Annotated in this window: 46 protein-coding genes (1 of these 46 running past the window's edge); 19 read left to right on the plus strand and 27 right to left on the minus strand. The window is 65.1% G+C overall.

Annotated features, from left to right (window positions below; genetic code table 11):
• The 3 genes from ACDA63_RS03965 to ACDA63_RS03975 form a co-directional block, all read right to left on the minus strand.
• A partial coding sequence (locus ACDA63_RS03965) for an autotransporter outer membrane beta-barrel domain-containing protein (protein WP_373661883.1) occupies nucleotides 1–4,607 on the minus strand: 4,607 nt, incomplete at its 3' end.
• Nucleotides 4,608–5,154: 547 nt separating this feature from the next.
• A complete protein-coding gene (locus ACDA63_RS03970) occupies nucleotides 5,155–5,709 on the minus strand; it encodes a hypothetical protein (protein WP_373661884.1) in 555 nt (184 codons plus the stop codon).
• Nucleotides 5,710–6,387: 678 nt separating this feature from the next.
• Entirely contained in the window at nucleotides 6,388–6,792 is a 405-nt protein-coding gene (locus tag ACDA63_RS03975) for a GFA family protein (RefSeq protein ID WP_373661885.1), read from the minus strand.
• Between the two features lie 291 nt (nucleotides 6,793–7,083).
• Here ACDA63_RS03975 and ACDA63_RS03980 point away from each other — a divergent pair, with 291 nt between their 5' ends.
• Nucleotides 7,084–8,742: an alpha/beta hydrolase gene (locus tag ACDA63_RS03980; protein WP_373661886.1), complete on the plus strand. Its 1,659-nt coding sequence runs from the start codon at nucleotides 7,084–7,086 to the stop codon at nucleotides 8,740–8,742.
• A gap of 10 nt (nucleotides 8,743–8,752) precedes the next feature.
• On the opposite strand, the gene purT is transcribed toward ACDA63_RS03980, so the two are convergent.
• The 4 genes from purT to ACDA63_RS04000 form a co-directional block, all read right to left on the minus strand.
• On the minus strand, nucleotides 8,753–9,970 hold the full coding sequence (gene purT, locus ACDA63_RS03985; protein ID WP_373661887.1) for a formate-dependent phosphoribosylglycinamide formyltransferase: 1,218 nt from the start codon (nucleotides 9,968–9,970) through the stop codon (nucleotides 8,753–8,755).
• Between the two features lie 90 nt (nucleotides 9,971–10,060).
• On the minus strand, nucleotides 10,061–11,503 hold the full coding sequence (locus tag ACDA63_RS03990; protein WP_373661888.1) for an amidohydrolase family protein: 1,443 nt from the start codon (nucleotides 11,501–11,503) through the stop codon (nucleotides 10,061–10,063).
• Between the two features lie 75 nt (nucleotides 11,504–11,578).
• Complete coding sequence (locus tag ACDA63_RS03995) at nucleotides 11,579–12,613, minus strand: ABC transporter substrate-binding protein (RefSeq protein WP_373661889.1); 1,035 nt, start codon at nucleotides 12,611–12,613, stop codon at nucleotides 11,579–11,581.
• A gap of 47 nt (nucleotides 12,614–12,660) precedes the next feature.
• Nucleotides 12,661–13,770 carry a ring-opening amidohydrolase gene (locus ACDA63_RS04000; RefSeq protein WP_373661890.1) on the minus strand — a complete coding sequence of 370 codons (1,110 nt, stop codon included), beginning with the start codon at nucleotides 13,768–13,770 and terminating at the stop codon, nucleotides 12,661–12,663.
• 110 nt (nucleotides 13,771–13,880) lie between these two features.
• Between ACDA63_RS04000 and ACDA63_RS04005 the strand changes: the two genes are divergently transcribed.
• The 9 genes from ACDA63_RS04005 (at nucleotide 13,881) to ACDA63_RS04045 (ending at nucleotide 21,916) form a co-directional block, all read left to right on the plus strand.
• Entirely contained in the window at nucleotides 13,881–14,810 is a 930-nt protein-coding gene (locus ACDA63_RS04005; protein ID WP_373661891.1) for a LysR family transcriptional regulator, read from the plus strand.
• 152 nt (nucleotides 14,811–14,962) lie between these two features.
• Nucleotides 14,963–15,790 (plus strand): cysteine hydrolase family protein, encoded by an 828-nt coding sequence (locus ACDA63_RS04010; protein ID WP_373661892.1) that lies wholly within the window; start codon nucleotides 14,963–14,965, stop codon nucleotides 15,788–15,790.
• Complete coding sequence (locus tag ACDA63_RS04015) at nucleotides 15,787–16,818, plus strand: ABC transporter substrate-binding protein (protein ID WP_373661893.1); 1,032 nt, start codon at nucleotides 15,787–15,789, stop codon at nucleotides 16,816–16,818. The genes ACDA63_RS04010 and ACDA63_RS04015 overlap by 4 nt, the downstream gene beginning before the upstream one ends.
• Nucleotides 16,819–16,837: 19 nt before the next feature.
• Complete coding sequence (locus ACDA63_RS04020) at nucleotides 16,838–17,629, plus strand: SDR family NAD(P)-dependent oxidoreductase (RefSeq protein ID WP_373661894.1); 792 nt, start codon at nucleotides 16,838–16,840, stop codon at nucleotides 17,627–17,629.
• Nucleotides 17,630–17,700: 71 nt separating this feature from the next.
• The gene (allB, locus tag ACDA63_RS04025; protein ID WP_373661895.1) at nucleotides 17,701–19,176 is read left to right on the plus strand and encodes an allantoinase AllB; all 1,476 of its coding nucleotides are present in this window, start codon (nucleotides 17,701–17,703) and stop codon (nucleotides 19,174–19,176) included.
• Nucleotides 19,177–19,207: 31 nt separating this feature from the next.
• Nucleotides 19,208–20,077: an ABC transporter ATP-binding protein gene (locus ACDA63_RS04030; protein ID WP_373661896.1), complete on the plus strand. Its 870-nt coding sequence runs from the start codon at nucleotides 19,208–19,210 to the stop codon at nucleotides 20,075–20,077.
• On the plus strand, nucleotides 20,074–20,868 hold the full coding sequence (locus ACDA63_RS04035; protein ID WP_373661897.1) for an ABC transporter permease: 795 nt from the start codon (nucleotides 20,074–20,076) through the stop codon (nucleotides 20,866–20,868). Before ACDA63_RS04030 ends, ACDA63_RS04035 begins: the two co-directional genes overlap by 4 nt.
• A gap of 19 nt (nucleotides 20,869–20,887) precedes the next feature.
• Complete coding sequence (locus ACDA63_RS04040) at nucleotides 20,888–21,478, plus strand: TIGR00730 family Rossman fold protein (RefSeq protein WP_373661898.1); 591 nt, start codon at nucleotides 20,888–20,890, stop codon at nucleotides 21,476–21,478.
• Nucleotides 21,479–21,505: 27 nt separating this feature from the next.
• A complete protein-coding gene (locus ACDA63_RS04045; RefSeq protein ID WP_373661899.1) occupies nucleotides 21,506–21,916 on the plus strand; it encodes a DUF3830 family protein in 411 nt (136 codons plus the stop codon).
• 153 nt (nucleotides 21,917–22,069) lie between these two features.
• On the opposite strand, the gene ACDA63_RS04050 is transcribed toward ACDA63_RS04045, so the two are convergent.
• On the minus strand, nucleotides 22,070–25,246 hold the full coding sequence (locus tag ACDA63_RS04050; protein WP_373661900.1) for an autotransporter outer membrane beta-barrel domain-containing protein: 3,177 nt from the start codon (nucleotides 25,244–25,246) through the stop codon (nucleotides 22,070–22,072).
• A 496-nt stretch (nucleotides 25,247–25,742) separates the two neighbouring features.
• Entirely contained in the window at nucleotides 25,743–26,696 is a 954-nt protein-coding gene (locus tag ACDA63_RS04055; RefSeq protein WP_373661901.1) for a LysR family transcriptional regulator, read from the minus strand.
• 101 nt (nucleotides 26,697–26,797) lie between these two features.
• Here ACDA63_RS04055 and ACDA63_RS04060 point away from each other — a divergent pair, with 101 nt between their 5' ends.
• From ACDA63_RS04060 to ACDA63_RS04070, 3 genes are all read left to right on the plus strand, one after another.
• Nucleotides 26,798–28,015, plus strand: a complete 1,218-nt coding sequence (locus ACDA63_RS04060) for an MFS transporter (RefSeq protein ID WP_373661902.1) — start codon at nucleotides 26,798–26,800, stop codon at nucleotides 28,013–28,015.
• Between the two features lie 148 nt (nucleotides 28,016–28,163).
• The gene (locus ACDA63_RS04065; RefSeq protein WP_373661903.1) at nucleotides 28,164–31,013 is read left to right on the plus strand and encodes an autotransporter outer membrane beta-barrel domain-containing protein; all 2,850 of its coding nucleotides are present in this window, start codon (nucleotides 28,164–28,166) and stop codon (nucleotides 31,011–31,013) included.
• A 121-nt stretch (nucleotides 31,014–31,134) separates the two neighbouring features.
• Entirely contained in the window at nucleotides 31,135–31,959 is an 825-nt protein-coding gene (locus ACDA63_RS04070) for a lysophospholipase (RefSeq protein ID WP_373661904.1), read from the plus strand.
• Nucleotides 31,960–31,968: 9 nt separating this feature from the next.
• On the opposite strand, the gene gorA is transcribed toward ACDA63_RS04070, so the two are convergent.
• The 15 genes from gorA to ACDA63_RS04145 all read right to left on the minus strand — a co-directional run bounded on the left by gorA (nucleotide 31,969) and on the right by ACDA63_RS04145 (nucleotide 47,188).
• Nucleotides 31,969–33,324, minus strand: coding sequence for a glutathione-disulfide reductase (gorA, locus tag ACDA63_RS04075; protein WP_373661905.1), 1,356 nt, complete (start codon nucleotides 33,322–33,324; stop codon nucleotides 31,969–31,971).
• A gap of 6 nt (nucleotides 33,325–33,330) precedes the next feature.
• Nucleotides 33,331–33,969 carry a CDGSH iron-sulfur domain-containing protein gene (locus tag ACDA63_RS04080; RefSeq protein WP_373661906.1) on the minus strand — a complete coding sequence of 213 codons (639 nt, stop codon included), beginning with the start codon at nucleotides 33,967–33,969 and terminating at the stop codon, nucleotides 33,331–33,333.
• A gap of 76 nt (nucleotides 33,970–34,045) precedes the next feature.
• Entirely contained in the window at nucleotides 34,046–35,500 is a 1,455-nt protein-coding gene (locus tag ACDA63_RS04085) for an efflux transporter outer membrane subunit (RefSeq protein WP_373661907.1), read from the minus strand.
• Between the two features lie 10 nt (nucleotides 35,501–35,510).
• Nucleotides 35,511–36,656 carry an ABC transporter permease gene (locus ACDA63_RS04090; RefSeq protein WP_373661908.1) on the minus strand — a complete coding sequence of 382 codons (1,146 nt, stop codon included), beginning with the start codon at nucleotides 36,654–36,656 and terminating at the stop codon, nucleotides 35,511–35,513.
• Complete coding sequence (locus ACDA63_RS04095) at nucleotides 36,653–37,594, minus strand: ABC transporter ATP-binding protein (protein WP_373661909.1); 942 nt, start codon at nucleotides 37,592–37,594, stop codon at nucleotides 36,653–36,655. The genes ACDA63_RS04090 and ACDA63_RS04095 overlap by 4 nt, the downstream gene beginning before the upstream one ends.
• On the minus strand, nucleotides 37,591–38,553 hold the full coding sequence (locus ACDA63_RS04100) for an HlyD family secretion protein (RefSeq protein ID WP_373661910.1): 963 nt from the start codon (nucleotides 38,551–38,553) through the stop codon (nucleotides 37,591–37,593). Before ACDA63_RS04100 ends, ACDA63_RS04095 begins: the two co-directional genes overlap by 4 nt.
• 1 nt (nucleotide 38,554) lies before the next feature.
• A complete protein-coding gene (locus ACDA63_RS04105) occupies nucleotides 38,555–39,223 on the minus strand; it encodes a TetR/AcrR family transcriptional regulator (protein ID WP_373661911.1) in 669 nt (222 codons plus the stop codon).
• 101 nt (nucleotides 39,224–39,324) lie between these two features.
• Nucleotides 39,325–40,413 (minus strand): GNAT family N-acetyltransferase, encoded by a 1,089-nt coding sequence (locus tag ACDA63_RS04110; protein WP_373661912.1) that lies wholly within the window; start codon nucleotides 40,411–40,413, stop codon nucleotides 39,325–39,327.
• A gap of 107 nt (nucleotides 40,414–40,520) precedes the next feature.
• A complete protein-coding gene (locus ACDA63_RS04115) occupies nucleotides 40,521–41,438 on the minus strand; it encodes a glycosyltransferase family 2 protein (RefSeq protein ID WP_373661913.1) in 918 nt (305 codons plus the stop codon).
• Nucleotides 41,439–41,546: 108 nt separating this feature from the next.
• Nucleotides 41,547–43,049 (minus strand): tripartite tricarboxylate transporter permease, encoded by a 1,503-nt coding sequence (locus tag ACDA63_RS04120; protein WP_373661914.1) that lies wholly within the window; start codon nucleotides 43,047–43,049, stop codon nucleotides 41,547–41,549.
• Nucleotides 43,050–43,074: 25 nt separating this feature from the next.
• Nucleotides 43,075–43,623, minus strand: a complete 549-nt coding sequence (locus ACDA63_RS04125) for a tripartite tricarboxylate transporter TctB family protein (protein ID WP_373661915.1) — start codon at nucleotides 43,621–43,623, stop codon at nucleotides 43,075–43,077.
• A gap of 65 nt (nucleotides 43,624–43,688) precedes the next feature.
• Nucleotides 43,689–44,654, minus strand: coding sequence for a Bug family tripartite tricarboxylate transporter substrate binding protein (locus ACDA63_RS04130; RefSeq protein WP_373661916.1), 966 nt, complete (start codon nucleotides 44,652–44,654; stop codon nucleotides 43,689–43,691).
• A 77-nt stretch (nucleotides 44,655–44,731) separates the two neighbouring features.
• Nucleotides 44,732–45,403 (minus strand): 2-dehydro-3-deoxy-6-phosphogalactonate aldolase, encoded by a 672-nt coding sequence (locus ACDA63_RS04135; RefSeq protein ID WP_373661917.1) that lies wholly within the window; start codon nucleotides 45,401–45,403, stop codon nucleotides 44,732–44,734.
• A gap of 8 nt (nucleotides 45,404–45,411) precedes the next feature.
• On the minus strand, nucleotides 45,412–46,386 hold the full coding sequence (locus ACDA63_RS04140) for a 2-dehydro-3-deoxygalactonokinase (RefSeq protein ID WP_373661918.1): 975 nt from the start codon (nucleotides 46,384–46,386) through the stop codon (nucleotides 45,412–45,414).
• A 1-nt stretch (nucleotide 46,387) separates the two neighbouring features.
• Nucleotides 46,388–47,188, minus strand: coding sequence for an IclR family transcriptional regulator (locus ACDA63_RS04145; protein ID WP_373661919.1), 801 nt, complete (start codon nucleotides 47,186–47,188; stop codon nucleotides 46,388–46,390).
• A 175-nt stretch (nucleotides 47,189–47,363) separates the two neighbouring features.
• Between ACDA63_RS04145 and ACDA63_RS04150 the strand changes: the two genes are divergently transcribed.
• Nucleotides 47,364–49,346: a UvrD-helicase domain-containing protein gene (locus tag ACDA63_RS04150; RefSeq protein WP_373661920.1), complete on the plus strand. Its 1,983-nt coding sequence runs from the start codon at nucleotides 47,364–47,366 to the stop codon at nucleotides 49,344–49,346.
• A 58-nt stretch (nucleotides 49,347–49,404) separates the two neighbouring features.
• On the opposite strand, the gene ACDA63_RS04155 is transcribed toward ACDA63_RS04150, so the two are convergent.
• The 3 genes from ACDA63_RS04155 to def form a co-directional block, all read right to left on the minus strand.
• Complete coding sequence (locus ACDA63_RS04155) at nucleotides 49,405–49,809, minus strand: YccF domain-containing protein (protein ID WP_373661921.1); 405 nt, start codon at nucleotides 49,807–49,809, stop codon at nucleotides 49,405–49,407.
• A 38-nt stretch (nucleotides 49,810–49,847) separates the two neighbouring features.
• Nucleotides 49,848–50,777, minus strand: coding sequence for a methionyl-tRNA formyltransferase (fmt, locus tag ACDA63_RS04160; RefSeq protein ID WP_373661922.1), 930 nt, complete (start codon nucleotides 50,775–50,777; stop codon nucleotides 49,848–49,850).
• 90 nt (nucleotides 50,778–50,867) lie between these two features.
• Nucleotides 50,868–51,371: a peptide deformylase gene (gene def / locus ACDA63_RS04165; RefSeq protein WP_373661923.1), complete on the minus strand. Its 504-nt coding sequence runs from the start codon at nucleotides 51,369–51,371 to the stop codon at nucleotides 50,868–50,870.
• A 221-nt stretch (nucleotides 51,372–51,592) separates the two neighbouring features.
• Here def and ACDA63_RS04170 point away from each other — a divergent pair, with 221 nt between their 5' ends.
• The 5 genes from ACDA63_RS04170 to ACDA63_RS04190 all read left to right on the plus strand — a co-directional run.
• Complete coding sequence (locus tag ACDA63_RS04170) at nucleotides 51,593–52,666, plus strand: LysM peptidoglycan-binding domain-containing protein (RefSeq protein WP_373661924.1); 1,074 nt, start codon at nucleotides 51,593–51,595, stop codon at nucleotides 52,664–52,666.
• A 4-nt stretch (nucleotides 52,667–52,670) separates the two neighbouring features.
• Complete coding sequence (gene dprA, locus ACDA63_RS04175) at nucleotides 52,671–53,786, plus strand: DNA-processing protein DprA (RefSeq protein ID WP_373661925.1); 1,116 nt, start codon at nucleotides 52,671–52,673, stop codon at nucleotides 53,784–53,786.
• Between the two features lie 101 nt (nucleotides 53,787–53,887).
• Complete coding sequence (locus ACDA63_RS04180; protein ID WP_373661926.1) at nucleotides 53,888–54,382, plus strand: DUF494 family protein; 495 nt, start codon at nucleotides 53,888–53,890, stop codon at nucleotides 54,380–54,382.
• 194 nt (nucleotides 54,383–54,576) lie between these two features.
• Nucleotides 54,577–57,102, plus strand: coding sequence for a DNA topoisomerase III (locus ACDA63_RS04185; protein ID WP_373661927.1), 2,526 nt, complete (start codon nucleotides 54,577–54,579; stop codon nucleotides 57,100–57,102).
• A gap of 8 nt (nucleotides 57,103–57,110) precedes the next feature.
• On the plus strand, nucleotides 57,111–57,671 hold the 5' portion of the coding sequence (locus ACDA63_RS04190) for a DUF924 family protein (RefSeq protein ID WP_373661928.1). 9 nt of this gene lie beyond the right edge of the window; the window shows 561 of its 570 coding nt (coding positions 1–561); its start codon is at nucleotides 57,111–57,113; the stop codon falls past the right edge of the window.

The following is a 57,671-nucleotide window of genomic DNA, read 5'->3' on the forward strand; positions in this document are numbered from 1 at the left end:
GAGGCGGTCAGGCCGTTGCCATCCAGGCGCAGCGTCTCGCCGGCCATGCTCTTGGCGCGGATGCGCTGATACCACGAACCCTGGACGACGCTGTCGACATACCAGCCGGCGTCCGCCCGGTGCGTCCAGTAGCCGCCCAGCGAATGCACGTCCATCGAGGTCGAGCCCGCGCGCCCACCGTAGACGCCTTCGACATCGGCGTCGATGCGACCGAAGCCGGCGTACCAGCCTGCCACGTCGTTCTTCGCACGCAGCATGTCGATGCCGGCCTGCACGCCCGCCATGTCGTAATCGTAGGAGGCCCCTTCCTTCTGGAAATTCGACAGCCGGCCTTGCGGGTCATTGCCGCCACGGCCGGTCTTGCCCGTTTCACCGAACGCCCGCGCCCAGCCGTTCCACTCCTGTTGGCCGGGAACACCCTCGCCGATGCGATCGTGATAGGTGCCCAGCATTGCCAGGCCCATGCGGTTGGCCAGCGCCGGTACGACATTGGCGACGGCCACTTCGTCACGATAGTTGGGCAGTTCCGGGGTCGGCTCGCTCGGCGTGGGCGGGGTGACTTCACCGGGGGTCGGCTCGCCGGGCGAGGGTGGTGTGACGTCCTCCGGCTCGTAGGTCGAACGCAGGTACCAGTCGCCGACATAGCTGCCGTCACGTCCGCCCGCATACAAGGTGTAGTCGTACGCGCCGGCCGAGATGCGGCCTTGCTGCGTGAAGGCATCGGTGCTGGCGTTGGCCGCATCGATCAGCGGGATCCCGTTGCCGGTGGTCATCGCGCCGAGACCGCCCGCGTTATTCACCGCCACGCGCGTGCTGCCACTGACCGCTCCGGTGATCGCCAGCGTATCGGTGGGTGAATCGTCCGCCCCCAGTTGCGTGTTCATGACGAGCAGACCGTTGTTGCCGGTGTAATCACCATCGATCGTCAGCTTGTGGCCGGCATCACTCCAGTCCCAGGCGATCGTGCCCGCATTGGTGACGGCCCCCGTGATGGTGCCGCCCTGGGCGTGTTGCAGGGTCGAACCGGCGTTGATGGCCACATCCCCCGTCACGGCCAGTGTGGCCGGGCTGATCAGGGTCGAGGCGTTGGTCAGTACCAGACCTTGGAGCGAGTCATCCGGGTTGCTACCCGTGCCCGTCGTCAGCGTGCCATCGGCGAGTGTCACCGCCGAGCCGTCGACCGTGACAGTCTGCCAGTTCAGCAGGTTGGCGCCCGTCACCGTCTGGGTCGTGTCGAGGAAGGTGAGCTTGTTGGTGCCGGCGCCCGATGTGCCGAGGATGTCCGTGACGTTGCTGTCATCAGCGTTGCCGCCGTCGAGATAGGTCACGCCGGAGATGTCGGCATTGCCCTCGATGGTGATGCTGTCATCGCCGTTACCCAGGCGCACCGCACCCCTCAGCTTGGAACCGCTTTCCATCGTGACGATGGCATTGCCGTCTGTGTCTCGGATGGCGGTGCCGGAAGCGGCGGACACGTCGGCGCCATCCAGGAGCGCGATCGCCACGGATGCGCCCGCGAGTGTCCCGGTGGAAATCCCCGCTTCTGTGCCGCCGACCACGGTCCCCGCCACTTCGACGGTGGTGGAACCCGCGCCGCCGTTGGCAACCTCGATGCCAGACATGCCGCCCACAATGGCGCCGGCGCTCTGCGTGAGCGTCAAATCCTTCGTGAAGGTGTCACCGACGACAACGATGCCGTTGCCATATGTCCCCGTGACGTCACCCTTGATAATGACGTCCGTTGTGCCGGTGCCGTAATTCACCGCCTGAATGCCGTTGTAACTGCCAATGACGGTCCCGCCGCTTTGGGCGACGGTCATTCCTGTGGTAGTTGAGCCGCTGCTGGCCTCGATGCCGGCGAAGCCATCGCCCGAAACGTCGCCGGCGGTGCTGATGTAAGTAGCTCCTGTTCCCAGGTTGTAAGCCAGGATGCCACTTGTGGTGCCTGCTATGGTGCCGCCGCTTTGTGTAACCGTCAGATCGGTAGTCTCCGATCCGCCCATGGCATTGATGCCGTAGCTGTACGTGCCAGTGACATTGCCTGCGACGTCTACGCTTGTCGCGCCCGTACCGCCATTGTTGACGACGATGCCAGTGGTGCCTGAGATGCTTCCGGCACTTTGCGTAACCGTCAAATCTGTCGAGGAATTGCCACTGTAGGCGCTAATGCCGTCGCCGTACCTGCTGCCGATGTCGCCAGCGGTGTCGATGCTTGTCGCGCCGATACCTGCGTTGTAAGTCCAGATTCCATAGTTGTTACTCGTGATTGTCCCGGCGCTTTGAGTGACCAACAGCCCGGTCGAGGCATCATTACTGTAGGCAGTAATACCCGTACCACTTGTGGCAGTGATGTCGCCCGCCACGGTGACGTTCGTTAACCCTGCGCCACCGTTCTCGGCATAAATGCCAAAGCCGCTGCCAGTGATCGACCCACCACTTTGAGTGACGGTTAAGTCCGTCGTCGCTGCACCGTTTTGCGCGTATATGCCAGAGCCGTTGATGCCGTTGCCCGTGACGTTGCTGGCCACACGGATATTCGTTGCGCCGGTGCCATTGTTAGTGGCATAGATGCCAGAGCCACCGGAGATGGTCCCGCTGCCCTGGGTAATCGTCAGGCTCGTCGCCGAACCGCTGTTCATGGCAGTGATTCCTGCATCATTCTGGCCGGAGACATCGCCTGCGACGTCGATGCTGGTCGCGCCCGCGCCGCCGTTCACGGCCATGATGCCGGTCGCGAAACCGGAGATCGTCCCTTCGGTCTGGGTGACGACCAAATCCGTGCTTTCCTGACCGTTGGTGGCAAAAATACCGTTGGCGTCAGTGCTGGTAACATCGCCTGCCGCGCTGATGCGAGTAGCACCATGGCCAAGGTTGTGAGCGAAGATGCCGCTCTTCTTGCCCGCGATGCTCCCATCGGACTGGACCATCGTCAGATCCGATGCCGACGAACTGAGTGATGCATAGACTCCGTAGTCGGCCTTTCCCGTGACATCGCCCGACACACTGATGTTCGTGGCACCGCTGCCGTCATTGATGACGTCGATACCGGTCTTGCCCGAGATCGTTCCGCCGTACTGCGTGACCGTCAGATCCGTGGCGTTCTGTGTATTGACAACGTAGATGCCATCGGCATATTCCGCTATCACATCGCCGGCGATGTTGATAGTCGTCGCCCCAGTGCCCTCGTTGTAGGCATGGATGCCCTTGTTGCCCGATATGGTCCCGGCACTTTGAGTGATCGTCAGGTCTGTCGTGGTAGAACCGTTGACGGCGTAGATTCCGGTGTTGTTCAGGCCGGTGACATCGCCCGCGACGTTGATGCTTGTTGCTCCGGTACCACTATTACTGGCGTTGATGCCATAGATGTTGCCGGTGATGGTTCCACCGGTTTGCTCAATGATCAGGTTGGATGAATTCACGCCGTTGCGGGCGTAGATGCCAGTGTCCATTCTTCCCGTGACGTCACCCGCGGCGCTGACATTCGTCGCGCCGGCGCCTTCATTCTGGGCCGAGATGCCTCGATAAGAGCCTATGATGCCGCCGGCGCCTTGAGTGATCGTCAGGTCCGTGGCGGACGCGCCGTTGTACGCGTCGATTCCATACATCCCAGCATTGATGTTGCCTGCGGCGCTGACACTCGTCGTGCCGGTGCCCCAGTTGTAGGCGACGATGCCCGTCTCGAAGCTACCAGCGGTGATGGTCCCGCTGCTTTGCACGACCGTCAGATCCGTGGCCCTTGAGTCGTTGGCAGCATAGACGCCGGACATCATCCCGGTGACGTCACCTGCCACAGTGACATTCGTTGTGCCGGTGCCACTATTCTGAACAGAGATGCCATTGTTCTGGGCACTGATAATGGTCCCGCCGCGTTGCACGACCGTCAGATCCGTGGTCGTCGCGCCGTTGTAGGCCGTGACGCCTGCTTCAGCCGCTTTGATGACGCCTGCAACGTCGACGGTGGTTGAGCCGGTGCCAAGGTTGTCAGCACGGATGCCATCGTCCTGGTCGCTGGTGATGGTCCCCCCGGTCTGCGTAACGGTCAGATTCGTGGCAGTCCGACCGTTGTAGGCGTAAACGCCTGCGAGATTTGTTCCGGCGACATCGCCCGCGACGCTGACGCTCGTAGCGCCAGTTCCGGCATTCTCGGCGTCGATGCCGTTAGTGGCTCCGACAATGGTCCCGGCGTTCTGGACAACCGTCACGTCCGAGGCGGCCGATCCGTTCGAAGCGTGAATCCCCGCACCGCTTGCGGAGGTGATGTCTCCCGAGTTTTGGCTCACCGTGATGCTGCCCGCACCGATGGTGGTGACCTTGATGCTCGTCCCGGACGATGCGATGTCGGCGCTGCTGTTGACGACGATGTCTCCCGGACCCGCGATGGCGAGGCCGCTGGTGATCGTGCCCGAACACTCATAGACCGTGCCTGTCGCCGAGCAAGCCGACCAGGCTGGGGCCGACGATGTCAGCATCACCACGCCAAAGACAGAGGTCAGTGCAACCGAAGCCACGCCGAGGGAAGCCCGTTTTCCGCGAGCGGTGGAAATTTCGGACGCGACCGCCCACGTGCCGGACGCCTCGTTCCAGATCACTCGATATTGCTTGTTCATTCGTTAGCCCCAGTTAGCCGTGCTGCGACCCGGAAAACGCACTTGCGGGGACCGAGACAACACCATGTCGGAACTGAGATGCTATGAATGGATGACCAGAAAAAACTGATTCAAATCAGAATGTTCGGGTGAATTGACTGTGTATTTCGATAGCTACGCGAGATCCGGCTAGATGTGAAGCGATGTCTGTCTGACGGGCCGGACAGGTCTGAGTAAACGGTGACCTCTCCGTGGTTTTTCGCCACAAGCGCGCACGAATGTGCGGAGTACGCGAGGCATCGCTGCCACGCACCTGGGGCGTTGTGCGGATTCGTCGCAGGACGGTCACATGACGGGAAAACGTTGCCCGACGCCATGGTGGCCGGTGGTCATTGCCGGGCGGCAGGCTCGGTTGGTCTTGATGATCCGGGCAGTGCGTCGGTGTTGGACCCAGAAGGCCGATACGTCGCGCCCGCTTCAGCGGACCGGGGGCGGGAGCGCGCCGGACGAGGACGCCGGCGCGGCGAGAGTCTCTTCGCGGGGCAAGGTGCCGCGCGAGGAGGCATGTTCAGTCCTGCAACAGACTTGTCATCAGCAGGGCGACGGGCAGGCCGGCGACGAAATAGGCCATGGTCAGCGACACGAAAAAGTGATTGACCATGTTCCGGCCAATGAGAGTCTTCGCCGCCCTGTTGAACCTCACTGCCCGGCTTTGTGCGCCCTGTCCATTGACGCGGTATTCGGTGTCGATCCACGCATAGTCGCCCATGGCAAAGCCGGCCAGTTCGAGCATGCGATCGGTATTGGTCCGATCGAAGTTCGCGTTCGGCGAAATGCCGGCGACGCCCTGCCGGAAGTACGCGGACCGCGGGCTGCGTTCGACCGTGTCGGCACCGGCGGCCGTACGCTCTCTGCTTGCGGAATCGAAATCGAAACTCAGGTCCGGAAAGACATATATCGGACGCCCCTTGTGCCGAAAATCGTGCAGCGCACGATCAGCGTCGCGACTCCAGTTCGCGTCGTCCGGAATCACCATTTCGCCCCGGCTGTTCATTTCCATGCGATACGCCGGCGCGGCAGGTGCGCTACGAATAAAGGTCTGGTCTGCGCGGATAGCCGCCATTTCAATCTCCCGTCAGTAGTGAATAAGCCAAACCTCGGTCGTGCCAGGTCGACGAAGACATTCCGCCAGGGCGCGCCCATGCCCGCAGAGCAGTGCATGATGTCGTTGCCGGTCATGCGCATGACATGAAGTCAAATCGCTGTGCCGACGTGGCAAGCCGCTGGTTGTTGCCGCATTCCCGGCGGTCGTGGACTGTCAAAGCCCGCAAGCCGGGGAGTGTGTCGTCGGTCGATGGAAGGATGGGCTCGCGCGCGGGCCAGACCTCACCGGACACGCCGGTGCCGAAGACAACAATGGGCTGGATGATTCCGTTTCGATGTTGTCAGGAGCGGTCACTCTCGACATGGCGGCTCTCGCTGCCCGCGGCCTCTGTCAGGGCCGCGACGGAATGCATCCGATAATTCAGTGGCCTCTCATGACGAGAGTGCCGCTGTCAGAATGCCGACAGAGATGTGTAAGAGGTCGCAATTCTGACGGTCGGCCAAAGGGCGTGTCGAGGCTTGTGGCCCGAGCTTTTGACCTGGATAAATTGCATGGATGAAGGTGTTTTCCGGTATCCGCGATTCATGCAAGGAAACGTCCGAACAATGCAAATCTCCGTGACGTCACGACTATTTCTGCACGAAGACTCACCGACGGTCAGCGTCGCGACCGTTCGTACGGCGCCCTGCCAGCGCGTCAAAGATGCCGGATTTCGTCGGGTACCTTGGCCCAGTTGTCGTCTCGCCCATCGGCGTACCTGACAGGCGCGGCAATCAGCTCGCGTAGATCGACATCGTCCAGGCAACTGACCTGTATGGCGACGTAATGCCCGCCGACCTGTTCGACATACCCGCGTGCGAACGGGCGCACGCCGCAATGACGACAGAACAGGTGGTGTCCGACCTTGTGCCCGAACTGGTAGTCGGCCAGCGCTTCTTCTCCGGCAAGCAGTCGGAACGCCGCCGGCGCGACGATGACATTCCAGTTGCGCGTCTTGGTGCAGATCGAGCAATTGCACTTGTTCGTGCCCGCGCTCAAGTCGATATCGGCTTCGAATCGTACGGCGCCGCAATGGCAACTGCCGTGGTAGGTCTTCAACATGGTCGCCTCGTCGCGTCTGCGGTGAATGTCCGGGATTGTACGAAGACTTGGCCGCCCGAGCGCGGTGCTGCCATCGAACCGCCCAAATCGCCCGTACGCCATTGCCCCAAAGACCGGTATCGTGTTCGTCCTGCGGCCATGAAGGGCGTTGCCGGGCAATCGACGGGCAATTTCCAGATGACCCTGTGGGGAGGCGCAAATCATCGCCTATGCTGATGCCATGGCCGACGTATTCCGCGGCGCTCGCAGCGTCGCACGGAGCAAGGCTGACCGAACCGCCAGAAGGTAACCATGCGACTGATACACAGTCTTTCCCATACCGGGCTGATCTTCGGCGCGCTGTTCTTTGCTGCGTCGATTACCCCCAGCCTGGTGCCACGCGCCTACGTGGAGCAGGGCATCCTGTCCGGCTTCTGCTTCGCCGTCGGCTACAGCGTCGGCGTTTTCCTGCGCTGGCTGTGGGCGTACCTGGAACTTCCCATTCCTCGCAGCACGCGCAAGAAACCGATCAAGTTCGCGCTGGCCGCCATCTGTGCGCTGGCCGTCGTATCGTCGGTATGGTTCGCACGTCCGTGGCTCGATTCGGTCCGCCTGGCCATGAACATGCCGCCCGTCGACGACATCTATCTGGTGCGCACGTTGCTGATCGCGCTCGCCACCTTTGCCGTGCTGATGGTCATCGGGCGCGTCTTCATGTGGCTGTCGGTCGGCGTGGCTCGCCGTGCGCGTTCGTGGATGCCACGGCGCGTGGCCAACGTCATCGGCGCGGCGTGCGCGGCGCTGTTGTTCCTGTTCGTCGCCAATGGCGTCATCGTCAAAGGTGCGTTGCGGGTGGTGGATGCTTCGTTTCGGCAGGCCGATGCGCTGATCCCGCCCGACAGCACGGCACCGACCCTGCCTTCCGTCACCGGCAGTACCCTGTCGCTCGTCGACTGGGACAAGCTCGGCAGGGCGGGCCGCGATTTCGTCGTCTCCGCACCCGACGCCGCCCGTATCAGCAGCTTCACAGGGCGTGCGGCGCGCACGCCGATCCGCGTCTACGTGGGACTGCCGGCCGGCGATTCGGCGCGCGAACGGGCGCACCTGGCCTTGAAGGAACTCCTGCGTGTCGGCGGCTTCTCGCGCAAGGCGCTGGTCATCATCACACCCACCGGCACCGGCTGGGTCGATCCGGGGGCCATCCTCAGCCTTGAATACCTGTACCGCGGGGACGTCGCCAGCGTGGCGATGCAGTACTCGTACCTGCCAAGCCCGCTGTCGCTGCTGGTCGAACCCGGCTACGGGCAGGACGCATCGCGCGCGCTGTTCGACGAAGTCTACGGCTACTGGAAAACCTTGCCCAAGGCGGATCGGCCCAAGCTCTACCTTCATGGCCTGAGCCTGGGCGCGATGAATTCCGAGCGCGCCGTCGATGCCTTCGAAATGCTCGGCGACCCGATCAACGGGGCCATGTGGAGCGGGCCGCCGTTCTCCAGCACGCACTGGCGTGCGCTCACCGACGGGCGCAACGCGGGCTCGCCCGCGTGGCTGCCGGAATTCCGCGATGGCAGCCTCGTGCGCTTCATGAACCAGAACGGGACCCGGGTCCCGGCGGACGCCCCGTGGGGGCCGATGCGGCTGGTCTACCTGCAATACGCCAGCGATGCCGTCACCTTTTTCGATCCGCACGACGCCTGGCGCGCGCCGGACTGGATGTACGAGCCGCGCGGGCCGGACGTATCGCCTTCCCTGCGCTGGTACCCGCTGGTCAGCATGTTCCAGTTGGCGCTCGACATGCTGCTGGCCGACGGCGCGCCGATGGGCTACGGCCACGTCTTCGCGCCATCGCACTACATCGACGCGTGGTTGCTGGTGACGGGCATCGCGGATTGGCCGCCCGCAGACCTCGCACGGCTCAAGCAGATGCTCGACCAGCAACGCCTGCAGGCGATACAGGCCCTGCGTGATTGATGTGGCGCGCTCAGTCCTTGACGGGCTTCACCTTGCTCGCCGCCAGTTTGGCGCGCGAACGCGCTTCATCGACCGTATCGGCACCGGCAACGGCCACGCCCATGCGCCGCTTGGTGAAGCTCTCCGGCTTGCCGAACAGGCGCAGGTCCGATTCCGGTACGGCCAGCGCTTCGGCGACGCCTTCAAAGGCAATGCCGGCTTTTTCCATGCCGCCGTAGATCACGGCCGATGCACCGGGCCGCGTCAGGCGGGTATCCACGGGCAAGCCGAGGATGGCGCGCGCGTGCAGTTCGAATTCAGACAGACGTTGCGTGGCGAGCGTCACCAGTCCGGTGTCGTGCGGGCGCGGGCTTACTTCCGAGAACCACACCTCGTCGCCCTTCACGAACAGCTCCACGCCGAAGATACCGCGCCCGCCCAGGGCATCCGTCACCGCATGGGCGACCTTGCGGGCGCGCTGCAGCGCGACGGGCGACATCGCCTGCGGCTGCCACGATTCGATGTAGTCGCCGCTGGCCTGCACGTGACCGATGGGCTCGCAGAAGAAGGTTTCCACCTTGCCGGAGGCGCCGACCGCGCGCACCGTCAGTTGGGTGATTTCGTATTCGAACGGGACGAGCGATTCCACGATCACGCGCGCTTCTTTCACGCGACCGGATTCGAGCGCGTAGTTCCACGCCGGTTCGACGTCCTGCGGACCGCGCAGCAATGACTGTCCCTTGCCGGACGAAGACATCACCGGCTTTACGAAACACGGGTAGCCCACGCCGCCTTCGATGGCCGCCTGCAATTCCGCCAACGAGCCGGCAAAGGCGTACCTCGACGTCGGCAGACCGAGTTCTTCTGCCGCAAGCCGCCGGATGCCCTCACGGTTCATCGTCAGTTGCACGGCGCGCGCGGTGGGGATCACCTCTGCGAGCTGTTCGCGTTCGACGTCGGCAAGCACCGAGGTCGCCAGCGCTTCGATCTCCGGCACTACCAGATGTGGCCGCTCGGCCTCGATCAGTGCGCGCAGCGCCACCGGGTCGGTCATGTTGATCACGTGCGACCGATGGGCGACCTGCATGCCCGGCGCGTTCTCGTAACGGTCAACGGCGACGACTTCCACGCCCAGCCGCTGCAGCGCGACGATGACTTCCTTGCCCAGCTCGCCCGCCCCAAGCAGCATGACCTTGGTGGCCGAAGGGCTCAGCGGTGTGCCGATGCGTGAAAGGTGAGATGAGGTCATGGCGGATTCCGTAAGCGGCTGAACGATGCGAGGACCGAATGGTACCGCGCAACGCGGTCCCCCGCAGACGGCGGAATCAGGGCGCGACCCTCAGCAGCAGTGCGAATAGTGTCGGGCCAGTTCGCCGTCGAGCGCGCGCACGGTCGTGCGCCACGCGGTATCGCCGGGCAGCGCTGCGCGCAGGCGGGCGGTGAGTTCCTGCATCAGCGCCGGGTAGTCGACGCCCAGTACGCGGCCCTCGTGCACCAGCGTGCGGCCTTCGACGATGACTCGATGGATGTGGCCGGCGGTGGCGCGGGCCAGCACGTAGTCCAGCACCGGCACGTCGTCGAACAGGCGATCGTCCATCAGCGTGCGGCCATCGAGTACGAGCAGGTCGGCACGCGCGCCCGGCGAGAGTGCGGCGTCGGTCTCGATGCCGCTGACGGCGTAGCGGCCTTCTTCACTGGCGATGCGCCACGCGTCCGCGTGAGAGAGCGTCGTGTCATAGCCCCAGCCTTTGTGCAGGTGATGCAGCAGGCGCAGTTCGCGCAGCGCGTCGTCGTCTTCATCGAGCGCCAGTCCGTCCAGCCCCATCGCGATACGGCAGCCCGCCGCCTGCATGGCTTGCACCGGCGCGATGCCGGAGCGGATGCCAAGGTTCGACCCGGTATTGACCGAGATGCGTGCGCCCGCTTCGGCGATCAGCGCGAGTTCGTCCGGGCGCGCCCAGGTGCAGTGCGCGAGCGTAAGCCGCGGGCTGAGCAGGCCGATGTCGCGCAGGTAGTGGACGATGCCTTGCGGAAAGTGCGCGTCGGCCCATTCACGTTGATAGCGCGTTTCCAGCAAGTGCATGTGCACCTGGCGGCCGTTGGCGGCCGAAGCCCGCGCAATGGCGCGCAATAGCGCATCCGAACACCACTGGACACCCGTGGGCCCGTACTGCACGTTGAATCCCGGCCCGTGACAGGCCGTGGCAATCTCATCGACGAGTGCCAGTTGCGACGCGGGCGACGCGGGGGCTTTACCAAAGCGCGGTTCGAGCTGCGCGCGCAGCGCGGCGGGCAGGCTGGCAAGCATTGTCGCGTCGTCGACGTAGGCGACGTTCTGCCGGTCGCGCATGGCCACCGCAAAGCCGACGCGCACGCCGACATCGCGTGCGGCGCGTGCGACCTGAGTGGCTTCTTCCACCAAGGGCACCAGTCCCTGAATGCGCGTGTAGTGCACCATCACGCGACCGGCGCCGCGCAGGGCGGAGCGGGCCAGCGACGATGCCGCCGCAAGGTACGCGTCCACACCGGGCACCACGCCCAGATACATCAACCACGATTCCAGCGGCCGGTCGAATGCGCCCAGCGTGCTGGAGCGCACCGCGCGGGCGTGGTCGTGCGCGTTGCACAGGCCGGGCAGCGCGATGAGTTCGCGCCCGTCCTGCACTGCTGGCAACAGCGAGGTGAACCGTCCGTCCTGCCAGGCGATGGCGCCGCCGCGCTGTTCTGGTTCTTGCCCGGGCCGCGCCAGCAACCAATCGGCGATGAATTGTCCTGTGTACATGTGAAGGCTCCTGCGTTAAAGCCCACATCTCGCGCGGAGATGTGGGCTGCCCGTTTCACTGCTGATGGTGTGGCTTCAGAAGGGAGTCTTAAGCATGCGTTCCGCCTTGGGCGGCAGGAAGCTGCGGTTGAACACTTCCGACGGCGCCGGGCTGCGCGGCAGGCCATAGCTCTCATCGAGCTGCGCGATGGCGCGCGTCATGCGGGCGTCATCCACGTCGCCAAGGCCGATGTTGTCCGTCTCGGGCGTGACCATCAACGACTTGACCGTGTATTGCAGGCGACGCTTTTCAATGTCCTTGTCGATCAACGGCTCGTTCTTCGCGAGGTTGTCGATGCAGGCATCGGTCTGCGCAACGCATTCCTTCACCGCGCGATTGATCGCACGCACCAGCCCCGTCACCGCTTGCGGCTTGTCTTTTGCGAGCTGGCGCGACACCAGCACGCCGTTGCTGTACAGGTCCAGTCCGTGGTCGTTGTAGTAGATCCAGCGGATGTCCCGGTCCGGGTCGACCTTCATCGCCACGAGGTTCATGTAGCTGGTGGCCGAGAATACCGCGGAGGCGTCCACCTGACCGCGCAGCAGCATCTGCTCCTGCAGGTTGGGCGCCATGTTGATCCACGTGACCTTGCCGTCGTCGATGCCGTTTTTCTTCGCCAACGCGGTGAATACCTTCAGCGCGGCGGCGCCGGCGGGCGAGCCGAGCTTCTTGCCTTCCACGTCCTTGAGCGATTTGATCGGGCTGTCGGCCTTGGCGATCAGCGCGAAGGGCGCGCGGTTGTAGAACATGTACACCATCACCGGTGTCTGCTCGGGGCGCACGGCAGCGTTCTGCACGATGGCGTTGATGTCGCCGAAGCCGGCCTGATAGGCGCCGGTCATCACGCGCGTCACACTCGCCGCCGAACCTTCGCCCTGGTCGATGGTGACGTCGAGCTTCTCGTTTTTGAAATAGCCCTTGTCCAGCGCCCAGTAGAACCAGGCGTGCACGCCCTGGATCTTCCAGTCGAGCGTGAACTTGATCTTGGTGGTTTCCTGCGCCACAGCGGGCGGAGCCGCGACGACGCCGAGCGCGAGGCTGACGGCGAGAGCGGTGAGTGCGCGTTTCATATGCATCCTTTCGGGAACGCAAGGGGAGGGAAAAATTCGCGGCGCCATCAGGCCCGCAGGATCAGAGCAAACGGGCCGCCGCCAGCGGGGCCCTGATGTTCGGCGCCACCCGACACGTACAGCGCGGTATCGCCCAGCACCGAAGCCAGTGCTGCGCCCACCGCCGCGCGCGCATGCCGCGTGGCGTTGATGTCGGAGTCATCGAGCATGGTGTGGCGCGCGCCGCGAATGCGCCCGTCAGGTGAGGCTTCGGCCTTGGCGAAAACGTTGACCATCCGCTCGCGCAAGGCCTGCGGATGACGGTCGGGGTCGATGGCGAAGTCCTCGCGTAAGCAACGGCGCAGATCGCTTACGTCAACGGCGTCCCGCATCAGCCCATGTGCGATCACATACTCGCTGTGCGCGGCTTCGCTCATGCCCAGCACGATGACCACGTTGTTGTCGAGTTCGATGCCGGCAGAGGTCGACGCTCGCGCCGAATAACGGGACCAGTCGTGCTGGATGTGCTCGTCGCGTAGCGCTGCGGCGTCGATTTCGTTCAACGCACAGGCCACGCCCAAAGCCGAAGCGGCCCGCGAAGCGCCCATCGATTCATAGGTGTCGCGCGTGACGGTGTCGCAGCCCCGTAACTGTGCGTCGCGCATCTTTCCGGCCGTCAGCAGCGGGCACTTGATCTGCACGAAGTGCACGTCGTCGATCGAGCCGATACCGGCGTCGCGCATGGCCTCTGCCACCGCGTCGGCCGTGGCGTGCACTTGCGCGAGACGGCCGATTTCTTCCGGTGCGAAGTCACGCGTGAAGGCCACGCCCACGGCCAACCGCTTGCTGCGCGCAGTGTGGGGCGCGGGCTCCTGGCGTCGTGCAAACACCGTGAAGTGCGGTGACAGAACCCCTTCCGTGCCACCCGACATCACCAGTGCGACGCGTCCATGCACCGCAACGGGGTCGATGCCCAAACGCGGTGCAAGCAGTGCGCACCAAGTCTGTGTGGCGTAGTCGCGGGTGAAGTCGTTCACACAACCGTTGCCTTCTGTCTTGCCCATCACTGCGACGATGTCCTCGGCGCGCAGTGCACCGTTGTCCAGCAGAGTCTGCACGCCGGAAAGATCGCCCGGACCGCTGCACGGAATCTTGAAAACATCGACGCGCTGGGACATGTCGTGGCACCGCAAAAGAGACGAGACGGCATCAATCTTGCGTTGGCCGGTGCATCAATTCCATTGCCAAGTTCGCACCGATGCGTTCGCTTTCCGGCAACGCTCGATGCATGGCTCAACACTCTGGGCGTGCCATGTCCCTTCAGTACCTGCGCATCTTCAACTACATCGATGCCATCGCCCGCAGCGGTTCGATCCGCAAGGCGGCCGAGGCGCTGTTCATCACGCCTTCGGCGCTCGATCGCCGCTTGCAGGACCTCGAAGACGACCTGGGCGCCGTGCTCTTCGAGCGCCACGCGCGGGGCATGCGGCCGACGGCGGCGGGGGAGTTGTTCCTCAAACATGCGCGACATCAGCGTGCCGACTACGAGCGCCTGCGCACGGACATCGGCCATCTGCAGGGCCTGCATCGCGGCACGGTCAACATCGCGGCCAGCCAGGCGCTGGCGTTCTCGCTGTTCCCGGACGTCATCACGCAGTTCCGCCAAGGCAATCCGGGCATCAATTTCAGCGTACGGATCTGCGATCACACCAGCGTGATCCAGTCCTTGCGCGACTTCGAAGCCGACCTCGGACTGGTCTACAACGTGCAGCCCTCGGCCGACATCAGCCCCTTGCTGGAGGTCGAACAGCGCCTGTGCGCGGTGATGGCGGAAAGCCATCCGCTGGCACAGCAGCCAGACCTGCGCATGCGCGACTGCCTGCGTTATCCGCTGGCGCTGCCCGACGTGAGTCTGGGCGGGCGCATGTTGCTCGATGCGTTTTTTGCACGAAGTTCGCTGTCGCCCAACGTGGTGCTCGAATCGAACTCGTTCGAGATGCTGCGCAACTTCGTGCGCGGCAATGACGCCGTGTCATTCCAGATCCAGGTCGGCACGGCGCTGGCGCGCGTGCAGGACGGTGTCACCGCGCGCCACGTCGACGACCGCGGGCTGGGTTCGCGCCCGCTCACGCTGGCCCAGCTCAAGGGCCGCCATCTGCCACTGCCGGCGATGCGCTTTGCCCAGACACTCAGCGAGGTGTTGTCCGAAGCTGAGTAAGCCCGCTCATGCCGTGCCCGTACCGCGCCGTGTGGCGTGGTGGGGCCGCTGTTTTTCTCCGTTCCGAGCGTTGCCGAAAACGCAACGCTTCATTGAATAACCAGCAGCAGACCGAATCGCCCTGCCGCCTTACGCTGGAGCCCATGTCAGCCATGAACCCACCCTCTCGCCAAGCAACGCCCCATCGTTTTGGCGCCCGCCACAACGCGTGGCAGGGCGACACGCAGCAGGTGAGCCTGGTGCGCGAAGCCACGCCGCCGCGCCGCCTGCGCTTTGCCGCCGAGGACCGGGCCATGGAGATCGACCTTGGCCGCAGCGCCATCGTCGTGGTCGATATGCAAAACGATTTCTGCCATCCACAAGGCTGGTTCGGACAACGCGGCATCGACATCACCGCGTGCCGTCGTCCGATCCCCACGCTGTCGCGGCTGGTGCCTGCGTGGCGCGCGGCAGGCGGCCGCGTGCTGTGGCTCAACTGGGGCATCCGCGCCGACCGCGCCAATCTGCCGCCGACGATTCATTACAAGGCGACCGGTGGGGACCCGGCGGTGGTCGGGTACGGCGAGGTGTCGCCCGAGGACCATGGCCCTTCGTTGGTGCAGGGCAGTTGGGGCGCCGCGCTGGTCGACGGGCTCGACGCCGCGCCGCAAGACCTGCTGGTGCACAAGCATCGCCTGTCCGGTTTCTTCGACAGCGACCTGGACGGCGTGCTGCGCGCGCAGGGCATCACCACCTTGCTGTTCGCCGGCATCAACACCGACCGCTGCGTGTACTCAACGCTGCAGGACGCGGCCTTCCTCGGCTACGACTGTCTGCTGGTGCGCGATGCGTGCGATACGCCGTCGCCCGCGCACGTGACTGACGCCATTCATTTCCTCGTGCGCCTGCTGCACGGATTCATCACCGACAGCACGGCGCTGGCTGCCGCGCTGGACGCACTCCCTCCCCCGATCGACCCAACCATGAAGGACGCATCATGAAGATTGCCCGCTCCTGTTCGGCGCTGTTGTTCGCGCTCGTTGCTTCCGTGTCGCTGCTGCCCGGCGTGGCCAGCGCGCAGACCAAGATCAAGATGGTGCTCAACTGGAAGTACGAGGGCGCCCAGGCGTGGTTCTTCTACGCGCAGGACAAGGGCTACTTCAAGGCAGAAGGGCTCGATGTGCAGATCGACCAGGGCGAAGGCTCCGCCGCGTCCATTCCCAAAGTAGCCAGCGGCGCTTACAACGCCGGGTTTGGCGACATCAACGCGCTGATCGACCTGGCCGCCAAGCAGCCAGCCGTTGCGCCTGTCGGCGTGTACATGATCTACAACGTCACGCCCTTCGTCGTGGCGGTGAAGTCCGGCAGCCCGATCAAGACGCTCAAGGACCTTGAAGGCAAGAACATCGGCGGCCCCGCCAACGACGCTGCGCTCAAGCTCTTCCCGCTGGTTGCCAAGGCCGCGAAGGTGGACGCCTCGAAGGTGAGCATTACCAACATGGCGGCCAACCTGCGCGAGCCGATGCTGATGCGCGACCAGGTCGACGGCGCATTCGGCTACGCGCTGACGGTGGAATTCGCCGCCAAGGCGATCGGCATGAATCCGGACAAGGACCTTCGCTTCATCAACTACGCGGACTACGGCATCGACTCGTATTCCAACGCGGTGTTCTTCTCGCAGTCGTTCATCAAAGAGAACCCGAAGGCGGTGCAGGGCTTTCTGCGCGCGCTCAACCGCGCCATCACCGAAGTCGTCGCCAACCCCGACGCCGGCATGGATTCAGTGATGAAGCGCGAGCCGCTGCTCAAGCGCGACATCGAAAAGGAAAAGCTCATCGCCACCTTCAAGACGCAGATGAGCCACCCGGAGATCGCCAAGATCGGTTTCGGCGACGTGGATGAAGAACGCCTCAAGCGCAACATTGCCGCCGTCGTCGAACTCGGCAACCTGAGCCGTCCGCCCGCGCCGGTGGAAGTCTTCAATCGCAGCTTCCTGCCACCCCGAGCAGAACGCGCGACTGCTTTCTGAGCACTACGGAGACGACAAGATGGATCTCGGACTCAAAGACAAGGTTGTTCTCATCACCGGCCCGGCCAAGGGCATGGGCAGCGCGGTGAGTCTGGCATTCGCCCGCGAGGGTGCAAGGCTGGTGCTGGTCGGGCGTGACCTGGCCGCCATCGAACCGGTGGCGACCGAGGCCCGCGCGCTGGGTGTCGATGCGATCGTGCTGGCCTGCGACATCACGCGCGGTGAGCAGGTCGCCACGATGACGCGTCACGCGCTCGAACACTTCGGTCGTGTCGACGTGCTGGTCAACGTGGCCGGCGGGTCCGGCCCCATCGGCAAGACTGGCTGGGAAACCACGCAGGACGAGTTCGAGCAGATCGTGCAGCTCAATATGACCGGTTGCTTCAACACCATGCAGGCCGTGTTGCCGGGAATGATCGAGCGGCGCAGCGGCAAGGTGGTGAATGTCGGCGGCACGTTCGGCATGCGTGGGCGGGCGGGGCGCATGGCGTACTCGGCCAGCAAATGGGGCCTGCGCGGCATCACCAAGAGCTTTGCGCTCGAAGCCGGCCCCCACGGCATCAACGTCAACTGCGTGGCGCCCGGCATGGTCGACGGCCCGCGCTTCCGCGAAAAAGTGTGCGCGAACATGGCGCAGAAACTCGGCATCAGCGTTGAAGAAGCCATGGAACGCCACGCGCAGGACTACGCACTGCGTCGCGTTTCGACCGACCAGGACGTCGCTAACGCCTGCCTGTTCCTCGCCAGCGACGTTTCGCGCCAGATCACCGGTGTCGACCTGCCCGTCGATGGCGGCTGGGCCATGCTGTGAGCATGCGCACCACCCCCACCCCTCGTACCCCCGCCGTGTGCGGGGCATGACAGTAGATATAGAGAATCCACATGCCTACAGTTGATCTCGTCATTCGCGGCGGCAGGGTCGTATCGCCAGACGCCATCATCGAAGCTTCGGTCGCCATCGACGGCGGCAAGATCGTTGCCGTCGGCCACGACGACCTCATGCCCGCCGGCCGCGAAGAATTCCGCGCCGATGGCAAATACCTGTTGCCGGGCGCCATCGATAGCCACGTGCACTTTCGCGATCCGGGCTATCCGCACAAGGAAACCTGGGCCACCGGTTCGGCAGCGGCGGCGTGCGGTGGCGTGACGACGGTGTTCGACATGCCCAACACCAAGCCCGCGACCGGCACGGTCGAAGCGCTGCAGATGAAGCTGCGCGCGGCCGAGGCGTCGTATGTCGACTTCGGTATTCACGCATTGCTCGGCGACGACACCGTGGAGCGCCTGGAAGACCTGCTCGACAACGGCGCGACGAGCTTCAAGGCTTTCGTCGGCAACACCTTCGGCAACCTGCCCGCGCCGACCGACGGCGCGTTGCTGGAGGCGTTCGAAATTCTCGCGCCGCTTGGCATCCGCACCGTGGTGCATGCCGAAAACTCTTCGATCATGGCGCGCCGCCAGCAGCGCATGAGCGCGGCCGGCCGCATCGATGCACAGGCACATCTGGCTGCCCGGCCGGAGGTCTGCGAGATCGAAGCGGTGAGCCGCATCATTCATTTTTCGGAGTGGACCGGTGCGCGCGTGCACATCGCCCACAAAAGCTCGGCCGATGCGCTGTGGCTGGTGCGCGAGGCCAAGGCGCGCGGCGTCGACATCACCGTCGAGACCTGCCCGCAATACCTGCTGCTCAACACCAGCGACGTGCTGCGCCTGGGCGGTGTGCTGCGCCTGAATCCGCCCATCCGCGATGCGCGTCACAACCAGCCGCTGTGGGATGCGCTCATGGACGGCACGGTCGACATGATCGCCACCGACCACGCGCCGCACGCCATCGAAGAAAAGGTGCGCGAGAACATCTGGGAATGCGACTGCGGCTTCCCCGGCGTCGAGACGCAGATGGCGCTGATGCTGTCGGAAGTGAACAAGGGCCGCGCCTCGCTCAGGGACTACGTCGGCTGGAGCGCGGTGGCGCCCGCCAAGGCGTGGGGTCTGTATGGCACCAAGGGTGTGATCGCCACGGGTGCGCATGCCGACATCGCCATCGTCGACATGGACCGCCGTGGTGTGCTGTCGCACGGCAAGCTGCAAACCATCAGCAAGCTGTCGCCGTGGAATGGCCGGTCGGTGCAGGGTTACCCGCTGCACACGCTGGTGCGCGGCCGGTTCGTCATGCGCGACGGCCAATTGGTTGCCGATGCGCGCGGCTGGGGCAAGTCGGTCAAGGGCATCCAGAAGATGCCTAGGCCGCAACCGCGCAACGTCGACGCGGCCATGAAGAACATCCTCAAGGCGCCCGCCGGGGCTCCGCAGAACGCGCTGCCGCAGGTCGATGCGGTAACGCCCGCCGATGCGCGATGAGTCGCACCCACCAGCCCGGAGGCACCCAGCCATGACCCGCTCCCTCATCGAACTCTCGGACGTCACGCTGCGCTACGGCAGCAGCGACAATCCCGAGGCCACATTGGCATTGGCGCGCACGGATCTCGTCATCGACGAAGGCGACTTCGTTGCACTGGTGGGCCCCAGCGGCTGCGGCAAGTCCACGATTCTGAAATTGATCGGCGGCCTGCTGGCGCCGAGTTCGGGCGGCGTCATCGTGAACGGCCGCGAGGTGGGCGACCCGCGTCGCGCACGCATCGGGCTGGCTTTTCAGAATCCGACCATGCTGCCGTGGCTGACGATCCGCGACAACGTGATGATGCCGCTGAAGATCGTCGAGCCCTTCCGGCACGAATACCGCGCGAAGAAGAAAGGCGAATTCGCCGAACGCGCAGAAGCGCTGCTGGCTGCGGTGGGGCTCAAGGGTTTTGGCAACAAGCGCCCGTGGCAACTCTCGGGCGGCATGTTGCAGCGGGCCTCGCTGTGCCGTGCGCTGATCCACGAACCGCAACTGCTGCTGCTGGACGAACCGTTTGGCGCGCTCGATCAATTCACGCGCGAAGAACTGTGGGCGACCTTGCAGCAGTTGTGGATGGACAAGCGCCCGACCGTGCTGCTGGTGACGCACGATCTGCGCGAAGCGGCCTACCTGGCCAATCGCATCTGCGTGATGAGCGCGCGCCCCGGTCGCATCCTCGAGGATCGCGTGGTGGACTTCCCCCGCCCGCGCAACGTCGAGATGAGTTACGCGCCGGCGTTCTCCGAACTCGTGCAGGCCTTGCGCATGCGTATCGCCGAAGCACGCGCGCCGGTATCGCCCGCCGTTGCCGCCGCACCTGCCACGCCGACTCTCGAACCCGCTGAACAAGAGGCCGCATGATGACCGCGCTTACTTCTCTTTCGCCCCGTCTGCGCCAGCGCCTGCTGTCGGGCGTGGCCATTGTGATGCTCTTCGTCGTGTGGGAGGCGGTGTGTGTCGGCTTTGGCATCTCCAACATCGTGCTGCCGCGTCCGAGCGAGATCTTCGTCGTGCTGGTGCAAAAGCTGCCGCTGCTGTGGCCGCACGCCATGCAGACGCTCTACACCACGCTGCTGGGTTTTGCGCTGGGCACGCTGGCCGGCGTGCTCATCGGCGCACTGATCGGCGTGAGCCGCCTGGCCTACGACGTGGCATACCCGATTCTGGTGGGCTTCTCGTCGATCCCCAAGGTGGCGGTGGTGCCGATCTTTGTCGTGTGGTTCGGCGCCGGCACGGTGCCGGCCGTGCTCACGTCGATGGTGATCTGCATGTTCCCGGTGGTGGTGAACGTGGCCACAGGCCTTGCGCATACCGAACCCGAATTGCAGGACGTACTCAAGGTACTGGGTGCGCGCAAGCTCGACATCCTGTGGAACGTGGGCCTGCCACGCACGCTGCCGTATCTGTTCGCTTCGCTCAAGATCGCGCTCACGCTGGCTTTCGTTGGGACGGTGCTGTCCGAGACGGTGGCCGCGAACAAAGGCATCGGCAACATGATGATGATCGCCAGCGGCAACTTCGATGTGCCGCTCGTCTTTGCCGGTCTGTTCATCCTCGCCGCGATGGGCGTGGCACTCTATGCCCTTTCCGCGCTGCTCGAACGCCGCATGACCGGCTGGGCGCAACGCGGCAACGACATCGCCACGGTCTGAGAGAAAGGAAACACCCGTTATGAAACTGCGCAGCGTCGCCGTCTACTGCGGCTCCAACTTCGGTATTTCGCCCATCTACGCCGAGGGCGCCCGCGCCTTGGGCGCCACGCTGGCCGGACTGGGTATCACGTTGATCTACGGGGGCACCCACAAGGGCCTGATGGGCGTGGTGGCCGACGCCGCACTCGCCGCTGGCGGCAAGGTGCACGGCGTCATCAGCCGTCGTCTGTTCGAGCGGGGGCACCTGCACGGCGGACTCACGCAGCACGAGATCACGCCCGACATGCGCAGCCGCAAGGCGCGCATGGCCGAGCTGGCCGATGGATTCATCGCGCTGCCCGGTGGCCTGGGTACGCTGGAAGAACTCTTCGAAGTCGCCACGCTGACGCAACTGGGCGACCACGTGAAGCCCAGTGGCGTGCTCAACATCAATGGCTTCTACGATCCGATGCGGGCAATGCTGGAAAACATGGCGCGCGAAGAATTCATGCGCATGGAACACGTCGACATGATCCACATCGACGCCGACCCCGGCCGCCTGATCGACCGCATGGAAACCTGGGAGATGCCGACGGTTGAAAAGTGGTTCCCCACGAAGCCCGCTGCCTGATTCATTCACGACAACAACATACGCACCATGACCCGACTCCGTATCCGCGCCGGTGGTTTTGATTTCATCGCCGAAACGCACCCTGACGCACCGCAGACCGTCGCCGCCTTCCTCAAGCTGCTGCCGTATCGCCAGAAGCTCATCCACGTCCGCTGGAGCGGCGAAGGCTGCTGGATTCCGATGGGCGATTTTCAGCTCGGCGTTGCTTACGAGAACCACACCAGCCACCCGTCCGTGGGCGACGTGTTGTTCTACCCGGGCGGCTACAGCGAGACCGAAATCATCCTGGCCTACGGTGCGTGTTCGTTCTCCAGCAAGCTGGGGCAGCTCGCTGGCAATCACTTCCTGACCATTGTGGAAGGCAAGGAGAATCTGCGCGCACTGGGCATGAAATGCCTGTGGGAAGGCGCGCAGGACGTGGCTTTCGAAGAAGCCTGAGCAACATCGACGCTGGCCATGCCGGCCATCCAGGTCCTTTCCGTGCTGCGCCCTGTTTCCGGCCAGAGCCGACCCGCCGGTCGAAAAAAAGCCGTACCGATGACAGGCACCGGTACGGCTTGGGAGTGACGGGAGATCGCCGTCGTTGAAACGCTAGAAGAGGTACTTGACGCCGACCATGGCCTGGGTGGAATCGTAGCCGTTGTCACCGCCCTGGTAGCTGACGTTGCCCCACAGGTTGAGGCGTTGCGTCGCCTGGGCTTCCACACCGACCTTGATTTCACCGACGTTGCGCGCGCCACGCATGGCGTTCTTGTCGTCGTTCATGAAGACGGCGAAGTCCTTGGTGTTGTGGATCCAGTTCACTTCCACGAACGGCTGGAACCTGCGGTCCGTGGCCGTGGCGTGCGCGCGCACGCCCAGGCGCGTCATCAGGTTGCCGTCGCCATCGCCGCGCACGCGGGTGCCGTTGTACTCGGTGTGCTCGTCGGCGCTCACGCCCATCCACACCACCTGCGCCTTCGGGCTCAGCCACCATGTCGTGTCATTGCTCTGCCCAAGGCGGAAGGTGTAGCCGGTTTCGATGGAGGCCGTCAGACCGTCCGACTTATACGTCTCTGATTCGAGCGCCTGACCGCTGACCTTGTTGTCGAACCAGCTGTACTGCGCCCAGGTGTCCACGTACAGACCGGTCTTGTCGACCTTGTTGGCGTACCACGTGCCGTACAGGCCGATGCTGTAGCCGTCGACTTCGCCGCGCGAGCTGTAGCCGGTGATCGACGACTGGCTCTTGCTGCGGGCGCTGCCGTAGCCGCCCATCACGCCGAGGTGCCAGCGGTCCAGCCCGTCGCTGCTCCACTGCGCCAGGTCGCCACCGACCTGCAGCACGTAGCGATGACTCTTGGTGTCGAGCTGGCCCGAGGCGTCGCCGAAGTTGCCCTCGCCGCCCTCTGCACGGGCCCACATGCTGGTGACTTTCTTCTCGCCGGTCAGCACGTCGGTGTATTGCGTCTCGCCCAGGCGATCGTGCAGACGCGTCATGAACATCGTGTTGGCGGCGGCCAGGTTGGCGATGTAGCTGGCGGATTCCGGACGGTTGACATGTATCGGGTCCGGTTCCGGGTCGGGCGTGACGCCGGGATCGGGGTCCGGGTCGGGCGTGATACCCGGATCAGGATCGGGGTCCGGTTCCGGATCGGGATCCGGATCGGGATCCGGCGTTACGCCCGGATCGTTCAGCAGGCTCGTCAAATACCAGTTCTTGTTCTTGTTGACGATCGAGTAGTCGTAGCTGCCCGCAACGATGCGCGTGCCATCCAGCTTCTGGAAGACGCCGTTCGAATCGCCCTCGACGTTGACGATCTCGATGCCTTCGACGGTCTGCGCGCCGGCGCCGCCGATGTTGTTGATGACCACGTTGGTGGTGCCGGACGTGGAGCCCTTGACCACCAGCTTGTCGGTCTTCGACGTGTCGTCGCCCAGCACGGTGTTCATGGCCATCACGCCGCCGTCGCCTTCGTAATCGCCGGCAACGGTCAGCGTGGTCGGTACGAAGGCCGCTGCATCGCTGGTGTCGGCCGGCGTGGCGAAGTTGATGCGTGCGTTGGACAGGCGCAGGTTGGAGACGACCGAGCTGTCGGTCATGTTCCACACGCTGTTCGTCGCCATGTTCATGTTGACGGTGCCGGCGTTGGCGTCGTCCCTGGCGCCGGTGGCGTCGTACTCGCTCGAATTGACGACACCGGTGAGCACGCTGCCGTTGGCCAGGGCCACCGTGGCCGTGCCCGTCGTCGCAGCGCTGACGTTGCCGGTCATGGTGCTGCCGTTGTCCAGCGTCAGGTTCAGCGCGCCCTGGTCGCTGGCGCTGGCGTCGCCGATGTACGTGCTGGCGTTGTCGAGCGTGGCGTCGACGGTGCCCAGGCCGGTGGCGCTGGTGTTGCCCGTGAACTGGCTGGCGGCGCTCAATGCGAAGGTCACCGCGCCTTCGGTCTGCGCGCTGACGTTACCTTCGGCCGAGCTGGCGTCGAGGCTCACGTCGACCGTGCCCTGGTTCGAGGCCGTGACGTCGCCATCGAGCTGGCTGCCGGAATCCAGTTGCAGGGTGACGCCACCGCCAGAGGCCGTGGTGTTGCCGGTCAGCGCGCTGGCTTCGGACAATGCCAGTGAAATCGCTCCCGCCGACGAGGCGTTGAGATTGCCCGTGTACTGGCCTGCCGTCGCCATCGTCATGTCGATGGTTGCGGCGTTCGTCGCAGTGGCGTTGCCCGTGACGCTGCTGCTGCGCAGGGTCGCGTCATCGGCCGAGCCGGTCTGGATCATGTTGAGCGCGACCTTGCCCTGCTGATCCGCCGTGATGTTGCCGGTGATGTTGAATGTGCCGGCGGTGGCCGTGTCCGTGCCGGCGTCGTACGAGTGCACGACCGTGCCTTCGCCGGTCGCCGAGATGGCGTTCGACTTGGCGCCCTTGACGGTGATGGTCGCACCGCCGAGCAACTCGATCTTGCCGGCTTCGAGATTGACCGTGGTGCCCTTCTCGGCGTGCAGCCCGTCGGCCGCTGTCGTCGAAGAGGTGCTGTTGGTATTCACCGTGACGTTGTCGCCGAGCACCACGCGCCCGCCCTTGTTGACGAACACGGCGTGCGCGGCCGAACCGTTGGTGGTGATCGTGCTGTCTTCGCCGATCTCTACGATCGCCTGACCAAGCTGAATGGTGTCCTCCGACGTGCCGTCGCCGGGTCCGTTACGGTTACCGGCGTACACGGCATAACCTTCACCGCTGGTCGTGTTGCTGCCGGTCGTATTGGTGGTGATCGTAGCGCCCTTGCCGATCTCAATGCGGTTGACGATGCTGTCGCGGTCGCCGAGATTGGCGCGCACGCCCATGCCGTATTGCGAGGTGATCGTCGCGTCGTCACCGACGACCACCGTCATCGAACCCGAGCCATAGCCGACATTGATGCCGTCGCTGGAAATGCCCTTGGCAATGAGCTGGGCATTGTTGCCGATGACGATCGAGGCGTTCACGTTGGCCCCGGCCTTCGTCATGACAACGTCGTTGCCTGTGAAGAGGCCGAAGACCGCCGTGCCGACAAAATTGTCGCCGACGACGATGCCGGTGCTCAGGTCGCCCGGAACGCCGTTGTTGGCGTTCTTGTAGAGGACCGCGCCCTGGTAGCCACCCTTGCTGGCGCCGGTAACGTTGAGATTGTCACCGTAGTTGCCATTGCCATAGATGGCCTGGGCGAATACCGGCGCCGCCAGCAGCGTCGCGCCGAGTGCGAGGGATACGTTGATGGATAGAGTGGAAATCTTCGTCTTGCAGCGTGACATAAGACACTTTCCTGAACTGAATGGAGATCGCCGCGCGGGTGATGATTTTTCGTCTGCGGGTTAGCGTTAAACATCGAATCAGTACGATGTTGACCCGGCCGAATCCGGCGCATACAGACAAAGCCTGCGACAGACACTGAAAATACTTCGGCAGTGCACTGTCACGTGGGAGCCCCACCGCGAGGCACGTGCGGCACAGTATGGAGACGCGAAACATCAGCGTCTTTCGGGAAAATCTTTAGCGGGTGGTAGGGAATGTCGCAGGTGTTATAAATAAGCGTGACCCTGCTCAATTTCTGATCAGAATCTGTGCGATTCTTGGAGATTGGCACCCGCAATGGGTGCACATGTTTCGCAGGAGTGTGTTCGGGATTATTCCGTTCGAATAGTCTCGATCCGGCTATTGGGTAAGACGCGGCCTATCCGTCAATCTGCCCCTGCATGGCATGGAGTCCGACACGCCACATGGCGGTGGCATCGATTGGGCCAGCCGGTATCAGCGGCGAACGTCGCTCGCCCGACTCGGCGCACGCACGCCCGACAGCGTCGGCATATGGGCGCGGATGATGTCGGCGAAGGCGCGCAGGCGGGCCGGGTAGAAACGGGCCTGCGGATAGACGAGGTAGACCGGCAGCGGCAAGGCGGACCACTCGGGCGCGATGTGGACGAGGTCGCCACGGCGCAGGTCGTCGCGCACGACCCAGGCCGACACGATGCCCACGCCCAGCCCGCCGATGGCGGCGTTGCGCAGCGCGTAGAGGCTGTCGGTACTCATGCGCGGCCGGATGGCAAAGCGCGCCTCCTCGCCCGAGGGCGCATGCGTCAGTTGCACTTCGTCGCGGTAATACGTGCGCAGGGCCAGCCACGGGAGGTGTTCGAGTTCGCTGGCGCGTGTGGGTGGGTCGTTCGGTCCCCACAGGCCGGGGCGGGCGACGACGATGCGTGGCACCTCGGCCAGCCGGATCGCGACCAGGCTCGGGTCGTTCACCGTGCCGACCCGGATGGCGCAATCGATGCCGTCGGCGATGAAGTCGGGCTGCCGGTCGTGCAGCAGCCACTCGACGGATACCTCGGGGTGTTCGCGCAGGTACTCGGACAAGGGCGCGATGAGCTGTTCCTGTCCGAAGGCGTGCGGCACCACCACGCGCAGCGTGCCGCGCGGGGCGTCCTTGTCGTCGCGCAGGTCGGCCTCGATCGCCTGCCACGTCTCCAGCAGATTGCGCGCATGTTCGTAACAGCGTTCGCCTGCCTCGGTGAGCTTCATCGCGTGAGTCGAACGCTGCAGCAGGCGCAATCCGAGGGTCTGCTCCAGCAGCATCAGACGCCGACTGACGGTCGGTTGTGTCGTGCCGAGCAGGCGCGCGGCGGCCGACAGGCTGCCTGACTCGACGATGCGGATGAAGGTCTGGAGGAGTTCAAGCCGATCGGAAGTCGTTGTGGGTGCACTCATGCGTCAAGCGTATAACCGTTCTTCGAATGACGCTACTGCCAGCAGCGTTCATACGCGCCGAGAATGCGCCCCACCCCTCCTCCCATACACAGGTGAATGACATGAGTGCTTCTCACGCGATCCGCGCTGGCGGCGTGGCGCAAGCCAGCGATCTGCCCGCATCGCTGGTGCTGCTACTGGCGACCGGCGCCGGGCTGTCCGTGGCGTCGATCTATTACAGCCAGCCGCTGCTCGGCGGGCTGGGTGCGGACATCCACGCCAGCGCGCGCGCTGCCGGGTTCGTGCCGACACTGACTCAACTGGGCTACGCGCTCGGCATCCTGTTCCTCGCGCCCTTGGGCGATCGTTATGACCGCCGCAGCATCATTCTGCTCAAGGCGATCCTGTTGTGCTTGGCGCTACTCGGCGCGGCCGTGGCGCCTGGCATCGGGACGCTGTTGGCGGTGAGCCTGGTGATCGGGCTGGCGGCGACCATGGCGCAGGACATCGTGCCTGCCGCCGCCACGCTGGCGCCGGAAGTCCATCGCGGTCGCGTCGTCGGCACGGTGATGACCGGGCTGCTGCTTGGCATCCTGCTCTCGCGTGTGGTCAGCGGCGCGGTCGGGCAGATGTGGGGCTGGCGCACCGTGTATGCCGCGGCGGCGGTCCTGATTGCGTTGATTGCTGTAACGGCATGGCGTGGCCTGCCCCGCTTCAAGCCGACCACGCACCTGCATTACGGCGCGCTGATGGGATCGTTGGTCGACCTGTGGCGCAGGCACGCCGAACTGCGCCGCGCGGCGTGGGCACAAGGGCTGCTGTCAGTGGGCTTCAGCGCCTTCTGGTCGACGCTGGCGGTGATGCTGCACGACAGCTTCCAACTCGGCAGCGCAGCGGCGGGTGCGTTCGGTCTGGCGGGTGCGGCCGGTGCGTTGGCAGCCCCCCTGGCGGGGCGTCTTGCCGACCGGCGCGGCCCTGAACTCGTGACGCGCATCGGCACGGGCGTGGCGATGCTGTCCTTCGCGCTGATGGGGCTGGGGGTATTTCTGTCTGGTCCGGCGCAATTGTGCTTGATCGTGGCGTGCGCCATCGGCTTCGACTTCGGCGTGCAGGCCGCGCTCGTCGCGCACCAGACACTGGTCTACGGCATCGAACCTGCCGCCCGCAGCCGGCTCAATGCGCTGCTCTTCACCGGCATGTTCGTCGGCATGGCGAGCGGGGCCGCACTGGGTAGCCTGGTGTTCGCAAGTTGGGGCTGGCGCGGCATCGTCGTGCTCGCCACGGTGTCTGCCGGCGCGGCGTTGTCGGTGCGCTTGATGAAGCGGTTCGGCCGCGCGTGAGCGACTCGCACACCCGATGGTCGCCACCATGCAGATGCCATGCGCGGAGCGGCATGACAATCGGGCAATGCCGTAGCGCTGCAAAACGAGCGCTGTGCTATCACTAAGCGTGGAGGAGACACTAAACCGCGCTCTATGGATGGCACCCATGCGCTCAAATCGGACCAGTCCGCCGGGCTGGCGGCAGTGCAGTCCCGCGCTTGTCGGCCTGGGGTGCGTGGCGGCTTTGTCCGCACCCGCCCAAGCCCAGGTCGTGCTGCCAAGCAGCAGCGGCAGCACCGTTCAACTGAACAGTGCCTATCCGGGGCAGTCGCACTTCACGCTGCCGGCGGACGGGTTGATCACCAATACCGGCACCGCCATCCAGGGTGACAACTCTCAGGACTGGCAGCTCACCAACGACGGTTCGGTCGAGGCCAGCGGCAGCAATGCCAGTGGCGTGAAGCTGGGCAGTGCGCAGCTCAACGGTGCCAGCGTATTCAATTACGGCAACATCGCCACCAGCACCACCAGTTCAAACGGACCGGCCGGTGTCCAGTTCACCAACGGCGGCGTTGTCTACAACTACGTGGGCGGCACGATCAGCGGTGGTTCCGACGGCTTGCACACCGACCACGGATCGATCGGCGTATTCAACTATGGTTCGATCACCGCCTCGTCGCAATCGGGCATCTATAGCGGCGAGGGCGCCATCATCCACAACTATGCCGGCGCCACCATCAGCGGCAACTACGGCATCGTTTCCAACGGCAACGTGGACGTCGCCATCGTCAATGACGGCACCATTACCGCGCGGTCGAAAGTCATCTGGATGTATGGCGACGGCGAGGATTCGATCTACAACGGTCCCGCCGGGTTGATCCAGGGCGGTTCGACCTCGGACGCATCCATGGATCTGGCCAGCAACACCAGAGACAGCCAACTGCTCAATTACGGAAGGATCATCAATCCGCAGGGCACGACGATCTCCAGCCAGGTCAGCGGCCATACCTACATCAATGCCGGTCTCATTCAGGCGGCCGGTTCGGGCGTCGCCATCAAGATGACGGGCGACGACAACATCGTCTACAACCTCAATCAGCTCTCCAGCGATGCGACGGCGCTGTCATTCGTCGGCAACAACAACCTGTTGGTGCTGGGCCAGCAGATGGTGGTCGCGAAGACCGGCGAGACGGTTTCCGGCCCGGGCTCGGTCATCCATGGTGCGGTGACGAGCGATGGCGACAACCGCATCGCGTTGACCGATGACGGCAGCGCCGACAATACGTTCACCGGATTCAGCGCGCTCGAAATGAAAGGTCACGACTGGGTGCTGTCGAACGAGCTGGCACTTGCCAGCACCGGGAGCGACGCACTGCGCGTGAGCAGCGGCCGGCTGACGATCACGCAACGACTGACGACGGCGGGCGGCACGACCATCGATGACGGCGGCAGCCTACTGATCGCTCCGGGCGCCACAGTGATCAGCCCGGGCGGCGTGTCCAACGCCGGGGTGCTCGGTGGCTACGGGCAGATCGAGGCGGCCGTACTCAACACCGGCACGATCATGAGCGCCGATGCGGCGCCGGGCCTCGCCGGGCAAGGGGGCGGACAGTTCACGATCATCGGGGCTCTCGTCAACAACGGCAGCGTCGACCTGCGCGGCGCGCAACCGGGCAATCGTCTGCGCGTGGTAGGCAACTACGCCGGGCAGGGCACGCTGCAGATCCAGAGCGCATTGGGGGGCGACGACTCACCTACCGATCAATTGATCATCGATACCGGCCACGCCACCGGCGACACGGCCATCGTCGTCACCAACGCAGGCGGCACGGGTGCGCAGACGAGCAATGGCATCCGCATCGTGGCGCTCGAGCATGGGGCCACCTCCGCCGCCGACGCCTTCCACCTGGACGGCGCGGCGGTGGCCGGGCTGTACGACTACAGCCTGTATCGGAACGCCGCCGACCAGCAGTGGTATCTGTATTCGACGCAGACGCCGCCGGAACCTCCGCCGCCGACGCCGCCGGACCCGCCCGAGCCGCCCAGCCCTCCGACACCGCCCGCTCCGCCTCCCCAACCCAACTATCGGCCCGAGATCGGCGCCTACCTCGCCAACATCTATGCTGCCGCAACGATGTTCCGCCACGGCCTGTTCGACCGTACGGCGAACGCTGTGGGTACGGATGGCAGCCGCATCGGATGGGCGCGCATCGGCGGCGGGCATCGCGCGAGCCGCGCCTTCGATGGGCGCATGGACAACGACACCGACACCGCGCTGATCCACTTCGGGGCCGACGTGTGGCGCACGCCACTCAAAGGCGGGGACGAACTGCGCCTTGGTCTCATGGGTGGCTACGGCAACGCCGCATCGAGCACCAGCGCCTTGGGCAATCGTCGGCACTCCAACGGCACGGTGGATGGTTTTGGCGCGGGCGCATATGCCACGTGGTTTGCCAACGCCAATCGTCGCAGTGGCACCTATCTCGACGCATGGGCCATGTACGGCTGGCAGCGCAACAAGGTCGATGGCGATCACCTGTCGGAACAGACGTATCACTCGAACACGCTCAACGCATCGCTCGAAGCCGGCTACATCTGGGCGCCACAGCTCAGCAGGAACTGGTACGTCGTGCCGCAGGCGCAGGTGATGTGGAGCAACTACCGCAACGGCTCGCACACCGAATACAACACGGGTCTCCAGGTGAATGCCGACGACATCGGCGGATGGCTCAGCCGCTTCGGGGTGCGTGTCTTTGGCGATGTCACGCTCGCAAATGGCCCGGTCCTGCAACCGTATGTCGAGCTGAATTGGTTCTATGACGACGCGCGGTCCAGCGCTTCGTTCAACGGTACGTCCATCGCCATGGACAACACGCGCCAGATCGGCGACCTGAAGCTCGGCATCGCCGGTTACGTCGCGCCGCGACTGCAACTGTGGGGCGAGGCCAGCGTGCAGCAGGGCGGCAGCAGCTACCGAGGCTACGGCGGCATGCTGGGCGCGCGATATTCGTTCTGAGCTCCCCGACGTTCGGGCAGGCAGGCGGCCCAGGTCTCCGATGCATTGGGCGGCGGGTGCGGCGTTGTCTATCGTTCCTGAGTATGCCGGCGCGGCCGGCGACGACTGCGAGGGAGAAGCCATGCAGGAAGAACGCGTCGCAACGACAAAAGGACTGAGCCTGTTCGTGCGCTCGTGGCGGCCGGCAGACGCGCCGCGTGCCGCTGTCGTCATCTGCCACGGCGTCAAATCGCACAGCGGCTACTACTTCTGGACGGCCGCCCAACTGGCGGCGCGCGGTTTCGTGGTCTATGCACTCGATCTGCGCGGCCGGGGCAAATCCGACGGCGACCGCTTCTACCTCGAAGATTTTCACGACTACACCGACGACGTGCATGTCGTCATCCAGATGGCCAAGGCGCGCGATGCCGGCCTGCCCGTGTATCTGCTCGGGCACAGTGCGGGGGGCGTGGTGTCGTCGGTCTACGCGCTCGACTACCAAGCCGGGCTGGCGGGCCTGATCTGCGAGAGTTTCGCCTTCCAGGTCTACGCGCCCGACTTCGCGCTGGCCGCGCTCAAGGGGTTGAGCCACCTGGCGCCCCATGCGCACGTGCTCTATCTGAAGAACGAGGATTTCTCGCGCGACCCGGCGGTAGTCCGCTTCATGGACGAAGACCCGCTCATCGCGCACGAAGCACAGCCCACGCAGACGGTGGCGCAACTGGTGCTCGCCGACGAGCGCCTCAAGCGCGAATTCCCTTCGATCAAGCTACCGGTGCTGATCCTGCACGGCACGCTCGACAAGGTCACCAAGCCGGGCGGCAGCCAGTTCTTCTTCGATACCGCGGGCTCGCCGGACAAGACGCTCAAGCTCTACGAGGGCCACTTCCACGATCTGCTCAACGATGTCGGCCGCGAAGAGGTCATGGCCGACATCATCGAGTGGATCGAAGCGCGCCTGCCCTGAGGCGTCAGCTCAGCGCGCCTCGCGCAGCGTGATCAGTTCCTCGGCGATGGTCGGATGCAAGGGCAGCGTGCGCTGCAGGTCGGCCAGGGTGGCGCCCGCTGTGATGGCGATGGCGAAGGTCTGGATGATCTCGCTCGCGCAATCCGCCAGCAGATGGGCGCCGACAATGCGGTCGGTGTCGCCATCGACCAGCACCTTGATGAGCATGGTGTCGGTGTGGCCGGCAAATGCGTTGCGCATCGAACGCAGCCGGTCGCGGAATACGCGCAGATGCGGGTAGCGTTCGCGCGCGGCTTCTTCCGACAAGCCCACGGTGGCGGCTTCGGGCGTCGAGAACACCGCACGCGCGATCAGCGAATAGTCCACGCCGTGCGTGCCGCCGCCGAACAGGCGATCGGCAAGAAAATGTCCTTCGCGGATGGCCACAGGCGTGGCGTCCAGCCGGCCGGTCACGTCGCCGATGGCGTAGATCGACGGCACGCTGGTGCGGTTGTGCAGATCGGTGACGATGGCGCCGGCCTTGCCCTGCGCCACGCCGACGCGATCCAGGTTGAGGCCGGCCACGTTGGGGATGCGCCCGGTGGCCAGCATGACCGCGTCGCAGTCGTGTGTGTCGCCGTTGGAGAACGTGGCGCGCAGCGCGTCGCCATGGCGTTCGAGCCGTTCGATCTGCGTGTCGGACAACAGGCCGATGTGGCGCGTGCGATACGCGGCTTCGAGCGCCAGCGCGAGTTCCTCATCCATGCCCCGCAGCAGGTGCGGGCCGCGATAGGCCAGCGTCGCCTGCGCGCCGAAGCCTTTGAAGATGCCGGCGAACTCCACGGCAATGTAGCCGCTGCCGATGATCAGCACCCGGCGCGGCAGATCCGGCAGATGAAACACATCGTCCGAATTGATCGCCAGTTCGCGTCCGGCAAAGCGCGGTTCGTATGACGGGTGGCCGCCCGTTGCGATGAGGATGTGTTCGGCGGTAATGCGCTTTGCGCCCTCCGACAGCGACACGGTGTGCGCGTCTTCCAGCACCGCGCGGTGCGCGTGCACGGTGACACCGGCGCCGTTGAGCGTTTCGAGATACTTGCCGGAAAGCCGCGCGATCTCGACATCCTTGGCGCGGATGAATGAACCCCAGTCGAACGCCGCGCCCTGCACGTGCCAGCCGAACGCATCGGCTTCCGCAAGATCGCCGCCGAGACGGCTGGCCTGCACCATCAGCTTCTTCGGCACGCAGCCACGATTGACGCAGGTGCCGCCAAAGTCGGCCTGCTCGGCTATCGCCACGCGCGCACCGTGCCCGGCTGCGACGCGCGCCGCCCGTACCCCACCGGAGCCCGCCCCGATGACAAACAGATCGAAATCGTAGGCCATGCCTGCTCAGTCCTCGGTGTGGAAGCCCACTTTGGCGTGGGTGCCGTCGCAGTACGGTTTGTTGGCGGAGTGTCCGCAGCGGCACAGCCAGGCTTCGGTGACGCGATTGATCGTTTTGCCCGTGCCGCTGACGACTTCGAGATTGCCCGTGACGTGCAAGGGCCCATTGGGCACCGGATCGACGCGCAGGGCGCCGCCGCGCGCCGCCAGTGCGTTCGATTCGACCGCCGCCGGCTCGCCCGTGGCGGCAAAGTGCGCCGCATTGTGGCTACCGTCGCAGAAGGGTTTGTTGTGCGACTCGCCGCAGCGGCACAGCGTCAGGCGAAAGCCTTCTTCCTTGCCGCCGACATTCAGTGGTGCGTGGAAGGCGAGCGGGCCGTTTTCGCGTACGCGCACGAGATTGACGGCGGGTGCTGCCTCGCCCGGGCTGCCGTCGGTGCATTCATACTGGATCGCGCCCGACGGGCAACTGTGGGCGAGGATGGCGATTTCGGTGACGCTGGCGCGTTCCGGGTGAATCCACGCTCCTTCCACGTTGGGTACGAACACATCGGGCCTGCCCAGCACACAATTGCGCGAATGCACGCAGCGCGTGCCGTCGAAGTGGATCACCACCTTGCCGCCGGCAACGGTTTCGACTGCCATGACCGCAACCCCCTCAGTGAAGTGTCATGGCTGGATTGTAGGTAGCTGCGCGGGGCAGCGCCATCGTGCGGGGTCGCTAGCGCTGGGCGACGGCGTCCCAGCCCCCGCCCAAAGACTGGAACAGCGCGGCGGTGTCGGCCATGCGATCCGCCGCCGCCACGATGCGGTCGCGCTCGGTCTGGGCTCGCGTGCGTTCGGCGTCGAGCAGCGTCAGATGGCTGACCGCGCCGAGCGTGTAGCGCGCCTGCGTGGTCTGGTACACGTCGGCGGCCAGCGCCGCTGCATCGCTGCGGGCCTGTACGGCATCGGCGTCGTGCTGGAGCGCCTGCAGGACGTCGGCGACCTGTTGCAGCGCCTGCAATACGGTCTGCCGGTATCCGGCGGCGGCCGCATCGTAGGCAGCCTCGGCCGAGCGCTTTTCGGCGCGCAACGCTCCGCCATGGAAGATCGGTTGCATCAGTCCCGCAGCGATGCTCCAGACGTTCACGCCATTGCTCACGTCTTCCACGCGGGTGCGCGACGAACCGAAACTCCCCGTGATGGTGAACTGTGGATACAGGTTGGCGGTAGCCACGCCCACGTCGGCGCTGGCCTGGTGCCACAGTGCTTCGGCCGCGCGGATGTCGGGCCGTTGGCGAGCCAGCGCGGACGGCACGGACAGCGGCAGTTCTCGCGGTAGCGACAAGGATTCGAACTCCGGCACCTGCAGGTCCGATTCTCCCGGCGACGTGCCCATGTAGGTGGCAAGCTGGTGGCGCAGTTGCGCGCTTTGCTGTTCCAGCGGCGCGAGTGAGGCGCGTGTCTGTGCGACAAGGGCTGCCTGATTGCGCACGTCCACCGTCGCCACCGCGCCGAGCGATTCGCGCTGCTGCATGATCGAGAGCTGCTGCGACTGCGCCGCCAGGATGCGCGTGGTGGCATCGATCTGCGCGCGCGTCGCGGCCAGCCGGATGAAGCTCGTCGCCACGTTGGCGGCCAGCGACTGGCGCGCGGCGTCGAGCTGGAAGCGCTGGTAGTCGACCTGCGCCATCAAGCCTTCGAGCATGCGACGGTTGCCGCCGAACACGTCGAGCGTGTACGAGACATTGACCGAGGCGTTGTAGACATTGAACGGCCCCGGGTTGGGAACGTTGGGGATGCCGAATGCGGCCGGGTCGACCTGCTGGCGCGTGGCTTTGACCTGCAGGTCTGCGGACGGCCATTCGGTGCCGCCTTGCTGCGCGGCGTAGTCTTCCTGCGCCTGGCGCAGTCGCGCATTGGCCTGCGCCAGCGTGGGGCTGTTGGCGAGCGCCACGTCGACGGCCCGATCCAGTTCGGGCGAGCCGAATGCGCGCCACCATTGCGCAGGCGGTGCGGTGTCCGCGCGCACCGTCTGCGTCGTGCCGGCCGCGGCAAAGGCAGCGGGCGCGGCGTCGGCCGCGTAGCGATCGGTCGGCGCTGTCTGCGGTGCGCGGAAATCGGGGCCAACGGCACACGCGGCGAGCGCGGCGCCAATGGCGAGCGCACACAGGGTTCGATGCAGGTGGGCCATGGTCATGTCCTCAATCAAGCGTGCGCCGGTAGAAACGCACCGCCACCGCCATCATCACGATGCCGAACACGGCGATCGGCCATACGTTGGGCCACAGGTCGGCCCAATCGTTGCCCTTGAGCAGAATGCCGCGGATGAGCCGGTTGAAATACGTCAGCGGCAGCACGTTGCCGATGTACTGCGCCCACACCGGCATGCCGCGGAAGGGAAACATGAAGCCGGACAGCAGCAGGCTGGGCAAGAAGTAGAAGACCGTCATCTGCATCGCCTGCAACTGGTTCTGCGCCAGCGATGACAGCGTGATGCCGACCGTGAGGTTGGCGGCAATGAACAGCAGCGCGGCCAGGTACACCGCCACGATGCTGCCCATGAACGGCACGCCGAAGACGAAGTGCGCCGCGATCAGGATGATGCTTGCCTGCAGCAGCCCGATGGCGATGTAGGGCACGATCTTGCCGCTCATGACTTCGATGGGTTTCACCGGCGTGGCGAGCAGGTTTTCCATGGTGCCGCGCTCGCGTTCGCGCGTCATCGCCAGCCCCGTCATCATCACCAGCGTCATCGTCAGCACGACGCCCATCAGGCCCGGCACGGTGTTGAACTGCGAGTTGTTCTCCGGGTTGTAGAGGCGGTGCACGCGGATCTCGAACGGATCGGGCCGGCCCTGCAGATGTGCCAGTGCGCCGACGGCGTCGCGCTGCGACACGTTATGCACGATCTGGTTGACGGCCGACAGCGCGGTGCCCGTGGCGGTCGGATCGGTGGCGTCGGCTTCGATGAGCATGGCGGGACGCTCACCGCGCAACAGGCGCCGGGTGAAATCGGTCGGTATGTTGAGGACGAACTGCACGCGCCCTTGCGCGAGTGCGGCGCGGCCTTCCTCTTCGGTCGCCAGTTGTTCGGTGATGGCGAAGTAGGCGGAGTTCTTCATCGCTGCGACCACGCTGCGCGTGAACTCGCTTTGATCGGCGGCGATGATCGCGGTGGGCAGATGCTTGGGGTCGGTGTTGATGGCAAAACCGAAGAGCGTGAGCTGGATGATCGGGATGCCGACGATCATGCCGAACGTGATGCGGTCGCGCCGGAGCTGGAGGAATTCCTTGAGCACGATGCTCCACCAGCGCGCGAAGGAGAATCCATCGAAATGCCGCATCATGCCTGCCCTCCGAAGTTGTCCTGCGACTGCGCCATCATGTAGATGAAGACGTCTTCGAGCGAGGTTTCGGCAGGCTCGATGCGTGCGTCCTGCCCGGCGACTTCGCGGATGGCGCGTTCGAGCGCGGCGGCGTCGCGCCCGCTCACGTGCAGCGCGGAACCGAAGGCGACCGTCTGGTCCACGCCCGGCGTCTGGCGCAGGCGCGCAGACAGTTCGACCAGACGGTCGCCGTGCAGCGTGAAGGTATGCAGCCCCTGGCCGGCGATGATGTTGGCGGCCACACCCTGTGCGAGCAGCTTGCCGTAGGCGATGTAGGCCAGCTTGTGGCAACGCTCGGCTTCGTCCATGTAGTGCGTGCTGACCAGTACCGAAATGCCCTGCGCGGCGAGCTGGTGCAGTTCTTCCCAGAAGTCGCGCCGCGCTGTGGGATCGACGCCGGCGGTGGGTTCGTCGAGCAGCAGCAGTCGGGGTTCATGCAGCATGCATGCCGCCAGCGCGAGCCGCTGCTTCCATCCCCCCGACAGCGAACCGGTGAGCTGGTTGGCGCGCGAGGTCAGCCGCAAGCCTTCGAGCGCTTTGTCGACGGCTTCGCGCCGCCGCGCCATGCCGTACACGCGCGCGACGAAGTCGAGGTTCTCGCGGATCGTCAGGTCGTCCCAGTACGAGAACTTCTGCGTCATGTAGCCGACGTGCCGCTTGATCTGGTCGCTCTCGCGCACGATGTCGTAGCCCAGGCAGGTGCCGCTGCCCGAATCGGGCGTGAGCAGGCCGCACATCATGCGGATGGAGGTCGTCTTGCCGCTGCCGTTGGGACCGAGAAAGCCGAAGATCTCGCCACGCCGCACCTGCAGCGACACGTCGTTGACGACGTGCTTGTCGCCGAAGTGCTTGTTCAGCCCCTTGACGTCGATGACAAGGGTATCGTCGCGTCCGCTCACTTGAGGACAACCTCGACGGGCTGACCCGGACGCAGGCGCGGCGCATCGGCGGGCGTCGGGCGCGCTTCGATCATGAACACCAGCTTGGCGCGGTTTTCGTTGCTGTAGATGACGGGTGGTGTGAATTCGGCCTCGTTGGAGATGAAGGTGACGCGCGCATCGACCGGCGCTTCGCATCCGTCGCAGCGGATGGTGAGCGCCCGGCCCGGCGCGATACTGCCCACCACACCCTGCGGCACGAAGAAGCGCACCTTCACGTTTTCTGGCGGCAGCATGCGTACCACGGCGTTGCCCGCGGCGACCCATTCGCCACGGCGGAACAGCGTGTCGTAGACCAGGCCGGCAGCCGGCGCCGCGACCGTCTTCTGGTCGAGCCGCCATTGCGCCTGCGCGAGCGCGGCGCGGGCCGCATCGACCTGCGCGGACTGCGCGCGGATCTGTTCGCTGCGACTGGGCAGTGCATCCACCGCCAACTGGCTGCGCAACTGACGGACCTGCGCCGCAGTGGCTTCGGCCTGCGCGCGCGATTCATCCAGTTGCGCCTGCGCGATGCCGCCGATGCGCAGTTGCCCTTCGTCCCGCGTGAGCTGCAACGCTGCCTTGCGTGCGTTGGCTTCGGCCTGTACCAGTTGGGCGCGGGTGACGTCGATCTCTTGCGGACGCTTGCCGACGCGGATGTCCGCCAGTTGCGCCTCGGCTGCCGAGAGCTGGCGGGCGGCCTGCTGGACGCCGGCGGTCTCGTCGGCGGACTCCAGTACGAACAGCGGCGCGTCGGCGGCGACCTGCTGTCCTCGCGCGACGTCGAGCTTTTCCAGCCGTCCGCCCTGCGATGAGGCCAGGTTCACGAACTCTCCTTCGATGTAGCCCTGGTAGGTATCGCGCGCCGGCTCCGAGCATGCGGCGATGAGCGCTGGCATGAGTGCCAGCAGGGCGTAGTGCGAAGCGCGGATGGGGGACATGTCAGCTTCTCCGGGTGGATGCGTGCGGCGTATCCATGCCATGGCGCAGCAGTGATACGACATGCTCGACGAGGGCGTCGACGTCGATGGCCTGGCCGGTGATGTGGACGAAGACCGACGATACCGCCAGCGGCATCATGGTCAGGCCGACCACCGACATGAACATGTATCGCGCGTCGAGCCGCGGGTTGATGCGTCCTTCGCGCTGCCCCTGCGCGATCAGTGCGTTGAGCACCTGCAGCTTGTCCGACGGTAATCGCGGCAGCACGCGCTGACGCAATTGGCCGCCATCGCTGATGACCTCGCGCAGCCACAACGCGGGGATCTGCGGCACATTGCGGGCGGCTTCGGCAATGCGCCGGACGATTCCTTCCACGGCGTCGAAGGGGTCGGCGCTCTGCTGGACGGGGTTCCATACGTTGGCGATCACCGGCGCCAGGCGTTCATCGACGACGGCGTCGAAGAGCAACTCGCGGTTCTTGAAGTAGTAATGCACCATCGCTGGCGTGACGCCAGCGTGCTTGGCGATCTGCGCGATGGATGTTGCGGCCACGCCCTGATCGGCAATGAGCGACAGCGTGGCGTCGAGCAGGCGTTCGCGCGCAGCGGCGCCGTCGGAGGCGACGGGACGGCCGACGGCATGGCGCTGGGGGGCTTTTCTGGACAGCATGGCGCGTACACTAATTAATGATTTAGTTAATTTCAAGCCAGCATTGCCAAGGCGCGACGGGACGCGGTTGCCCGCATGGAAACGCAGACCGCCCCGAGCGGCTAGCGATCTGGTTCGGTATCGGTCTGCGTGGACGGAGACCGCCGCAGGCGCTGGCGCATCTGACCGGCCATCTCGCGCGCGCCGGCGGCGATGCCGCGCAGGGTCATGGGGTTGCAGGCGACCAGGCCGATGCGCTGGCGGCGTGCGCCCATCCACGATCGCTTGTAAGGGTCGTCGCCCGTGAGGTAGTCGATCTCGCTCACGCGGTCATGATCGAGCGCGTATTCGAACAGGTGGGCGGACAGCACCGTGCCGGCCGACAGCCTGGCGTATTCCTGATCGTAGGCGAGCTTGAAGATGCTGGCGCGCCCGTGCAGCGTGAACCAGAACTGTGCGGCGATGGGCACGTCCCCCTGCCACGCCAGGCCGAGCCGCAGCCAGCCGTGTTGCGCGCAGGCCATGGCCCAGTCGCGCACGAAGCCGGCGTACGGCTCGGGCTGCTTCCAGCTCAGCGCATAGATGCGCTCATAGGCGTCCATGGCACGCGGCACGTCTGCAGGTGCCTGCACGATTTCCAGCCGCGCCTCGCCATTGGCGGCGAACTGCTTTTTCTTGCGCGTCCAGGTGTTGCGGGTTTGCGAGTCGCGTGCGGCCATGTAGTCGCTGAACGAAACACCTTTGCAGGGCAGGTACCAGTTGCCGAACCGGTCGTACTGGCGGGTCAGCCATCCGCGCGCGGCCAGCGCCTGACGCAGCGATTGCGTATCGCCGTCGTCCTCATCGAGCGGCGCGAGATCGAGAATCGCCGGGCGCGGGCGGTAGGTGGCGATCTGTTCGACCAGCGCCGTGATGGCGCGCTGGCGCGCCGCACCTGCGTCGAGCGTGCTGACCAGCGGGGAATGCAGCGAGGTGTAGTAGTTGGCCACGGCGTGCCAGGTGCGACGCCCGTCGTCGCTGTAGAAGAGCATCAGGCTGCGGCCGTCGTCGGCGACCGGGGCGAAGAATGACCACGCTCCGGTGGCAATGTGCTGGACGAACAGTCGCATCCACGCTGCGCACATGAACGGATTGCGGCGTGCTTCGGCGTCGAAGAGTTCGCGGTACTCGTCGATGAATCGCAACGTTTCGTGCTGGGTCATGACGCGCATGAGGCGGGCTCCGTTGCGGGGTCTTTTTGGGGGGCGGGGCGATTATCCCGACCGTGCGGGCGGGCCAACAAGGAAATCCGTCCGCAAGGGGCGTCGAAAATCCTGCCCTAACGGCGCATCGACTGGCGGATGAGATGTCGCGTGTAGGGGGCGTAGCGCCAGCCGCCATCCGACAGGCATTGCCAGTGCAGTTGCCAGGCACGGCCAAGTTCGCCGTCCTGCAACGCTTGGTTGGAAAGCGTGTTGAGCGCGGTCTGGTATTTCGATTCGATGGCACGCCGATGTGCCGCCGACATGGGCAGCCTTCCCAGTTCGCGCAGGAACGCCGGATAGGCGGCGAAGTACTTTGCGCTGCGCGAGGCCGACAAAGGATTGTCGCCGCTGCGCCAGAACGTCATCGCTTCGTCGTAGTGCACGCGCTTGCCCTGCGCGAGCAGCGCGAACAGCAACCACGTCCATTCGAAGTAGCGCAGATCGAAGGCAAAGACATCCGATGACACGGTGGCGTTGCGCACCATGATCGCGGATGAACCGAACCAGTTGGCGCGCAGGAGGCTGGCGCGCGGGTCGCGGTTGATTTCGTCGGCGCGGCCCGGCGCGACCAGCGGAGTCTCGACGCCGTCGCTGGATTCAAGACCGTTGGTGACGATGACGTCCGCGTCCGGGTGTGCCGCCGCCACGGCAAGGCGAATGCGCAAGGCGTCCGGCAGGAGCCGGTCGTCGTCATCCACGAAACAGGTGAATTCTCCTTGGGCTGCCTGCCGGCCGGCATGGCGCGCGGCGGACACGTTTCCCTCGGCGCGCCGAAGGATCGTCGCCTGCCACGGCAGTCGCGCAAGGAGCGATTCGTCGACCCGCGCGCCATTGACCACGACGACGACTTCAACGGCGACGTCGCGCTGGCTCAGGGCGCTGTCAATGGCGTCCGGCAGCAGGCCGGCGCGCGCCGATTCGCAAGTCGTGGGGATGACGACGGTGACGTACGGCCGTTTGTCCGACGTCACCCTCGCAGTTGATGCTGCCATCGTGTCTCTCCGCCGCAGGTCCGGGCCCGCCCGGTGGCAGAGTCTAGCGCGGGAGACAACATGCTTTGTGACGGACGGGCACGTGCTGCCCGTCCGTACGGGGCGGCCTCAGGCCGCGGCCAGCCTGCGGCGACGATGCTTGATGATGCCGCCGACGATGGGTGCGGCCAGCGTGACGATCGCCAGCAGGAGCAGCACGACGGTGATCGGGCGCGTGTAGAGGAAGTCGATGCTGCCGTTGGACATCGACAGGGCGCGACGATAGTTGCTCTCGGCGATCGGCCCCATGATCAGCGCCAGCACCACGGGCGAGGCCGGATAGCCCCACTTCTGCATGAAGTAGCCGATGACGCCCGACAGCAGCATCACGCCCACGTCGAACATGCTGTTGCCGATGGCGTAGGTGCCCACCACGCTCAGCACGAGAATGCCGACCGTGAGGATCGACTGCGGCATCTGGATGACGCGGCCGATGATGCGCAGCGACGCCAGCCCGAGGATCAGCATCATCACGTAGCAGAACAGCATGCCGGCGAAGACCGTGTAGATCATGTCGCCGTGTTCCTTGAACAGCAGCGGGCCGGGTTGCAGACCTTGCAGGATGAGCGCGCCCATCATCACGGCGGTCACCGCGTCACCGGGAATGCCCAGCGTGAGCATCGGCAGCAGGTCGCCGCCGGTGCAGCCGTTGGCGCCCGATTCGCAGGCGGCCACGGCCTTGAGTTCGCCCTTGCCGAAGTTCTCCGGCGTCTTGGAGAAACGCTTGGTCTCGTTGTATGCGACGAAGGCGGCGATGTCCGCGCCCGCACCCGGAATGATGCCGACGATCACGCCCAGGCCCGACGAGCGCAGGATGGTGAGGATCAGCCCCTTGAACACCGACCACGGTGGAATGACCCGGCCGATGGTGGCCTTCACGCGGGCGGTGAGGTCGCTCTTTTCCATCGACTTGAAAGCCTCGGCCGCGGCGAACAGGCCGATCATGACGGGAATGAACTTCACGTCCATGAGTTCATCCATGCCGCCCGTGAAGCGCGGAAAGCCGCCCATGGGGTCCAGCCCGATGGTCGACACCAGCAGGCCGACCATGCCTGCGATCAGCCCCTTGAGCAACGATTCGCCGGCCACGCTGGCGATGATCGACAGCCCGAAGCAGGCCAGCGCAAAGCTCTCCGCCGCGCTGAACTTGAGCGCCCAGCCGGCCAGCACGGGCGACAGAAAGATCAGCGCCAGTATGCTGATCGTGCCGCCGATGAAGGATGAGAACGTCGCCGTGCCCAAGGCCAGCCCCGCCTGCCCTTTCTTGGTCAGCGCATAGCCGTCGATGGCGGTGGCCGCGGCCGCCGGCGTGCCGGGGATGCGCAGCAGGATGGCGGTGATCGAGCCGGCATAGACGCCGCCGAAGTGGATGCCGGCCAGCAGCAGAAGGGCTGACACCGGCTCCATGCCGAACGTGAAGGGCAGCATGATGGCCACCCCCATGGTGGCCGTCAGGCCGGGTAGCGCACCGATGACGATGCCGAAGGCCGTGCCAACGACGGCGAACAGGATTGCCTGCGGGTGCGCCGCGAGATTGGCCGCGCCTTGCGCGAGTAGGTCCATTCCTAGCATGAGTACACCTGTGTTCCGCGTTGCGTCAGTCGAACAGCGTGCCCGTGGGCAGCGCCACCGACATGCCGACATCGAAGATGAGATACAGCCCGAAGGTCACGCCAAGCGCGATCACCAGGCCCGGCACCACACGCCGGAAACCCAGCACCTGCATCAGCACGAACATGAAGATCGGCGTGGTCACGAGATACCCGGCCCACGAGATGGCCGCCACGTAGGCCACGGTCAGCAGTACGCCGAGCACAGGGTTGAGGTAATTGATCGGACCCGTCGGTTCGGCCAGCGCTTCCGATTCCTCCGTACCGATCGGATCGGTGGCGTCCGGCAGCGCGCCATGGCTGAAGTGATTGAAAATGAGCAGCACGCACAGCACGATCAGGATGCCGGCGAAGGCTGTCGGGAATGCTCCCGCGCCAATGTCGGTGGCCACGGCGGTGGTCGGGAAGCTGCGAGACTCAACGATGGTCGCGAGGGCGATGAGGATCAGCAGCACGCCAACGACGACGTCGGAGCGCCGGCCGATGCGTGCAAGAATGCCATTGTCCTGCGCAGCGGGGTCGCGGGATTCAGCCATGGTGAAAATCTCCAGGGTGCTAAGCGGCGCGCCTTGCGGGGCGCGCCGGGTGGTACAGCGTTGCGTTACTTCTTCAGGCCGAGTTGGCCGATCAGGGTGCTGAAGAAGGCTTCGTCCTTCTTGATGGCGGCGCCGAAGGCATCGGCGTCCAGGTAGGCGAAGGTCAGGTTCATCTTGGCCAGCGCATCACGGAAGCCCTGTTCGTCAGTGGCTTTCTTGGTGGCGGTCTTGAGCACCTCCAGCACTTCCTTCGGCGTACCCTTCGGCGCGACGATGCCGCGCCACGTGCCGATGGACAGATCGACGCCCTTTTCCTTCAGCGTCGGCACCTGCTCGAAGCCCTTGGCGCGGGCGTCGCCCATCACCACCAACGACTTGAGCTTGCCGGCCTGCACCTGGGCGACGACCTCGGCCGGACTGACCGCCACGGCTTCGATGTGACCACCAAGCAGGGCTGCAACGGCGGGCGCTGCGCCGTCGAAGGGCACGTGGTTGAACTTGACGCCGGTCTTCTGCTCCAGCGCGGCGGCGGCCAGGTGCCAGATGGCGCCCGTGCCGGAGTTGCCGATGCGCACCTTGCCCGGGTTGGCCTTGGCGTAGGCCATGAATTCCTCGTAGGTCTTCCACGGCGCATCGGCCTGCACGGTGATGGCGGAAGGTTCGGCGTTCAGGCGGGCGATCGGTGCGAAGTCATCGATCGAGAAGCGACCCATGCCCAGCGACGGCAGTGTCGTCATTTCGACCACGCCCATGGCGATCTTGTAACCGTCCGGGCGGGCGCGGGCGACTTCGGTCAGGCCCAGCGCGCCGCTGCCGCCGGGTTTGTTCACCACACCGACCGATTTGGGCAGATGCTTGTTGATGGCGTCGGCATAGGCGCGCGCCACCAGGTCGGTGCCGCCGCCGGCGGCGTACGACACGACCAGCTCGATCTGTTTGGTCGGGTACTCCGCTGCCTTGACGGGCGCAGAGAGCATCGCAACCGAGGCGAGCGCCGCCGCCAGTTGCGTGAAGAAACGTGTGTGCTTCATGGTTGGCTCCTCCTATGTGGACAGTGTTCGCGCCGCGCCGGCCACCTGGCTCTTTTTCGCGGCGAAAAAAAAACAAATCAGGGCATGTGTGCACCGGGCCGGCCATCCAGGCCGCGCCACGCTTCAACGAAAGCCGCGGCGTTGCGGGCCACGTCGTCGGCCGACATATGCGGTGCGTACAGTGCCGACCCGAGGCCGAAGCCATGCGCCCCTGCCGCAACGAAGGGCGCCATGCCCTGTGGCGTGATGCCGCCGACCGGCAGCAGCGGCACGTGGCGCGGCAGCACTGCGCGCATGGCACGGAGCACGGCGGGCGTGACCAGTTCGGCCGGGAAGAACTTGAGCGCGTCGGCGCCCGCTTCGAGTGCCGCGAACGCTTCGGCGGGCGAGACCACGCCGGGCAGGCTGACAAGACCGGCGGCCTTGGTGGCGCGGATGATGTCGCCGTTGGAATGCGGCATCACCACCAGTTGGCCGCCGACGTCGCGCAGGCGGGCAATATCGTCGACCCGCAGCACCGTGCCGGCGCCGACCAGTGCGTCGGCGGGCAATTGCTTGCGGATCAGCGCGATGCTGTCGAACGGCTGCGGCGAATTGAGCGGCACTTCGATCAGGCGGAAGCCCGCGTCGTAGAGTGCGCGCGATACCGGCAGCGCCTGCTGTGGCGCGAGTCCGCGCAGGATGGCGACCAGCGGGAGCTGGCGCATGGCGGCTTCGAAAGCCTGTGCGATTGAGGTGGCGTCTGTCATGTCGATCCTTAGTCCGCAAGCAGCCCGGCCGCGCGCGAGAACGCATGCAGGCCGGCCGGGGCGGTGCTGTCGATGAGACGGGGCGTGGGCCCGCCGAGTAGTTCCAGGGCGAGCTGGTAGCGCCGACAAAGTGCCGGTTCGCCCACCAGCACGAAAGGCGCGCCGCTGGCGAGCAGCGCCGCATTGCGCGCCAGGCCCGAGACGAGTTCGTGGCCGATGAGCAGGCCCGAGAGGTAATCCGCCAGTTCATGGCGTGGCAGACGCGCGGTGAGTCCGAGCGTGCGGGCCGCGAAAAGCTGGTGCAGCAGATCGCCCGCGGTCCCCGTGGTGGCAGCCCGCACGCCGCGCTGGAAGCCGGAGCCTTCGGGCGCCTGGCTGTCGTCCATCATCAGTCCGAGCGTGGAGTGCGCGCGCAGCACGGCGTACAACTCACCCGTCATGTAACTGGCGAAACCGACGATGTGCGCAGCCTGTATGCCGACCCATTTGCTGTGCGTGCCGGGCAGTACGATGCAGGCGGCATCCGCCAGCGCGGGTTCGAGCGCGAGTGCGCCGAACACCTGGATTTCTTCGCCGCGCATGACATCGGGCGGCGCATCGGCGCTATCGGACAGCACGCCGGGCGCGATATGCAGCGTGCGCCCGTTGGCCGTCACCGGCACGGCATGGCGGGCGATGGCGTCGAGTCCGGCCGGGCACGACACATAAGGCGCCTCGCGCCATCCCTGCGCGCTGCCGACCATGCCGCTGGCGACCGCCGGCAGCATCGGCCATTCGCGCAGCCAGTCGCCGGCGATGGTGTCCAGTGCCAGCGCAAAGCCTTCGTTGCGCGAAGGCGCGGTCGGCAGGTGCTGGATGCCGTGGCTGGCGCGGCGCTGGTCGAGGATCGTGCCGCGCGCATCCATCAGGTAAGCGCGCAGGCTGCTGGTGCCCCAGTCGAGGGCCAGCAGTGCGGGGCTTGTGGCGTATGTCTTGGTATTCATGTCAGTTCAGTGCCACGGAAATGTCGTGCGCGGCCTGCAGCACCACCGGCCCCAGTTCGCGCATGCGTTCGAGCGACATGTAGGGCACGGCGGTCGCCACGCTGATGGCGCCGATCACCGTACCCCGCGCGTCATGCAGCGGAGCGGCCACGCAGCGCACGCCGAGTTCGTTTTCTTCAAGGTCCATGACCCAGCCCTGCTCGCAGTAGCCGACCATGGTCCGTTCGTATTCCTCCCAGGGCGGAAGCAGTGGCGATTCGCCAGCGCGCTGTTTGGCGGCGATGGCCGACTGGTACAGCGTCGGCCACGCGCTGGGGTCGATGCCGAGCATCAGCGCGCGTCCGATGCCGGTGGAAGCGATCGGCATGCGAAAGCCCACGCGCGAGCGCATTTCGAGCCCGCGCGTGCCGGGGATCTTGTCCAGGTAGAACACCTCGGCCGCTTCGCGCACACCCAGGTGCACCGTGTCGCCGGTCTGCGCGGCGAGCGTTTCGAGGAAAGGCCGGGCGACGGCGGCCATGGGGCGTTGCTCCATGGCGCGGATGCCCAGTTCGATGACTTTCGGCCCCAACAGGTAAGTGCCGATGGCCGACTGGCGCAGGTATCCGGCGCGCATGAGCGCCGATAGCATGCGATGGGTGGTGCTGCGCGGTGTACCGAGTCGGGCGCCGATGCTGCGCGCGTCGCTCGCACCGGCTGCGACGCATTCGAGCAGCGAAAGGCCGCGCAACAGCGTCTGGGCGCCGCTTACTTTGTCGCTCTCGTCGGATTCTGGAATGTGGACTTGGGGCAGATCGCTCACGCTTGGGCTCTTCTGTATCGGAACAGTGGGAACAAATGTAGGTGGGTTCCGATTCGTGTGTCAATATGTGATTTCATCGTCCCAAATAATGGGATTCCCAGAGAAATCAGGCGGGTACGAAGAGAGGCGGGGCTGAGCCTGTAAAATCCATCGCCCCCTCCAGAAAGACCCGCCCGTGCTCGACCGCCTCAATCCGCAACAACGCGAAGCCACCAAGTACCTCGACGGCCCCTGCCTCGTGCTGGCCGGTGCGGGCAGTGGCAAGACGCGCGTGATCACGCAGAAGATCGCCTACATGGTCACCGAGTGCGGCATGGAGGCGCGCAACATCGCGGCCATCACTTTCACCAACAAGGCCGCACGCGAGATGGAAGAGCGCGTCGGCAAGCTGCTGACCGACGGGCGCGCCAAGGGGCTGACGGTATGCACGTTTCATGCGCTGGGCGTGCGCATCGTGCGGCAGGAGGCGAAGCTCGCCGGACTCAAGCCGCAGTTCTCGATCCTTGATTCATCCGACATCCTCGCCATCGTCGCGGAAATTGCCGGCAGTACCGACAAGGCCACCACGCGCGGCATCCAGTGGACGATTTCGGGCTGGAAGAACGCGCTGATCACGCCCGAAGAGGCCGTGAAACTCGTCAACGACGACATGACGGCGGTAGCCGCCAAGCTCTACCCGGCCTACGAACAGACGCTGCGCGCGTATCAGGCGGTGGACTTCGACGACCTCATCCGCCTGCCGGTGAAGCTGTTCGAAGAGCATCCGGAGGCGCTGGAGCGCTGGCAGAACAAACTGCGTTATCTGCTCATCGACGAGTACCAGGACACCAACGCCGCGCAGTACAAACTGCTCAAGCTGCTGACGGGTATCCGGGCGGCATTCACCGCCGTCGGCGACGACGACCAGGCCATCTACGGCTGGCGCGGCGCCGACGTGGAAAACCTGCGCCAGTTGCCGCGCGACTTTCCCAAACTGAAAGTCATCAAGCTCGAACAGAATTACCGCTCGACCAACCGCATCCTGAACGCAGCCAACACGCTCATCGCCAACAACGAGAAGCTTTTCGAGAAGACTTTGTGGTCGGAACACGGCCATGGCGATCCGATCCACATCGTGGCGGCGCGCGATCCGGAGCAAGAGGCCGAACTGGTCGCGATGCGCATCTCCACGCACCGCTTCGAGCACCGCACCAAGTTCAGCGATTACGCCATCCTGTATCGCGGCAATCACCAGGCCCGGCTGATCGAGCAGCAACTGCGCAACCACAAGATTCCTTATGTCATGAGCGGCGGGCAGAGCTTTTTCGAGCGCGCCGAAATCAAGGACGTGCTGTGCTATCTGCGCCTGATGCTCAATGGCGACGACGACCTTGCGTTCATCCGTTCGGTGACGACCCCGCGCCGGGGCGTCGGTGCGGCCACGCTCGAAGCGCTCGGACGCTACGCAGGGCATCGGCATATCAGTCTGTTCGCGGCGGTGTTCGAGGAAGGCGTGACCGAACACGTGCCCACGCGCCAGCTCGAAGTGCTGCGCAACTTCGGCAACTTCATCAATTCATTGGAATACCGGGCGACGCGCGAGCCGGCCGCGCGCATCCTCGAAGATCTGCTGCGCACCATCGGCTACGAAGCGCATCTGATGGAAACCTGCGAGGTGCGCGAAGCGGAGACCAAGTGGTCGAACGTGCGCGACCTCGTCGAATGGCTTGGCCGCAAGGGTGAGGCCGACAGCAAGAATCTGCTCGAACTCACGCAGATGGTGGCGCTGATCTCGATGCTCGAAAAGGGCGACGAAGAGGACGTCGACGCCGTACAACTGGCGACCCTGCATGCTTCGAAGGGACTGGAATTTCCCCACGTGTTTCTCATCGGCGTCGAAGAAGGCCTGCTGCCGCACCAGAGCAGCATCGACGGTGATCAGGTGGAAGAGGAACGCCGGCTGATGTATGTCGGCGTCACGCGTGCGCAAAGAAGCCTGACCATCACCCATTGCGAGCGCCGCAAGGCCGCGGGTGAAATCCGCACGGTGGAACCTTCGCGCTTCATCGAAGAGCTGGGCGACGGCCTGCGCCGCGCGGGCAAGGACGCGCCGCCAGTTTCGCAGGAAGACGCCCGCGCCAAGTTGGCCAACTTGCGGGCATTGCTGGGCGGCAAGTGAGGCACCCCGGTGGGTGCGATGTAGCACCCGAACGAGGCAGCCGGTAGCTGATCGCGTCTTAGCGGCGAACCGGCACGACCGCCATGCCGATCGGCATGAGGGCGATCATGGCCAGCTTGAGATGCTGGATGCCGAACGGAATGCCGATGATCGACACGAAATTGACGATGGCTGCGCAGACGTGGCCGATGGCGAGCCACCAGCCGGCGAGCAGAAACCACACGATATTGCCGATCAGCCCCAGCACCCCGGTGCCGATGTCGTCGCGGCCGGTGACTTCGCGGCGTGGCACCGCTACGCGGCCGAATGGCCAGAATGAAAATCCTGCAATCGTGAAGCAGGCGCGGCCCCACGGGATGCCGATGATCGTAATGAAAGCGACCAGGCCGGCGAGGCACCAGGCCAGACCCATACAGAATCCACCCAGCACGAACCACAGGATGTTGCCGATCAGACGCAACATGGTGCGACCCTTTTTCTGTTGTTGATGAATGTGTGGCTTCAGCCGGCGACCGGCTCGAAGCGTTCCCCTGCCGCAATGGCGAAACCGCGCAGGAAGTCTGCCGCTGGCAGGCGCTTGCTGCCCGGCTTCTGCAGTTCGGTCAGGCGCAGCGCGCCTTGGCCGCAGGCCACCACGACGCCGCTGTCATCGGCTGCGAGCACTTCGCCCGGCGTGCCCGCGCCCTCCACCGCATCGCCCCGCCACAGCTTGAGTGCCGTACCGCGCAGGGTGCCCGCGCCGCCCGGGAAGGGATCGAACGCGCGCAGCTTGCGGGCGAGGGTCTCGGCCGGGGCAGTGAAGTCGAGCGCCGATTCGCTCTTGGCGATCTTGCTGGCGTAGGTCACGCCGTCCTCGGGTTGCGCCGTCGGCGTGAGCGTGGGCAGCGCGCGCAGGGCCTCGACGATCATCGTGCCGCCGAGCGCCGCCAGTTTGTCGTGCAGCGTGGACGTGGTGTCCGCCGCGTCGATGGGCAAGGCTCGTCGCAACAGCATGGCGCCGGTATCGAGGCCAGCGTCCATCTGCATGATCGTGATGCCGGTTTCGGCGTCGCCCGCCTCGATGGCGCGATGGATCGGAGCGGCGCCGCGCCAGCGCGGCAACAGCGAAGCGTGGATGTTCAGGCAGCCATGGCGCGGCAGGTCCAGCACGGCCTGCGGCAGGATCAGGCCGTAGGCGGCCACCACCAGCACGTCCGGCGCGCAGGCGGCGAGGCGTTCGCGCTGTTCGGGCGTGCGGAGTTTCTCCGGCTGGTCCACGACGATGCCGCGTTCGAGTGCGAGCTTCTTGACCGGGCTGGCCTGCAGGCTCATGCCGCGGCCAGCCGGGCGATCCGGCTGGGTCAGCACCAGCGGCACGTCGAAGCCTGCGTCGAGGATGGCGCGGAGCGCGACGGCAGCGAATTCGGGCGTGCCGGCAAAGGCGATCTTCATGTGGGACTCATCCAGGTGTGCCGCGCCGCGACCCTTCGGGAAGCGAGCGCGGATGACGGAACGATCGCGCGAGGGGCGACCCTGCCAGCATCAGGCCGTGATGCGCGCCCGCTTGGCGAGCTTGGTCTTGATGCGGCCTTGCTTGAGTTGCGAGAGATATTCGACGAAGACCTTGCCGTCGAGGTGGTCGATTTCGTGCTGGATGCACACGGCCAGCAGGCCGTCGGTTTCGAGCTCGAACGACTCGCCTCTTTCGTTGAGCGCGCGCACCTTGACCCACTCGGAGCGGGTGACGGTGTCGTAAATGCCGGGCACCGACAGGCAGCCTTCCTCGCAGGTCTGCTCGCCGCGCCGCTCGAGGATCTCGGGGTTGATGAAGGCGCGCAGATCCGTCTTATCTTCGCTGATGTCGATCACGACGACGCGTTCATGTACGTCCACTTGCGTGGCCGCCAGGCCGATGCCGGGCGCGGCATACATGGTTTCGGCCATGTTCGCCACGAGTGTGCGGATGCGCTCATCCACCACGGCAACGGGCTTGGCCCGCTTGTGGAGACGCTCGTCCGGGTAATGCAGTATGGGCAGGAGTGCCATTCGTCCGACTGTCCAAAAAACCTTGATGTAAGAAATAGCTTACGGGCAGAATCTAACGGAAAACATCAATGTCCGCAGCATAAGCCCGGCCACCCGCGGGGCCTGTGTACGTTGACCATAGCGCGGACGGAGATATCCCGCGCGCAACAGAACACAACAATCGAGCTTGCCGACTGGCGGCATCCGAGCGCAGCGCGCTCACTCTTTCGGGGCATTCGCTGATGATTCGAATTATATCCGTGCTGCTGGTGGCGCTCCTCGCCAACGCTGCCGTTCCCGGCTTTGCGGCCGAACCTGCTACGGCCGCCGCCGCCCGCCAGGCGCCAGTCCAACTGGCCGACAATGCCCCGGATACGTATACGGTGGTCAAGGGCGACACGCTCTGGGACATCTCCGGCAAGTTCCTCAAGCAACCCTGGCGCTGGCCGGAAGTCTGGCGCATGAATCGCGAACAGATCCGCAATCCGCACTGGATCTACCCCGGTCAGGTGATCGTACTGGACCGCAATGGCCCGACCCTGTCGATTCGTGGTAGCCAGGGCGCGGGCGGCACCGTGAAGCTGGAGCCGCGCGCCTATGCCACGCCGCTGGATACGCCGCTGGCCAGCGTGCCGATGCGGGCCATCCAGGGCTTCCTGGTCGAACCGTTGATCGTCGAAGACGAAGCGCCGCGAGATCTGGCCTCGGTGGTCGCCATCCAGGAAAGCCGCGTGATCGCTGGCGCTGGCGACACCATCTTTGCCAAGAACATCACCCCCGGCATCGACCTGTGGCAGGTGTATCGCCGCGCCACGCCCATCAACGACCCGGTTTCCGGCCAATTGCTCGGCTACGAGGCCAAGCTGCTGGGAACGGCCCGCGTGATCACGCAGGGCTCCGGCAATCAGGCATCCGCCCTGCAGGTGGTGTCGAGCAAGCACGAAATCAATAGCGGTGACCGCCTGCTTCCGGCAGGCAAGGCCGAGATCCTGTCCTTCCCGCCGCATGCGCCGGCGGCGTCCACCCAAGGGCACGTGGTCAGCATCTATGACGGCCTCGAGGAAACCGGCCGCTACGGCGTGGTGATGTTGTCCCTGGGCAAGGCGCAGGGCATCGAGCCCGGACACGTCATGGCGCTGTATCGCAATCGCGGCGAGGTGGCATACAAGCTCGACGGCAAGGCTGAGAAATATGAATTGCCGGAAGAACGCTACGGGCTAGTATTCGTCTTCCGCGTGTTCAACAACCTTGCGTACGCCCTCGTCCTGGACAGCAGCGAACCCGTTCGGGTCGCCGATTCGGTGAGGGCGCCTTGATGGCGTGACTCATCCGACAGAATCCACCTCGCACGATCTCGAACACTGGCTACGCCTGACGCTCGTCCCGGATATCGGGACGGAGCGTCAACGCCATCTTCTGGCCGCTTTCGGCCTGCCTGAACGCATCTTTGCCGCCGGCCGCCTAGCGCTCGAACAGGTCGTCGGGCCGGGCCCGACGCAGCAACTGTTATCCACCGACAGCCGTGCCCAGATCGAAGCCGCCTTGGCCTGGGCCGACGAGCCGGACAATCGCATCATCACGCTGGCCGACCCGGCCTATCCGCCCAGCCTGCTGCACACGCCGGACCCGCCCTGCCTCATATATGTAAAGGGGCGGCTGGAACTGCTCAATCGTCCATCGATTGCCATGGTCGGCGCACGCAGCGCCACGCCGCAGGGCGTTTCCAACGCCGAGCAGTTCGCCACGGCGTTCTCTCGCGCGGGACTGACGGTGGTGAGCGGGCTGGCGCTCGGCATCGACGCGGCGGCGCATCGTGGCGCATTGCTGGGCGACGCCAGCACGGTGGCGGTGATCGGCACCGGTATCGACCGCATCTACCCGGCTCGCAACGCAACGCTGGCGCGGGCGATTGCCGAATCGGGTGCGATCGTGAGCGAATTCCCGCTCGGCATGCCTCCGCTGTCGCACAATTTCCCCCGTCGCAACCGCATCATCTCGGGCTTGTCGCGCGGCGTGCTGGTGGTGGAGGCGGCCGTGGGCAGCGGCTCGCTGATCACGGCCCGGCAGGCCGCCGAGCAGGGGCGGGAGGTGTTCGCGATTCCGGGGTCGATCCATTCGCCGCTCTCGCGCGGGTGCCACCAGCTCATCAAGCAGGGGGCCAAACTGGTCGAAAGCGCCGCCGATGTGCTCGACGAGATGGGTTGGCAGGGGCAGATCGCCGCGCCGGTGCCATTGCCGAATGCGATTTCGCCCCCACCTGTGTCGCAGGACGCGGAAAAAGTCCTTCTGGCCATGGGTTTCGACCCGGTCGATGCGGAAAATCTGCTCGGCCGGGCACGCTTGACGCCAGATGCGCTCTTCGCCATCCTGACGGCACTGGAGCTCGATGGGCGCATAGCGCGTTTGCCGGGTAACAGGTATCAACGTCTCAATTGAATCTGTTCAAAACAGTCGTAGGGCTTCCGGGCCCGCAGCCGTGGCAGTTCATTGAATCGATTCTGGGTGACCGGCGACGGTCGCCAAAGGGGCCAAAACGCATGATCGACATCCTGGTGTACCTGTTTGAAACGTACGGCTACGCCGATGCTTGTCCCGCCGAACCCGAGCAGCTTGCCCGCAAGCTGAGCGCCGCCGGATTCGAAGAAGAAGAAATCTCCGACGCCATCGAATGGCTCGAAGGCCTGCGTGAGATCTCCGGGCAACCGGCGCCCGTCATCAATAGTGATAGTCGCGCTTTCCGCATCTTCAGCGACGAGGAACTGGCCTGTCTGGATGCCTCGTGCCGCGGTTTTCTGGCCTTCCTGGAATCCTCGGGGGTGCTCAACGCGGGCCAGCGCGAAGTGATCATCGAGCGCGCCATGGCCCTGCCTGGCGGTGAGGTGTCGCTGTCGCAGTTCAAGATCATCGTGCTGATGGTGCTGTGGCAACAGCAAGTCAATCTCGACATGCTGGTGCTCGACGAACTGCTGACCGAAGAGGTCGAAGACGGCGATGATCTTCCCGATGGCAGCGAGGCGGTGACGGTTCATTGAACGAAGCGCGCAACGGCCGGTCAATCCGGCCGTTGTCACATTGACGCCGCCCGTCCGGCGACAGGCGACGGTGCATTGTCGTTTGATGGCCCGTGTTGCGCTTTTATGCAGCGCGCTCCTATCATGCCGCACTCATCGCACCCCGCCGGGTGTGCGAAGGCGCTTTGCGTTCCCCCTTTTTCGAATTTCCGAGCATGAGCAAACAGCTGATCATTGCCGAAAAGCCTTCCGTTGCGCAGGACATCGCGCGCGCGCTGGGCGGCTTCACCCGTCAGGGCGATTACTTCGAGAGCGACGAATACGTGCTCTCGTCGGCGATCGGCCACCTGTTGGAACTGGCTGTGCCGGACGAATTCGAAGTCAAGCGCGGCAAATGGAGCTTCGCCCACCTGCCGGTGATTCCGCCGCACTTCAAGCTGAATCCGATTGAAAAGACCGCCGAGCGCCTCAAGCTGCTCGAACGCCTCATCAAGCGCAAGGAAGTCACCGGCCTCGTGAATGCCTGTGACGCGGGACGCGAAGGCGAACTGATCTTCAATTACATCGCCGAGCATTCCGGCACCGCCAAGCCGATCCGCCGTCTGTGGCTGCAATCGATGACGCCGCAAGCGATCCGCGACGGTTTCCAGCGCCTGCGCACATCCAACGAGATGTCCGGCCTGCGCGAAGCCGCCGTGTGCCGGGCCGAAAGCGACTGGCTCATCGGCATCAACGGCACGCGGGCCATGACCGCCTTCAACTCCAAGACCGGCGGTTTTCACCTGACCACGGTCGGCCGCGTGCAGACGCCCACGCTGGCGCTGGTGGTGGAGCGCGAAGAGCGCATCCGCAAGTTCGTCTCGCGCGACTACTGGGAGGTCGAGGCCCGTTTCGGCGCCGAGGCTGGCGAATACGTCGGCCGCTGGCTGAACGAATCGTTCAAGAAACCCGAAGACGATGAACACGCGACCGCGCATCGCCTGTGGAAGATCGAGCAGGCGCAGGCCATCGTCGACAAGTGCGAAGGCAAGCCGGGCAAGGTCGAAGAAGAGTCCAAGCCGTCGAACCAGCTCTCGCCGCTGCTGTTCGATCTGACCAGTCTGCAGCGCGAAGCCAACGGGCGCTTCGGTTTTTCGGCCCGCACCACGCTGCAACTGGCGCAGGCCCTGTACGAAAAGCACAAGGTCCTGACCTACCCACGTACCGATGCACGCGCGCTGCCCGAGGACTATGTCGGCCAGGTGCCGACCATCCTCGGCTCGCTGCCGGAGCAGTATTCAAAGCTCGCGGCCGACGTGATCAAGCACGGCTGGGTCAAGCCGAACAAGCGCATCTTCAACAACGCCAAGATTTCGGACCACTTCGCCATCGTGCCCACCGGCACGCATCCGAAGAACCTGTCCGAGGCCGAAGCCAAGATCTACGATCTGGTCACGCGCCGCTTCATCGCGGTGTTCTACCCGGCCGCCGAATACCTGATCACCACCCGCATCACGCGTGTCGAGGGCGAAGCCTTCAAGACCGAAGGTAAGGTGCTGGTCAATTCCGGCTGGCTGGCGGTGTACGGCAAGGAAGCCGCGATCGAGGGCGACGAAGGCGCCACCGGTTCACTGGTGGCGGTCAAGCCGGGCGAGACGGTCAGTACCGATGAAGTGACCGTCAAAGCCAACCAGACCAAGCCGCCGGCGCGCTTCAACGAAGCCACGCTGCTGTCGGCCATGGAAGGTGCGGGCAAGCTCGTCGACGACGAAGAACTGCGTGCCGCCATGGCGGGGCGCGGGCTGGGTACACCGGCCACGCGCGCGCAGATCATCGAAAACCTGATCGCCGAAACCTACATGCTGCGCGAAGGGCGCGAGCTGATCCCGACCGCCAAGGCGTTTTCGCTCATCACCCTGCTGCACGGCCTGGGCATCGAAGAACTGTCATCGCCGGAACTGACCGGCGAGTGGGAATACAAACTCTCGCAGATGGAAAAGGGTGCGCTGTCGCGTGCCGAATTCATGGATCACATCGAGTCCATGACGCGCGAGATCGTCGAGCGCGCCAAGAAGTTCGAGTCCGACACCGTGCCGGGCGACTTCGTCACGCTCAAGACGCCCTGCCCCAAGTGCGGCGGCGTCATCAAAGAGAATTACAAGAAATTCCAGTGCCAGTCGTGCGACTACTCACTGTGGAAGATCGTCGCCGGGCGCCAGTTCGAGATCCCCGAGATCGAAGAGTTGCTGTCGACCGGCCGCGTCGGTCCGCTGTTGGGCTTCCGCAACAAGATGGGCCGCGCCTTCAACGCCGAGATCAAGCTCAACGACGAAAAGCTGCCCGAATTCGATTTCGGCCAGCCGCGCGAAGAAGAAGGCGGCGAGGCACCGGATTTCTCCGACCAGCAATCGCTGGGCCCCTGCCCCAAGTGTCGGTCGAACGTGTTCGAACTGGGCATGGCCTACGTGTGCGAAAAATCGGTGGGGCCGGGCAAGAGCTGCGATTTCCGCTCGGGCAAGATCATCCTGCAGCAACCCATCGAACGCGAACAGATGGAAAAGCTGCTCAACACCGGCCGCACCGATCTGCTCAAGGGTTTTGTCTCGGCGCGCACCAAGCGCAAGTTCTCGGCCTTCCTGGTGCGGGGCGAGGACGGCAAGGTCGGATTCGAGTTTGAAAAGCGCGAAGCCAAAACGCCGGCAGCCAAGAAGCCGGCCGCATCGCGTGCCCGCAAGACGCCTGCCAAGAACGGCGCAGAGTAACGCGCGCCATGGCGTGCCAGCCTGATGATGTGCTGGATTTCTGGTTCGGCGCGCCGCCGCTGACCCAGCGTCGCGAATGGTTCGTCAAGGACGCGTCCTTCGATGCGACGATCGCGGCGCGTTTCGGCGATACGATCGAGGCTGCGCTGGCCGGCGACCTCACCGAATGGAACGCCACGCCGCGCGGGCGGCTGGCGCGCATCATCGTCCTCGACCAATTCACCCGCAACGTCTTCCGTGGCACGCCGCGCGCCTTTGCAGGCGATGCCCTTGCCCTGGCTTTGGCCGAAGAGGCGCTGGCCCGGGGAGAGGACCGGCGGCTCGATCCAATCGAGCGCATCTTCATGTACCTGCCGCTGGAACACGCCGAAGATCTCTCCGTGCAGCACCGCTGCGTCGCGGCCTTCGAGCGGCTGGCAAGCGAGCACGCAGGTTTCGACGAGACCTGTGACTACGCCCGCCGCCACTTCGTCATCATCGAACGCTTTGGGCGTTTTCCCCACCGCAATGTGATTCTCGGGCGCGCATCGAGCGATGACGAACGCGCTTTCCTTCTCCTGCCGGGTTCT

The organism is Uliginosibacterium sp. sgz301328 (genome assembly GCF_041807905.1).
GTDB lineage: Bacteria > Pseudomonadota > Gammaproteobacteria > Burkholderiales > Rhodocyclaceae > JBGVSA01.

What these genes read in the sequence shown, in the direction of transcription:
- ACDA63_RS03970 (WP_373661884.1), bottom strand. Translation starts at nt 5,709, where the DNA reads ATGGCGGCTATCCGCGCAGACCAGACCTTTATTCGTAGCGCACCTGCC.
- ACDA63_RS03975 (WP_373661885.1), bottom strand. Translation starts at nt 6,792, where the DNA reads ATGTTGAAGACCTACCACGGCAGTTGCCATTGCGGCGCCGTACGATTC.
- ACDA63_RS03980 (WP_373661886.1), top strand. Translation starts at nt 7,084, where the DNA reads ATGCGACTGATACACAGTCTTTCCCATACCGGGCTGATCTTCGGCGCG.
- purT (WP_373661887.1), bottom strand. Translation starts at nt 9,970, where the DNA reads ATGACCTCATCTCACCTTTCACGCATCGGCACACCGCTGAGCCCTTCG.
- ACDA63_RS03990 (WP_373661888.1), bottom strand. Translation starts at nt 11,503, where the DNA reads ATGTACACAGGACAATTCATCGCCGATTGGTTGCTGGCGCGGCCCGGG.
- ACDA63_RS03995 (WP_373661889.1), bottom strand. Translation starts at nt 12,613, where the DNA reads ATGAAACGCGCACTCACCGCTCTCGCCGTCAGCCTCGCGCTCGGCGTC.
- ACDA63_RS04000 (WP_373661890.1), bottom strand. Translation starts at nt 13,770, where the DNA reads ATGTCCCAGCGCGTCGATGTTTTCAAGATTCCGTGCAGCGGTCCGGGC.
- ACDA63_RS04005 (WP_373661891.1), top strand. Translation starts at nt 13,881, where the DNA reads ATGGCTCAACACTCTGGGCGTGCCATGTCCCTTCAGTACCTGCGCATC.
- ACDA63_RS04010 (WP_373661892.1), top strand. Translation starts at nt 14,963, where the DNA reads ATGAACCCACCCTCTCGCCAAGCAACGCCCCATCGTTTTGGCGCCCGC.
- ACDA63_RS04015 (WP_373661893.1), top strand. Translation starts at nt 15,787, where the DNA reads ATGAAGATTGCCCGCTCCTGTTCGGCGCTGTTGTTCGCGCTCGTTGCT.
- ACDA63_RS04020 (WP_373661894.1), top strand. Translation starts at nt 16,838, where the DNA reads ATGGATCTCGGACTCAAAGACAAGGTTGTTCTCATCACCGGCCCGGCC.
- allB (WP_373661895.1), top strand. Translation starts at nt 17,701, where the DNA reads ATGCCTACAGTTGATCTCGTCATTCGCGGCGGCAGGGTCGTATCGCCA.
- ACDA63_RS04030 (WP_373661896.1), top strand. Translation starts at nt 19,208, where the DNA reads ATGACCCGCTCCCTCATCGAACTCTCGGACGTCACGCTGCGCTACGGC.
- ACDA63_RS04035 (WP_373661897.1), top strand. Translation starts at nt 20,074, where the DNA reads ATGATGACCGCGCTTACTTCTCTTTCGCCCCGTCTGCGCCAGCGCCTG.
- ACDA63_RS04040 (WP_373661898.1), top strand. Translation starts at nt 20,888, where the DNA reads ATGAAACTGCGCAGCGTCGCCGTCTACTGCGGCTCCAACTTCGGTATT.
- ACDA63_RS04045 (WP_373661899.1), top strand. Translation starts at nt 21,506, where the DNA reads ATGACCCGACTCCGTATCCGCGCCGGTGGTTTTGATTTCATCGCCGAA.
- ACDA63_RS04050 (WP_373661900.1), bottom strand. Translation starts at nt 25,246, where the DNA reads ATGTCACGCTGCAAGACGAAGATTTCCACTCTATCCATCAACGTATCC.
- ACDA63_RS04055 (WP_373661901.1), bottom strand. Translation starts at nt 26,696, where the DNA reads ATGAGTGCACCCACAACGACTTCCGATCGGCTTGAACTCCTCCAGACC.
- ACDA63_RS04060 (WP_373661902.1), top strand. Translation starts at nt 26,798, where the DNA reads ATGAGTGCTTCTCACGCGATCCGCGCTGGCGGCGTGGCGCAAGCCAGC.
- ACDA63_RS04065 (WP_373661903.1), top strand. Translation starts at nt 28,164, where the DNA reads ATGCGCTCAAATCGGACCAGTCCGCCGGGCTGGCGGCAGTGCAGTCCC.
- ACDA63_RS04070 (WP_373661904.1), top strand. Translation starts at nt 31,135, where the DNA reads ATGCAGGAAGAACGCGTCGCAACGACAAAAGGACTGAGCCTGTTCGTG.
- gorA (WP_373661905.1), bottom strand. Translation starts at nt 33,324, where the DNA reads ATGGCCTACGATTTCGATCTGTTTGTCATCGGGGCGGGCTCCGGTGGG.
- ACDA63_RS04080 (WP_373661906.1), bottom strand. Translation starts at nt 33,969, where the DNA reads ATGGCAGTCGAAACCGTTGCCGGCGGCAAGGTGGTGATCCACTTCGAC.
- ACDA63_RS04085 (WP_373661907.1), bottom strand. Translation starts at nt 35,500, where the DNA reads ATGGCCCACCTGCATCGAACCCTGTGTGCGCTCGCCATTGGCGCCGCG.
- ACDA63_RS04090 (WP_373661908.1), bottom strand. Translation starts at nt 36,656, where the DNA reads ATGATGCGGCATTTCGATGGATTCTCCTTCGCGCGCTGGTGGAGCATC.
- ACDA63_RS04100 (WP_373661910.1), bottom strand. Translation starts at nt 38,553, where the DNA reads ATGTCCCCCATCCGCGCTTCGCACTACGCCCTGCTGGCACTCATGCCA.
- ACDA63_RS04105 (WP_373661911.1), bottom strand. Translation starts at nt 39,223, where the DNA reads ATGCTGTCCAGAAAAGCCCCCCAGCGCCATGCCGTCGGCCGTCCCGTC.
- ACDA63_RS04110 (WP_373661912.1), bottom strand. Translation starts at nt 40,413, where the DNA reads ATGCGCGTCATGACCCAGCACGAAACGTTGCGATTCATCGACGAGTAC.
- ACDA63_RS04115 (WP_373661913.1), bottom strand. Translation starts at nt 41,438, where the DNA reads ATGGCAGCATCAACTGCGAGGGTGACGTCGGACAAACGGCCGTACGTC.
- ACDA63_RS04120 (WP_373661914.1), bottom strand. Translation starts at nt 43,049, where the DNA reads ATGCTAGGAATGGACCTACTCGCGCAAGGCGCGGCCAATCTCGCGGCG.
- ACDA63_RS04125 (WP_373661915.1), bottom strand. Translation starts at nt 43,623, where the DNA reads ATGGCTGAATCCCGCGACCCCGCTGCGCAGGACAATGGCATTCTTGCA.
- ACDA63_RS04130 (WP_373661916.1), bottom strand. Translation starts at nt 44,654, where the DNA reads ATGAAGCACACACGTTTCTTCACGCAACTGGCGGCGGCGCTCGCCTCG.
- ACDA63_RS04135 (WP_373661917.1), bottom strand. Translation starts at nt 45,403, where the DNA reads ATGACAGACGCCACCTCAATCGCACAGGCTTTCGAAGCCGCCATGCGC.
- ACDA63_RS04140 (WP_373661918.1), bottom strand. Translation starts at nt 46,386, where the DNA reads ATGAATACCAAGACATACGCCACAAGCCCCGCACTGCTGGCCCTCGAC.
- ACDA63_RS04155 (WP_373661921.1), bottom strand. Translation starts at nt 49,809, where the DNA reads ATGTTGCGTCTGATCGGCAACATCCTGTGGTTCGTGCTGGGTGGATTC.
- fmt (WP_373661922.1), bottom strand. Translation starts at nt 50,777, where the DNA reads ATGAAGATCGCCTTTGCCGGCACGCCCGAATTCGCTGCCGTCGCGCTC.
- def (WP_373661923.1), bottom strand. Translation starts at nt 51,371, where the DNA reads ATGGCACTCCTGCCCATACTGCATTACCCGGACGAGCGTCTCCACAAG.
- ACDA63_RS04170 (WP_373661924.1), top strand. Translation starts at nt 51,593, where the DNA reads ATGATTCGAATTATATCCGTGCTGCTGGTGGCGCTCCTCGCCAACGCT.
- ACDA63_RS04180 (WP_373661926.1), top strand. Translation starts at nt 53,888, where the DNA reads ATGATCGACATCCTGGTGTACCTGTTTGAAACGTACGGCTACGCCGAT.
- ACDA63_RS04185 (WP_373661927.1), top strand. Translation starts at nt 54,577, where the DNA reads ATGAGCAAACAGCTGATCATTGCCGAAAAGCCTTCCGTTGCGCAGGAC.